This window comes from Ectopseudomonas oleovorans (assembly GCF_003052605.1).
GTDB lineage: Bacteria > Pseudomonadota > Gammaproteobacteria > Pseudomonadales > Pseudomonadaceae > Aquipseudomonas > Aquipseudomonas oleovorans_A.
This window is the reverse complement of the sequence record NZ_QASO01000082.1, coordinates 56,266-112,772: the sequence shown is the minus strand read 5'-3', so window position 1 is coordinate 112,772 and position 56,507 is coordinate 56,266. Positions and strand designations below refer to the sequence as shown.

The following is a 56,507-nucleotide window of genomic DNA, read 5'->3' as shown; positions in this document are numbered from 1 at the left end:
CATCGGCCGCAAGAACTGGCTGTTCAGCGACACGCCGAAAGGCGCTACCGCCAGCGCGCAGATCTACAGCCTGATCGAAACTGCCAAAGCCAACGGGCAAGAGCCTTACGCCTGGTTGCGCCACATCCTTGAACGCCTGTCAGCGGCGAGCCGCGTCGAGGATTACGAAGCGCTGCTGCCGTGGAACTGCTCGCCAGCTTCTGCCTCTGCTTCCTGAAAAAACCGTCCGCCAGGACGGGGTTTATGGAGCGGTTACGTTGTGCAGCGATCTGTAGGAGCGGCTTCAGCCGCGATTGTTGTGCCTGCCCAGCCGCTATTTCACCAACGCCTTCCAGGCCTTGAGGCTGCTCACGATCTGCGTCTGAGTCGCACGCAGTTGGCGCTGCTCGTCGTCCAGCTCCTGCTGAGCCAGTTCGTACAGCTTGTTCAGCTCGCCATACAGGCGGTCGACCTCGGGCACTTCCAGCACCCCACGGGCCAGGCGCAGCCAGACCAGCAGGCGCTCCAGGCGTGGCATCTGCTCGGCCAGGTCTTCCGGTTGCTGCTGGTAGCGGCGCAGTTGCAGGGCCGTGCCTTCTTCGTTCAGCAGGGTCGGCAGCCAGTTGCCCAGGGCTGCGTTACCCTGGCGATTGCCGCGATTGTTGCGCTCTGCCGTCCAGCTGCGTTGCAGCAGCCAATACGACATCTTCAGCGACAGCAGGCCCCAGCGGCAGCCATCCAGTTCGGCGGCGAACAGCGCGGGAGCGTTACGGCGCATGCTGTCGTCGTGCTGCCCGGCCGCCAGGCGCGGACGCCAATCGTCGAGCAGGGCGTCAAGTGCTTCGCGCAGTTCCCGCGAGCTGGCTCGCGGCGCTGCCTGACCGAGGCTGGCGAGCAGGGCGCGCAGGTCGATCAATTGCTCCAGCCATTGCTGCAACAGGCTCCAATGACCATTCCAGCGATACTGCTCGGCCAGGCGCTGGCTGGCGCCGAGCAGGTGCCAGGCGAGTGCGGCGAAAGCGTCGTCCAGGCTCATCTCGCCCTGCAGCTCGGGTGCTGGCAGGCTGAGGTTGTAGCTGCCAGCATCGAACAGACGATAGCCGCGTTCGGCCTTGCTGATGTCGCAAGGCATCAGCGGCAGTTCGGCGGCCAGCTCGCAGGCCAGCTCCAGCAGCGCGGCGGGTTCGCCCTGGCGCAGTTCCAACTCCAGCTCGCAAATCTCTTCTTCGCCCTCGCCAGCGATGACCTTGCCCAGGTCCAGCGCAGCCTCGATGACTACCTTGGCCTTGCCGCGGCCCCAGGCGATCTCGGCCTTCTCGCGGACGAAATCGGTGGTGAACAGCGGCTGCAGGGTTTTCTTGTCCAGTTCGGCCAGGCTGGCCGGCCAGCAACTGTCGTCGAGCTTTTTTAGGTCAAGTTTGGCCTTGCTCAGGTACCAGTCCCACTCGTTGCGTTCGGACAGGCCGGCGACGCTCTGGCCGCGGCTCTTCAGGGTCTGAATGAACTGCTCGCCGTCACGGCGCAGGCGCAGGGCGACCTTGGCGCTGGCCAGCTCGCGCTCCGGCGTGTCGTAATACTGATTGAACAGCTCGCCGCGTTGCCAGCCGCTCTTGTTGCGTTTCTTCAGCAGTGGGTGCTCGCGCAGGGCGGCCAGGGTGGCGCGACTGGCACGCAGTTTGATTTCGGTTTCTTTGACCATGGTGGAGACTTGATCGCCCTTTTTTAAAAATGTGACAGACCGATGACACGCGCTGGCGAATGACGAAGTCGCTCCCTATACTTGCGACCTTCTCAAAACAGGGGCTTACCCTATGCCTATCAATCCCTTTGTCAGCCTGTTCGGTCGTTCACCCATCGGCCCCATGCAACAGCATATCGCCAAGGCCCATGAGTGCGCGGCGAACCTGGTGCCTTTCTTCGAGGCCGTGATGGCCGAGGACTGGGCCAAGGTAGAACAGGTACAACAGGAGATGTCCCGCCTGGAGCACGAGGCCGACAAGCTGAAGAAAAGCGTGCGCCTGCACTTGCCCAAGAGCCTGTTTTTGCCGGTGCCGCGTTCGGATCTGCTCGAGCTGCTCAGTGTACAGGACAAAGTCGCCAACCGTGCCAAGGACATCGCCGGCCTCATGCTCGGTCGGCAGATGGCCATTCCGCAGCCGTTGCAGCCGCTGGTGCGTACCTACGTACAGCGCAGCGTAGACGCCAGCGCCCAGGCGCTGAAGGCGATGAACGAATTGGACGAACTGCTCGAGACCGGTTTTGCCGGCCGCGAAGCCGTGCTGGTGGAAAACCTGATCGAGGAGCTCGGTTCGATCGAAAACGATACCGATCGCCTGCAGATCGAGGTGCGCCGCAACCTGTTCAAGCTGGAGCAGGATCTTCCTCCGGTCGATGTGATGTTCCTCTATCAGATTATCGACTGGATCGGCGATGTCGCCGATCGTGCCCAGCGAGTGGGCAACCGTCTGGAACAACTGCTGGCGCGCTAAGCGCCAGTGTCCTTTCTGGGATCTACGGAAACTAACTTTATGTCTCTAATTGCGGACTACGGGCTGATTCTGCTCGTGCTTGCCTGCCTTTTCGGTTTTTTCATGGCCTGGGGTGTTGGGGCCAACGATGTAGCCAATGCTATGGGTACATCCGTTGGCTCGCGAGCATTGACCATCAAGCAGGCGATCATCATCGCCATGGTCTTCGAATTTGCCGGTGCCTACCTGGCCGGTGGTGAGGTGACCGAAACCATCAAGAATGGCATCGTCGATGCCAACATGATCAGCCCCAACCTCATGGTGCTGGGCATGATGTCGGCGCTGCTGGCTGCGGGAACCTGGCTGTTGGTCGCCTCGACGCGCGGCTGGCCGGTATCGACCACGCACACCATCGTTGGCGCAGTCATCGGCTTTGCCGCTGTGGGCGTATCCATGGATGCGGTGCACTGGGGCGGTGTCGGCCCCATCGTCGCCAGTTGGGTGGTCACGCCGATGCTGGCCGGGATCATCTCCTTCTGCCTGTTCGTCAGTGTGCAGAAGCTGATCATCGACACTGATAACCCCTTCCTGAATGCCAAGCGTTTCGTGCCGCTGTACATGTTCATTACCGGGTTCGTCATCTCGCTGATGACCATGACCAAGGGGCTCAAACACGTTGGTTTGAACCTCTCCAGTACCGAAGGCTTCATGCTGTCCATCGGTATCGGTGTGTTGGTGATGCTGATCGGTATCGCGCTGCTCAGCCGCATTCATGTCGACGCCGAAGCTGACAAGGCTTTCCACTTCTCCAGCGTGGAGAAGGTGTTCGCCATCCTGATGATCTTCACCGCCTGCTCCATGGCCTTCGCTCATGGCTCCAACGACGTGGCCAATGCCGTTGGCCCGCTGGCGGCCATCGTCGGTGTGATCCAGAGTGGCGGTGACCTGGCCGCTGGCGACAAGTCGCTGGTACCGGGCTGGATTCTGCTGCTGGGCGCGCTGGGCATCGTGGTCGGCCTGGCGACCTACGGCTACAAGGTAATCGCCACCATCGGCAAGGAAATCACCGAGCTGACCCCCAGCCGCGGCTTCGCCGCCGAACTGGCCGCTGCTACCACCGTGGTCAGCGCCTCGGGCCTGGGTCTGCCGGTATCCACCACCCACACTCTGGTCGGCGCCATTCTCGGTGTCGGCCTGGCGCGCGGCATCGGTGCGCTGAACCTGGGCATGATCGGCAAGATCTTCCTGTCCTGGATCATCACCCTGCCGGCCGGTGCGATCCTGTCGATCATCTTCTTCTTCATCCTGCGCGCGCTGTTCGGCGGGGTCTGATCCCGGCCTGACGGTTTCCCCTGAGGTTGGATGCCCCTATGATGGGGCTCTGACCCAGGAGATCGCCGATGCCCTTGCCGTCCTTTCGAGAGCAGTTCGCCGCGCTGATCGCAGCGCCCTCGGTGAGCTGCACCCAGCCCAACTGGGACCAGAGCAACGCGCCTGTCATCGAGCTGCTTGCCGCCTGGCTCGGTGACCTGGGCTTCACCTGCGAAACCCAGCAGATCGCCCCCGGCAAATTCAACCTGCTCGCCAGCTATGGCAGTGGCCCAGGTGGTCTTGTGCTGGCTGGGCACAGCGATACCGTGCCCTTCGATGCGGCCCTGTGGCAGACCGATCCGCTCAAGCTGAGCGAAGTGGGCGACCGCTGGGTGGGGCTGGGCAGTTGCGACATGAAGGGTTTTTTCGCCCTCGCCATCGAAGCCGTGCGGCCGCTGCTTGATCAGCCTTTCCAGCAACCGTTGCTGATCCTTGCTACTTGTGATGAAGAAAGCTCCATGGCTGGCGCCCGCGCCCTGGCCGAGGCCGGGCGGCCGCTTGGCCGTGCGGCGGTGATCGGCGAGCCGACCGGCCTCAAACCCATCCGCCTGCACAAGGGCGTGATGATGGAGCGTATCGATATTCTCGGGCGCAGCGGTCACAGCTCCGACCCGAGTCTCGGGCATAGCGCGCTGGAGGCCATGCAGGACGTGATGGGGGAGCTGCGTGGCCTGCGTGCGCAGTGGCAGCGCGAGTTCAACAATCCGCAGTTCAGCGTGCCGCAACCGACGCTCAACCTCGGCTGCATCCACGGGGGCGACAACCCCAACCGCATCTGCGGCCAGTGCGCGCTGGAGTTCGACCTGCGTCCGCTGCCGGGCATGGATCCTGAGCAACTGCGCGAGGCCATTCGCGGTAAGTTGCAGCCGCTGGCGCTCAAGCATCAGGTACGCATCGACTATGGTCCGCTGTTCCCCGAAGTGCCGTCATTCGAGCAGCGTGCCGATGCCGAGCTGGTACGTCTGGCCGAGCGGCTGACCGGGCACAGCGCGCAGGCGGTGGCATTCGGCACCGAGGCGCCTTATCTTCAGCGCCTTGGCTGCGAGACGCTGGTGCTCGGCCCCGGCGATATCGACTGTGCGCACCAGCCGGGGGAACACCTGGAGCTGGCCCGTATCGAACCAACTGTGGCGATACTGCGCCAACTGATCCAACACTACTGCCTGACCCGGAGTGACGACGTGCAGCGACGATGAGAGCGACTCTCTAACCGAACATGACGGCTATGCCCGTCCTACGTCTCGACGCTAATGGATTGCTCATGCACGACTACGTCAACTGGTTACGCCACGCATCGCCCTATATCAACGCCCATCGCGACTGCACCTTCGTGGTCATGTTGCCGGGCGAGGGTGTTGCCCATCCGAATTTCGCCAATATCGTCCACGACTTGGTGTTGCTGCACAGCCTCGGCGTGCGCCTGGTGCTGGTGCATGGCTCGCGCCCGCAGATAGAGGCGCGCCTCGCTGCCCGCGGCCTAACCCCGCATTACCATCGCGACCTGCGCATCACCGACGCACCGACCCTGGAATGCGTGATCGATGCCGTCGGCCAGCTGCGCATCGCCATCGAGGCGCGTCTGTCGATGGACATGGCGGCCTCGCCGATGCAGGGTTCGCGCCTGCGCCTGACCAGCGGTAACTTCGTCACCGCGCGGCCGATCGGTGTGGTCGATGGCGTCGACTACCACCACACCGGTGAAGTGCGGCGCATCGACCGCAAGGGTATCAACCGTCAGCTCGACGAGCGCAGCATCGTGCTGCTGTCGCCGCTGGGGTATTCGCCGACCGGGGAAATCTTCAATCTGGCCTGCGAGGACGTCGCCACTCGCGCCGCCATCGACCTAGGGGCGGACAAGCTGCTGCTGTTCGGCGCCGAGGATGGCCTGCTCGACGAAAACGGCAAGCTGGTGCGCGAACTGCGTCCGCAGCAGGTGCCGGCGCATCTGGCGCGCCTGGGCAGCAACTATCAGGGCGAGCTACTCGATGCCGCCGCCGAAGCCTGTCGCGGCGGCGTGAAGCGCAGCCACATCGTCAGCTATGCCACCGATGGTGCGCTGCTCAGCGAACTGTTCACCCGTACCGGCAACGGCACCCTGGTGGCCCAGGAGCAGTTCGAGTCCCTGCGCGAGGCGACCATCGAGGATGTCGGTGGGCTGATCGAGCTGATCAGCCCGCTGGAAGAGCAGGGGATTCTGGTGCGCCGTTCGCGCGAGGTGCTGGAGCGCGAGATCGAGCAGTTCAGCATCGTCGAGCGCGAAGGCCTGATCATCGCCTGCGCGGCACTTTATCCCATCGCCGATTCCGACTGTGGCGAGCTGGCCTGCCTGGCGGTCAATCCCGATTACCGCCATGGCGGCCGCGGCGACGAGTTGCTGGAACGCATCGAGGCCAGGGCGCGGGCGCAGGGGATCAAGACCCTGTTCGTGCTCACCACCCGCACCGCCCACTGGTTCCGCGAACGCGGCTTCGAGCCGAGCAGCGTCGAGCGCATGCCCACCGCGCGGGCATCGCTGTATAACTACCAGCGCAATTCGAAGGTGTTCGAGAAGGCGTTGTAGGCGAGGCGAGAGCAGGCTGCAATTGTAGGAGCGGATTTATCCGCGAGTTTCGCGGCTGAAGCCGCTCCTACACTGGAGCGATGCAGGAGGCCAAGGCCGAGCATGTAGCCGCGACGGGTTCACCGCTCGCGGCTAAAGCCCCTCCCACAATGCGTTCAGAGTGTCAGGCGCTGTGCTGCTGCAGGCGCATCTGCTCGAAGCCGTCGTCCCAGCCGGCCTCCCAGGCCGCAGCGGGGATTTCGTCAGGGTAGGGCTGGCGGGTCCTGGGTTGGTCAGTAAGGCCGGCCATATAACCTTGCTGGTAGGCCTTGGTCAGGCTTTCCAGGCTCCATTGCGGCGTGGCGTCATCGGCCATGGGCGCTGCTCGTCTATCGTCCTTTACCCGGCAATGCTAGCTGGCCGGGCGGCCAGGGGAGTGGCCGCCCATCCTGGCTTTTGCTCCGCTGGTTGGCTTTGTGACGCAGTCGACGGTTCTTCGCCCTACACGGCCAAAGCCAGAATGCTCGCCTGGTAGGCCGCGACGAAAGCATCGAAATCACCCTCGGGCTGCGCTTCAAGCTCTGCCTGCGCGGCCAGCGAGTCGTGGGCGGCCTGTTCGAAGGCTTGTTGCTGCTGCGCGCTGAGCGGTTGTCCGCGGAAGTATTCGGCGTGGCGCAGGCTCTGCTGCAGAGCGAACTCGGTGAAGCTCTTGCCCTGACGCAGAATCGCCAGCACCTGGGCCGATGGCGTCATTTCCACATCCGCGACCTTGGCTTGCTGCTGCGCCAACGCCTCGATATGCGTGCTGCTGCCTTGGCTGCGATCAAGCAGTTCGGCCAATGGCAGGATGCGTTCGAGCAGTTCGCTGGCCCAGACTTTGAGTTCTACCTGCTGGCTACCTTTCTGCAGGTGCAGGCCGGGACGACGACCTTCCTTGACCACCTTGAGGAAGTTGCTGGTGCAACTGCTGCACTCGCCGTTTTCCAGTAGCGGGCTGTCTTCCAGTGCGCAGAACAGCAGGAAGGCGTCGATGAAGCGCGCCTGCGCCACATCGATGCCCAGCGGCAGGAAGGGGTTGATGTCCAGGCAGCGCACTTCCACGTACTGCACGCCACGGCTCATCAGCGCCTGGATCGGGCGCTCGCCGCTGTAAGTGACGCGTTTCGGGCGGATACTCGAGTAGTACTCGTTCTCGATCTGCAGGATGTTGGTATTGAGTTGCAGCCACTCGTCGCCACGCTTGGTGCCGATCTCGACATAGGCCGGGTAGGGCGTGCCGACTGCCAGACGTAGGCTGTCGGTGTAGCTGGCCAGGTCGTTGTAGCAGGGGGTCAGGCCGGACTGCGCGCTGCTCTGGTAACCCAGGTCGCTCATGCGCAGGCTGGTGGCGTAGGGCAGGTACAGGGTGCTGGCGTCCAGTTCCTGAAGGTGGTGCGGACGGCCACGCATGAAGCCCTTGTCCAGCGCCGGCGAGGCACCGAACAGGTACATCAGCAGCCAGCTGTAGCGACGGAAGTTGCGGATCAATGCGATATAGCGGGCCGACTGATAGTCACGCGCACTCTGTTCGTTGCCTTCGCTCTGCTGTTGCAGCTGCCACAGCCCCTCGGGCAGGGAGAAGTTGTAGTGGATGCCGGCGATGCACTGCATGGTCTTGCCGTAACGCAGCGCCAGGCCTTTGCGATACACGTACTTGAGGCGGCCGATATTGGAGCTGCCGTAGCGGGCGATGGGAATGGTCTCCTCGTCCGGCAGGGCACAGGGCATCGACGGGCTCCACAGCAGCTCGCCATCGAGCTTGTCGTAGGCGAAGCGGTGGATGCTGTCCAGTTCGGCGAGGGTGGCGGCTGGATCTTTGGCGGTGCCGGTGATGAACTCCAGCAGCGACTCGGAATAATCGGTGGTGATCTGCGCATGGGTCAGCGCCGAGCCCAGCGCCTGCGGGTGCGGGGTCAGGGCCAGCTGGCCGTCGTGATTGACGCGCAGGCATTCGCGCTCGATGCCGTGCAGACACTCACCCAGCAGGGACAGGTTGGCCGGCTCGCCGAGCTGAGCCAGGCGGCGGGAGAGAAGATCGCTCAAGATGCAATTCCTAACTGGGCAGTCGCCTTAATATGGGGATCGTCCCTGCACTCTGCAAGGGGCAAACGATTTGCCAGATTAGACCAGACCGAGCGCAGGCGATTACACGCAGGCGAAGGTGCCTTGCGCCTTGGCGACCAGCTTGTCGCCCTGCAGCACTTCGGCTTCCACCACCTGGGTACGGCGACCGGCGTGCAGCACCTTGGCGTGGCACAGCACGCTGCCTTCGGATACCGGGCGGATGTAGTTGATCTTGCACTCCAGAGTCACGCTGCTCGGGCCGCCATCGCCCAGGCTATGGCTGGCCTGGCCCATGGCGGTGTCGATCAGCGAGAACAGCGCACCGCCGTGCAGCTTGCCGTGCAGGTTGCGCAGCTCGTCGGTGAGGGTCAAGCGCACGCGCGCCTCGCCGCCGCCGACCTGGAGAATTTCCAGGCCGAGCAGGCGGGAAAAGGCGCTGCTGGCGCCTACGTTGTCGGTGTTGTCGGTCATATTCATTTCTTCAACTGCTTGGCGTTGGCGAACAGGGCGGCCATGCCGCCGGTGGCAGGTGCCGGTTTGTCCTGGCTGGAATGGCGTTCACTGCGTGGGCCATTGCCGCCGCGGTTGCCAGCGCGTGACTGGCCGCCACGCGCGCCCTCGACTTTCTCGCCGGGGGTGTCGCCCATGCGCATGGACAGGGCGATACGGCTACGCGGTATGTCCACTTCCATCACCTTGACCTTGACCACGTCGCCGGCCTTGACCGCCTCGTGCGGGTCCTTGATGAACTTCTCCGACAGCGCGCTGATGTGCACCAGGCCGTCCTGATGCACGCCGATATCGACGAAGGCGCCGAAGTTGGTGACGTTGGTCACCACGCCTTCGAGCACCATGCCCAGCTTGAGGTCATTGAGGGTTTCCACGCCTTCCTGGAACTCGGCGGTCTTGAACTCCGGGCGCGGGTCGCGGCCGGGCTTGTCCAGCTCCTTGAGAATGTCGCCGACGGTGACCAGGCCGAAGCGCTCATCGGTGAACTTGGCCGGATCGAGGCGCTTGAGGAATCCCGAGTCGCCGATCAGCGAGCGGATGTCGCGGCCGGTGTCCTGGGCGATGCGCTCGACCAGCGGGTAGGTTTCCGGGTGCACCGCGGAGGCGTCCAGCGGGTTGTCGCCGTTCATCACGCGGAGGAAGCCGGCGGCCTGTTCGAAGGTCTTCTCGCCCAGGCGCGGCACCTTCTTCAGCTCGGCGCGGGTCTTGAACGCACCGTTCTGGTCGCGGTGGGCGACGATATTCTGCGCCAGGGTCGCATTCAGCCCGGAGATGCGTGCCAGCAGGGCGGCAGAGGCGGTGTTGACGTCCACGCCGACGGCGTTCACGCAGTCCTCGACCACGGCGTCCAGGCTGCGCGCCAGCTTGAGCTGCGACACGTCGTGCTGATACTGGCCGACGCCGATGGATTTCGGGTCGATCTTCACCAACTCGGCCAGCGGGTCCTGCAGGCGGCGGGCGATGGATACGGCGCCGCGCAGGGACACGTCGAGATCGGGGAATTCGCGGGCGGCCAGCTCCGAGGCCGAGTACACCGAGGCGCCGGCCTCGGAGACCATCACCTTGGTCAGTTTCAGGCCCGGTACTTTCTTGATCAGTTCGGCGGCCAGCTTGTCGGTCTCGCGGCTGGCGGTGCCGTTGCCGATGGAGATCAGGTCGACGCCATGCTTGGCGCAGAGTTTGGCGAGGATGGCCAGGGTGCCGTCCCAGTCGTTGCGCGGCGCGTGCGGGTAGACGGTGGCGGTTTCCAGCACCTTGCCGGTGGCATCGACCACGGCCACCTTGCAGCCAGTGCGCAGACCCGGGTCGAGCGCCAGGGTGGCACGCGGGCCAGCCGGGGCGGCCAGCAGCAGGTCGTGCAGGTTGCGGGCGAACACGGCAATCGCCTCGTCCTCGGCCTTTTCGCGCAGCTCGCCGAGCAGGTCGGTTTCCAGGTGGTTGTACAGCTTGACCTTCCAGGTCCAGCGCACCACCTCGGCCAGCCACTTGTCGGCGGCACGGCCTTGCGCGCTGATACCGAAGCGCTCGCCGATCATCAGCTCGCACGGATGCATGGCGCCGGGCAGCTCTTCGCCGACCTTCAGGCTGGCGCTGAGAATGCCTTCGTTACGCCCGCGGAAGATCGCCAGCGCACGGTGCGACGGCACGCCCTTGAGCGGCTCGTCATGCTCGAAGTAATCGCTGAACTTGGCGCCTTCGTTTTCCTTGCCCGGCACCAGGCGGGCGCTGAGGGTGGCGTTGTCCTTGAGGAAGCTGCGTAGCTTGTCGAGCAGCGCGGCGTCTTCGGCGAAGCGCTCCATGAGAATGTACTTGGCACCTTCGAGCACGGCCTTGACGTCGGCGAAGCCTTTGTCGGCGTCGATGAAGCGCTCGGCTTCCTGCTCGGGCGTCAGGCTCGGATCGTTGAACAGTGCGTCGGCCAGCTCGCCAAGACCGGCTTCCAGGGCGATCTGGCCCTTGGTACGGCGCTTTTGCTTGTACGGCAGATACAGGTCTTCGAGGCGCGTCTTGGTGTCGGCCAGGTCGATCTCGCGCTTGAGTTCGGGGGTGAGCTTACCCTGCTCCTCGATGCTGGCGAGGATCGCCACGCGGCGTTCGTCCAGCTCGCGCAGGTAGCGCAGACGCTCTTCCAGGTGGCGCAACTGGGTGTCGTCGAGGCTGCCGGTCACCTCTTTACGGTAACGGGCGATGAAGGGCACGGTGGAGCCTTCGTCGAGCAGGGCCACGGCGGCGGCAACCTGTTGCGGGCGCACGCCCAGTTCATCGGCGATGCGGTTGTTGATACTGTCCATAAATAAAGCTACCCACTGAAGCGACAGGGCGGCCGCAAAGATGCTGGCCAGAGACGAAAACGGCGCATTATAAACACCGCATTCGCGAGCGCTGCGAACCGTTGGAGAAAAATCTGCTAACAATGGCTGAAGCGCCCAACCATGCGCCTGAGCGATAATGCCGCCACTTGCCGTCCACAGTACGGCTGCCAAGGAGACGCCATGACCCAGTCCGCTGCCCCTGTTGCCGAAGGCGAGAAGATTCTCATCGTCGACGACGACGCCCGCCTGCGCCGCCTGCTCGAGCGCTTCTTCGATGAGCAGGGCTATCGCGTGCGCGCGGTGGAAAACGTCGAGCAGATGGATCGTCTGCTGGCCCGCGAGCTGTTCAATCTGGTGGTGCTCGACCTGATGCTGCCGGGTGAAGACGGCCTGTCCGCCTGCCGCCGCCTGCGTGAGGCCGGCAATCAAATGCCGATCATCATGCTCACCGCCAAGGGTGACGAAGGCAGCCGCATCCAGGGGCTGGAGCTGGGCGCCGACGATTACCTGGCCAAGCCCTTCAACCCTCGCGAACTGCTGGCGCGGATCAAGGCCGTACTGCGCCGTCAGGCACCGGTGGTACCGGGCGCGCCGGGCACCGAAGACGAAAGTGTGACCTTCGGTGAGTACGAGCTGTCGCTGGCCACCCGCGAGCTGAAGAAGGGCGATGAGGTGCACATGCTCACCACCGGTGAGTTCGCCGTGCTCAAGGCGCTGGTGCAGCACGCGCGCGAGCCGCTGACCCGCGACAAGCTGATGAACCTGGCCCGTGGCCGCGAGTGGGATGCGCTGGAGCGTTCCATCGACGTGCAGATCAGCCGCCTGCGTCGCCTGATCGAGCCGGACCCGTCCAAGCCGCGCTATATCCAGACTGTCTGGGGTGTGGGCTACGTGTTCGTGCCCGACGGCAACAAGTGACATGTAGGAGCGGGCGCTGCTCGCGAAAACGTTGTTTCGATTCGCGAGCTGTGCTCGCTCCTACGGTTGTGTATTGATGAAAGCCCCCTACTGGTTCCCGCAAAGCTTCTTCGCCCGCACCCTCTGGCTGGTGCTCGTGGTCGTACTGTTCTCCAAGGCGCTGACTCTGGTGTACCTGATGATGAACGAGGACGTGCTGGTCGACCGCCAGTACAGCCACGGTGCGGCGCTGACCTTGCGCGCCTACTGGGCGGCCAACCCCGAGGATCGCGACCACATCGCCCAGGCCGCCGGGCTCAAGCGCATCCCGCGGGACAAGGTGCCGGCCAGCGAGCAGCACTGGCCCTACAGCGAGATCTTCCAGCGGCAGATGCAGACCGAGCTCGGCCCCGATACCGAAACCCGCGTGCGTGCGACCACGCCGCCAGCGCTGTGGGTGCGGGCGCCGAGTCTCGGCGATGGCTGGGTGCGGGTGCCGATGTACCCGCACCCGCTGCGTGGCCAGCGGATCTGGAGCGTGCTCGGCTGGTTCCTCGGCATCGGCCTGCTGTCCACGGCCGCCGCCTGGATCTTCGTGCGCCAGCTCAACGCGCCGCTCAAGCGCCTGGTCTATGCCGCTCGCCAGCTCGGCCAGGGGCGCAGCGTGCGCCTGCCGGTGGGTGATACGCCGAGCGAGATGACCGAGGTGTACCGCGCCTTCAACCAGATGGCCGAGGATGTCGAGCAGGCTGCCCGCGAGCGTGAGCTGATGCTGGCTGGCGTCTCGCATGATCTGCGCACGCCGCTGACGCGCCTGCGCCTGGCCCTGGAATTCATGGACCACGATTCCGAGCTGACCGAGGACATGGTGCGCGATATCGAGGACATGGACGCCATTCTCGATCAGTTCCTCGCCTTCATCCGTGATGGTCGCGGCGAGCCGGTGGAGGAAGCCGACTTCCCCGAGCTGGTGCGTGAAACCCTGGCACCCTATAACCAGGGCAACGAGCGTGTGCGCCTGTGCCTGGAAGCGATTCCACCGTTTCCGCTGCGTCGGGTATCGATCAAGCGGCTGCTCACCAATCTGGTGGAGAACGCCCTCAATCACGGTGGTGGCGATGCCGTCGAGGTGGTAGCCAGCCTGGCAGGTGATCACAGCGCGCCCTATGTGGTGCTGAGCGTGCTGGACCGTGGCAACGGTATCGATCCGGCCGAGCTGGACAGCATCTTCAACCCCTTCATTCGCGGTGATCGGGCGCGTGGCGGGCGCGGCACCGGCCTTGGTCTGGCCATAGTCCGGCGTATCGCCGCGCTGCACGGTGGCAGCGTCGAGTTGCGCAATCGCAGTGGTGGCGGCCTGGAGGCGCGGGTGCGTTTGCCGCTTGGCCTGCTCTTGCCGCGCGACGCGGTATAGCCGAACGTTCAATTACCGCGCTCGAGTGCTGGCGATATGCTGTCAGGCATTCGGGCGCCGCTCTATGCCCTGCCGGAAACCGCAGCCGTTGCCCTGGGCTGGTGGCTGTTACGGCGCCAGCCTTTCGATCCTGGCCTGATCTGCTGCGGTTCTTGGCCTTCGCGGTGTTGCTGCCGAGTGCCTTGGTAGCGTTCGGCTTGCAGGGCACTCTTTGCCTGACGGGGTTTCAGGGCAGTGGACGCAGGGCGGTCTGGCGATCTGGTTGAGCAACACCACCAATATGCTGCCCTGACGGCACCCTGGCTGGCGCTCTGTACGCCGTTGCTGCATGCGCGTGGCTGGCTCCGCGAGCCTGAGCATCAGTCGCTCGCCAGGCGGCTGGCTGTTAGCGACGGACGCATTTGTCCTGCTGATGCTGCTCAGTGCCCGTCTGCCGACGCAGCTCGTCCTGCTCCTGCTGGGCCTGAGCATGTTGGTTCTGGCGCTGCACCACGCCTTTGCCGGGGCGTTGTACGGCGTGCTGCTGGTGTGCGCCGTCACGCTGCCGCTGGCGCTGTGGCGCGACAGTCCGGGCTTTGGCGAGCTGGATGTGCAGCGCAACCAGTTGGACTTCACGGTCGTGCTGCTGATGCTGGCGACTCTGCTGGTCGGGCGTGCGCTGGGCGATCTGCGTCAGGCGCTGGCGCGCAGCGCGCAGATGCAGCAGCAACTGGCCCGGGCCAACCTGGCGATGGAGGCCAGCCCCCTGGGCATGACCATTGCCGGCGCGCGCCAGGCCGATCTGCCGCTGGTCTACTGCAACGCCGCCTTCAGCCAGATCACCGGGTACAGCGCCGAGGAGGCGCTGGGGCGCAATTGTCGTTTCCTGCTCGGAGATGAGCGTACCCAGCCGGCGTTGCAGGCGCTGCGTAATGCCCAGCGTGACGGACGCAGCGGGCATGCCATCGGCAACATGCAACAGCTCAAGGCACAGGGCGTGCGCTTCGCCATCGACGATTTTGGTGCCGGCTACTCGTCGCTGACCTACCTCAAGCGCCTGCCGCTGGATCGTCTGAAGATCGACCGCAGCTTCGTCGCCGATCTGGATGGCGCTGCGAGCGGGCGCATGCTGGTGCAGACCATCCTGATGATCGCGCGCAACCTGGAGCTGGAGTGCGTGGCCGAAGGCATCGAGCACGACAGCCAGTTGGCGTTCCTGCGCGAGCAGCACTGCACCCTCGGCCAGGGTTACCTGTTTGGCCAGTCGATGAGCGAGAGGGCGTTTCTCACCTGGCTGCAGGCGCGGCAGCGCTGAGTGTTTTCAGCAGCAGGGCGCGCTCATCCGCGTCCCTTGGTGCGGGTCTGGCCGTGCTCGGCGTTCTTTTCCAGGTACTGAATGATCATCCCGGCGACGTCCTTGCCGGTGGTGGTCTCGATGCCCTCCAGGCCGGGTGAGGAGTTCACCTCCATCACCAGCGGGCCGTGGTTGGAGCGCAGGATGTCGACCCCGGCGACGTTCAGGCCCATGACCTTGGCCGCGCGCACGGCGGTCATGCGTTCTTCCGGGGTTATCTTGATCAGGCTGGCGCTGCCGCCACGGTGCAGGTTGGAGCGGAACTCGCCGGCCTTGGCCTGGCGCTTCATGGCTGCGATCACCTTGTCGCCGACCACGAAGCAGCGGATGTCGGCGCCGCCGGCTTCCTGAATGTATTCCTGGACCATGATGTCCTGCTTGAGGCCGAGGAAGGCCTCGATCACCGACTCGGCGGCTTTGTGCGTTTCGGCCAGCACCACGCCCATGCCCTGGGTGCCTTCCAGCACCTTGATCACCAGCGGTGCGCCGCCGACCATCTGGATCAGATCGGGAATGTCGTCCGGCGAGTGGGCGAAGCCGGTCACCGGCAGGCCGATGCCTTTGCGCGACAGCAGTTGCAGGGCGCGTAGCTTGTCGCGCGAGCGGCTGATGGCCACCGATTCGTTGAGCGGATAGACGCCCATCATCTCGAACTGGCGCAATACCGCACAGCCATAGAAGGTAACCGACGCGCCGATGCGCGGGATGACCGCCTCGAAACCTTCCAGCGCCTGGCCACGGTAGTGGATCTGCGGCTTGTGACTGGCGATGTTCATGTAGGCACGCAGGGTGTCGATCACCTGCATCTCATGGCCCCGTTGCTGGCCGGCCTCCACCAGACGGCGGGTGGAATACAGGCGCGGGTTGCGCGACAGCACGGCGATCTTCATGGGGCACCTGGAAGGGATGGGGGGAGGGCGGGTTTTTCCTGCACATAGCTCAGCGCCGGGTTGACCAGCCAGCAGCCGGTTATCAGTGCCTTGGAACCGAGCAGCACGCGATAGCGCATGGTCTTGCGACAGGCCAGAGTAAATTCCACCGGCCACAGACGATCGCCGAGGGCCAGGTGCGTGCGGATCACGTAGCGGCTCTGCGCCTGGCCGTTGGAGCTCTTGATGCGTTTGACCGAGACCATCTGCGCCTCGCAGCGATGACGGCGTTGCACCTGGGTGCCGAGGTAGGCGGTGAAACGCACCCAGTCCTCGCCGTCCTTCTGGAACGGCTGGATATCACTGGCGTGCAGGCTCGAGGTGCTGGCGCCGGTGTCGATCTTGGCACGCAGGCCGATGATGCCGAGCTCTGGCAGATTGATCCACTCACGTAGGCCGATCACGCTGAGCTGGTCGAAAGTCTTCAAGGTGAGAGTGTCCCCTGCGGCCGACAAAGCCTATGATTTCGCGCATTCTAGTTGCGTCGTGTGACAACTGCATCTGCCGTGCGTGCGAATACCAGAACCCTTCAGAGAGTGAGATGAGCGAAAAAGACGACGACAAGATCCGCCTGGACAAATGGCTGTGGGCGGCACGCTTCTTCAAGACGCGCGCCCTGTGCAAGGCGGCTATAGAAGGTGGCAAGGTCCATCATCGTGGCGAGCGCTGCAAGCCGGGCAAGGAACCGAAGATCGGCGACGAATACGTGCTGCGCACCGGTTTCGATGAACGCACCGTGGTCGTGCTGGCGCTATCCAGCGTCCGTCGCGGCGCGCCCGAGGCCCAACTGCTGTACCGCGAGACGGAAGAAAGTATCGCGCGCCGCGAGCAGGCTGCGGCGATGCGCAAGGCTGGCGCGGTGGGTATGCAGACCGATGGTCGGCCGAGCAAGAAGCAGCGCCGGCAGATCCATCAGTTCAACGAACAGCAGGAAGGTGGTCTGCGCCACCCCTGGGCGGATGAGGATTAGGCGCAAGCCTGTTGGAGCGAGCTCTGCTCGCGAATGCGAACGACGGTAAAGCTTCGCGAGCAGAGCTCGCTCCCACTTTCTCGTTCAACGTCCGCTGACGATGCTCATGCGGCCCAGCAGTGGCAGTTTGGCCAGGCGTGAGGTGATCGGCAGGGTAATCTTCTCCAGCCATTCGCTGGCGTGATAACCCAGTGGGGTGTAGCAGCTCCAGGCCAGGGCCAGCAGGCTGAGGAATACGCCGCCGACAAAGGCATCCGCCCCCCAGTGAGCACCGGCCACCAGGCGCGGCAGGATGCCGGTCACGGTAATGGCCCAGACCAGCAGCAGACGCCAGCCGCGGGCAAAGAAGCTCATGAAATAAGCCCAGATCAGCAGCACCGAGGCGTGGTCGCCGGGGAAGCTGCGGCTGGCGCTGTCCTTCAGGTCCCAGCGTTCTTCCCAGGCCGGGAACATCTCGGTCAGGCGCGCGCTGCCTTCTACTACCAGAGAAGGGCTGGCGTGCTGCCAGCCCATGTATTCGACCAGGTCGGCGAACAGCACGCGCATCAGCAGCATCACGATCAGGGCGACCAGAAAAGCGAACAGCGCCCGGCGTACCTGCGGCCCGGTGAATACCAGATCGGCCTTGAGCATGACCGCCAGCATCACCACGCCGACACCAGCATCGACCGGGCGCATGCTGCCGATGGCCCAGATATGGGCCCACAGGCCGCCGGCATGGACCGGGTCGTTGAGCAGTTTGAACAGCCACACATCGAAGACATTCCAAAGCTCGCGCGTGGGCTGCCACAGCCAACTGACGAGCAGCACGACGGCCACGACATGGCAGACCAGCATGGCGCGTGGTTGCCAGTGACGATTGATGAACGTGCTCGACATGGGAAATCCCTTTGCAGTTTTATGACAGGCCTGACCTCAGGCGCGCGGATGATAGGCAGTGCTGGCGCCTAAACAAGGGCGGCAGCACAGTCGTTCAGCCAAGGTTCAGCGGCTGATTCCTGCTGTGTGAACACGCTCACATGATGTTCGGGCCTTGGTTGTGCTGGCGTTTGTGCATAAAATCGCCAGCCTTTTATAGACCCTGGGCCAGCCGCCATGAACGACTTCAGTCAACGCTTTCTCTTCGACGACACCGACGTGCGAGGCGAAATGGTCGCGTTGCGCGAAAGTTACGCTCATGTGCTGGCCAAGCACGCCTACCCGCAGCCAGTGGCGCAACTGCTCGGCGAGATGATGGCCGCCGCCGCCCTGCTGGTCGGTACCCTCAAGTTCGATGGTCTGCTGGTGCTGCAGGCCCGTTCGGAAGGCCCGCTGTCACTGCTGATGGTGGAATGCTCCAGCGCCCGTGAACTGCGCGGTATCGCCCGCTATGAAGCCGAGCAGATCGGCGCCGATGCCGATCTGCAAAGCCTGATGCCCAATGGCGTGCTGGCCATCACCATCGATCCGACCCGGGGCCAGCGCTACCAGGGCATCGTCGATTTGGATGGCGTGGACCTGGCCGAGTGCCTGACCAACTACTTCGCCAGCTCCGAGCAACTGCCGACCCGCTTCTGGCTCAAGGCCGACGGCCAGCGTGCTCGCGGCCTGCTGCTGCAGCAACTGCCGCCGCACCACCAGATCGAGCCGGAAGAGCGCGCCGAGAGCTGGAACCACGTACTGACCCTGGCCGACACACTGACTGCCGAAGAGCTGCTCGGCCTGGACAACCCGACCCTGCTGCATCGTCTCTACCACGAAGAGAATGTGCGCCTGTTCGACGAGCAGCCGCTGCAATTCCGCTGCAGCTGCTCGCGTGAGCGTTCTGCCAGCGCCCTGGCCAGTCTCGGCCAGGGCGATGCCGAACTGCTGTTGACCGAGCAGGGTGGCAGCGTGGTGATCGATTGCCAGTTCTGCAACGAGCGCTATGCCTTCGACGCAGCCGACATCGCCCAGTTGTTCGCCGGCGCCGGTAGCGAAGCGCCGTCGCAGACGCGCCATTGATGAACTTTTCGAAACGATAGGCGTTCTCTATCAGATCGGAGGCTGCCAAGCAGTTCGCTTTTCTGGCATACTCCCGCGACTTTTTTACCGTGTAGTGCAGTTGCCCCTGTGCTACACAACGTTCGGAAGACTCGGCCAGCGGCCGACGGGGACCCTCATGACGCAAGCCAACAACGCCGTGTACACCGACATCAGCGCCGCGCAACTGGTCGAAGAAGCCATTCGCCGTGGTGAAGGGGAACTGGCCGCCAACGGCGCGCTGGTCGTACGTACTGGTCATCGCACTGGCCGCTCGCCGGCAGACCGCTTCATTGTTCAGGAGCCGAGCACCGAGGCGCAGATCGCCTGGGGCGCCATCAACCGTCCGTTCCCGGCCGACAAGTTCGACGCCCTGTGGGATCGCGTCGCGGCGTTCAACAACGCCCAGGAGCACTTCGTCTCCCACGTTCACGTAGGTTCTGCCGAAGAGCACTACCTGCCGGTCAAGATGACCACCGCGACCGCCTGGCAGAACCTGTTCGGCCGTCAGTTGTTCATCAACCCGACCACCTACAACCAGGCTGGCAAGGCCGAGTGGCAGATCCTCAACGTCGCCAACTTCGAGTGCGTGCCTGAGCGTGACGGCACCAACTCCGATGGCTGCGTGATCATCAACTTCGCCGCCAAGAAAGTCTTGATCGCCGGCATGCGTTACGCCGGTGAAATGAAGAAAGCCATGTTCTCCGTGCAGAACTTCCTGCTGCCGGAAAAAGACGTGTTGCCGATGCACTGCGCCGCCAACATTGGCGAAGAAGGCGACGTCACCCTGTTCTTCGGTCTGTCCGGCACCGGCAAGACCACCCTGTCCGCCGACGAGTCGCGTTACCTGATCGGTGACGACGAGCACGGTTGGGGCGAAGGCGTGGTGTTCAACGTCGAAGGCGGTTGCTACGCCAAGTGCATCGACCTGTCCGAGAAGAACGAGCCGGTGATCTGGAAAGCCATCCAGTTCGGCACCGTGCTGGAAAACGTCGTGCTCGACGAAAACCGCGTGCCGGACTACGCCGACGACAGCTTGACCCAGAACAGCCGCGCGGCCTACCCGCTGGAGTACGTCGAGAAGCGCAGCGAGAAGAACCTGGGCGGCGAGCCGAATGCCGTGATCTTCCTGACCTGCGACCTGACCGGTGTACTGCCGCCGGTGTCGATCCTCAACAACGAGCAGGCGGCCTATCACTTCCTGTCCGGCTACACCGCGCTGGTCGGTTCCACCGAAATGGGTTCGGGCGGCGGCATCAAGTCGACCTTCTCCACCTGCTTCGGCGCACCGTTCTTCCCGCGTCCGGCCGGCGTTTACGCCGAGCTGCTGATCAAGCGCATCAACGCCTTCGGCTCCAAGGTCTACCTGGTCAACACCGGCTGGACTGGCGGTGGCTACGGTGTCGGTAAGCGTTTCAACATCCCGACTACCCGCGGCGTGATCGCGGCCATCCAGAGCGGTGCGCTGATCGGTGCCGAGACCGAGCACCTGCCGATCATCAACCTGGATGTGCCGAAGTCGGTGCCGGGCGTCGAAACCAACCTGCTCAACCCGCGCAACACCTGGGCAGACAAGAACGCCTACGACGAAGCCGCCAAGGGCCTGGCCAAGCTGTTCATCGACAACTTCCAGAAGTTCGATGTCAGCGAAGCGATCAAGAACGCCGGTCCGCAGCTGTAAGCGCCGGGCAGAGCAAAAGAAACCGCCTTCGGGCGGTTTCTTTTTTGGGACCACAGGTTAGAGCCGCCGTGGTCAGAAGTGGCGGGTTTCACCCGCCCTACAATCTTCGCTAGGCTTGTAGCTCTTCAACGGAGAGCCGTAGGGCGGCTGCAACCGCCATGACCTTACGCTCTGACCTTCAAGCGGTCAAAGGAGTGACAGCGCATGTCTACCCTCAAACGTGTCTTCGGTTTCGATCAGCTGCGTCCCGGTCAGGAGGCGGTGATCAGCGCCGTACTCGCCGGTCGCTCGGCGGCGGCGATCTTTCCCACCGGTTCGGGCAAGTCGCTGTGCTACCAGCTGCCGGCCCTGCACCTGCCGCACCTGACCCTGGTCATTTCGCCGCTGCTGGCGCTGATGCAGGACCAGTTGGCCTTCCTGCATGCCCATGGCATTGCGGCGGCCAGCATCGATTCGGCGCAGAGCCGCGAACAGGCTGCCGAGGTGATGAATCGCGCGCGCAGCGGTGAGCTGAAGATCCTGATGATCTCGGTGGAGCGCCTGAAGAACGAGCGCTTTCGCAATTTCATCGCCCAGGTGCCGATCTCCCTGTTGGTGGTCGACGAGGCACACTGCATTTCCGAGTGGGGCCACAACTTCCGCCCCGACTACCTCAAACTGCCCGATTACCAGCGTCAGTTTGGCATCGCTCAAGTGTTGTTGCTGACTGCCACGGCGACGCCCAAGGTGATTGCCGACATGCGCGAGAAATTCGCCATTGCCGAGGCGGACGTGGTCACCACCGGCTTCTACCGGCCCAACCTCAATCTGCTGGTCGAGCCGGTGCCCGGTGGCGCCAAGGCGCAGCGCCTGCAGCAATGGCTGGCGCCGCGGCGCGGCCAGGCGAGCATCGTTTACGTCACCCAGCAGAAGACCGCCGAGCAGGTCGCCGAGCGCCTGGCGCATGACGGTCTGGCGGTTAGCGCCTACCACGCCGGCATGGCGCATGAGGCACGCGAGTCGATCCAGCGGCGCTTCATGGCCGGCGAGCTGGAATGCATCGTCGCCACCATCGCCTTCGGCATGGGCATCGACAAACGCGATATCCGCAACGTGGTGCACTTCGACCTACCCAAGTCGGTGGAAAACTACAGCCAGGAGATCGGTCGCGCCGGTCGTGATGGTCAGGCTTCGGACTGCCTGGTGCTGGCCAGCCGCGATGGGCTCAGCGTGCTGGAGAACTTCGTCTATGGCGATACCCCGGAACTCGACGGGATTCGTGCCGTGCTCGACGATCTGCGTGCGGTCGGTACGGGCGGGCAATGGGAGCTGATGCTGGGCCAGTTGTCGGAGCTGAGCAATATCCGCGCGCTGCCGCTCAAGACCCTGCTGGTGCAGCTGGAGCTGCGCGGCATCATCGCGCCGCGCTACGCCTACTTCGCCGAGTATCGCTTCAAGCTGCTGCTGGAAGACGAAGCCTTGCTGGCACAGTTCGAGGGCGAGCGGCGCCAGTTCGTCGAGGCCATTCTGGCCAGTTCGCGCCGCGCCCGCACCTGGAGCACACTGGATTTCGACCTGCTGTATCGCGACCATGGCGCCGAGCGCGCGCGGGTGGTCAAGGCACTGGACTACTTCCAGGAAAAGGGCTGGCTGGAGCTGGAAAGCAAGCAGATGACCGAGGTCTACGCCGTACTCGATGGCGACTTCGAGGTCGAAGCATTGGCGGCCGATCTGCACGCGCACTTCCGCGCCCACGAGGCCAGCGAAATCGCCCGTATCCAGGCCATGCTCGGTTTGTTCGAGAGCCGCGAATGCCTGAGCCGGCGCCTGGCGCTGTACTTCGGCGACGAGCACGCGCCCGAGCGCTGCGGGCATTGTTCTGTGTGTCAGGGCCGCGTAGCCACTTTGCCGCAACCGCCCGAGCTGCCGTCATTGAATGGTCGCGATGCCCAGGCGCTGTGCGCAGCCTTCGTCGAGAAACACCTGCAATACGCTGGACACGCGCCGAGCCACGAGTGCCTGACGCGCTTTCTCTGCGGCGTGACCACGCCCTTGTTGACCAAGCTCAAGGCGCGTCAGTTAGCTGGCTTCGCTACGCTGGAGGATTACCCCTACGCCGAGGTGCGTGAGTGGTTGACGGGTCTGTAGGAGCGAGCTCTGCTCGCGAATATTACTGCGGCGAAGGGCTTCGCGAGCAGAGCTCGCTCCTACAAAGGTAAGTCCCATAGCCAGTCCCATAGCCGGATGCAATCCGGGGAATACGGGTCGCTATGCCCCGGATTGCATCCTGGCTACCTGGCCAGCTTGTGTGCACCATCGGTGCTTGGGATTCGGTGCGCGCGGCGCACCCTACGGGTTAGCGCGTTGCCCTTCGGCCAGCGTCCAGTCCACCAGCTCGCGGGACAATCGATCGCCAGCCTGACCGAAGGCTTTCACTACTGCAGCAATCGACGTATCGCTCGCCGACTGGCTGACGCTGAAGCGGCGGCTGGCGAGGATGCGCTGATCACGGGCATCGACCAGGCGCACGTCGAGCTGGATCAGCGCCTCGGGGCGGCCGTCGCGATACTGACTGTGGAAGCTGCGCAGGTCGCTGACCAGCTCCAGATCGGCCTGCAGGCGCTGCTCTTCGTTGCTCAATGCCTGAACTCGACCGTCGTCGTGAAAGGCGTCCAGCAGGCGGCCGCGCAGCAGCTGCGGCGTACGTTCGCTCCAGCGTACGCCCTGGTAGGTGTTGACCCGACCGGGCTCAGGCAGCACGACGATGCGCGTGCCGTCGAGCAGCTGGTTGCTGACCGGGCTGTTGACCCGCAACGACCAGTCGACGCGCTGAGTTTGCGCCGGCAGCGCGGCGCCTGGCAGCAGGTAGATATCCAATGGTTCGCTCTGCGGCAGGATCGAGCAGGCGCTGAGCAGGCCAGCGGCCAGCAGCAGGGACAGACGCTTCATGGTTGGAACTCCTTGATGCTGTCGTTGCGCAGCAGGTAGCCGGTGGGGTCCTGCTCCAGGCGGCGGGAGAAGCTGCGCAGGGCGCCGAGGGTATCGCGCAGTTCGCCAATCGCCGGGCCCAGCTCGCCGAGGCCCTGCATGCCGCTGTCCAGCGCACTGCGATTGCTTTCCAGCAACTGCTCGATGCTGCGGCTGCTGCGTTCCAGCGAGGCCATCAGACGCTCGGCATTGTCCAGCGCCTGACTGCCCTGGCCGTCGAGCAGACGGTTGGCGGTGCGCATCAGTTCGGCCGCCTCGCGGGTGGCGGCACTGGTCTGACGTAGGGTTTCGCCCAGCTCATCACGTTGCTCGGCGATGCCGGCAGTGGCCTGTTCCAGATTTTCCAGCGTGCGCGACACGCGCTCGGCGTTCTCGCGTGACAGCATGCGGTTGGCGCGATTGAGCAGGCGGGTGATGTTGACCACCAGGTCCTCGCCATTGGCCATCAGCCGGGACAGTGGCGAACGGTCGGCGATGATGATGCCTGGCTGGCCATCCTTACCCTCCAGCGGCGGACTTTCCGGGCTGCCGCCGTGCAGCTGGATTACCGCCAGGCCGGTGACGCCGGTGATCGCCAGGCGCGCGCGGGTGTCCTGCTTGATCGGGGTATGGCCGACGATGCGGATACGCGCGCGCACGGTGCGCGGATCGTTGGGATCGAGCCCCAGGCTGATCACGTCGCCGACCTTGATCCCGCTGTATTGCACCGCGCTGCCCTGTGACAGGCCAGTGACCGCTTCGTTGAAGATCACCTCGTAATCGGTGAAGGCGCGATCGGCACCGGCCTTGTTCAGCCACAGGGCGAACAGCAGCGCGGCGCCCACCGTGAGCACGGTGAACAGGCCGATCAGCACGTGATGGGCTCTGGGTTCCATTCATTGACTCCTTGCCGCGGTGGCGGCCTGCGCAGCCGCGCGTCCGCGCGGGCCGTGAAAATATTGCTGAATCCAGGCATCGTCGGTGGCAGCCACCACGTCCAGGCGGTCGGCCACCAGCACCTTTTTCTGTGCCAGCACCGCGACCCGGTCGCAGATGCTGTAGAGCGTGTCCAGGTCGTGAGTGACCAGAAATACACTCAGGCCCAGGCTGTCGCTGAGGGTACGGATCAACTGGTCGAAGGCCGCCGCGCCAATCGGGTCGAGGCCGGCGGTGGGTTCGTCGAGAAACAGGATGTCCGGGTCCAGTGCCAGGGCGCGGGCCAGGGCGGCGCGCTTGACCATACCGCCGGACAGCGAACTGGGGTATTTGTCGGCGGCATCCTGCGGCAGGCCGGCCAGGGCGATCTTGACCCTGGCCAGGCGTTCGGCTGCCGCGCGCGACAGGCCGGCGTGTTCGATCAGCGGCAGGGCGATGTTCTCGCTGACGGTCAGCGAGGAGAACAGAGCGCCGCGCTGGTAGAGCACGCCGAAGCGCCGTTCCAGTTGCGAGCGCCGCTCGGCCGGCAGGCTCAGCAGTTCCTCGCCGAACACCCGTACGGTGCCGGCATTGGGCTGGCGCAGGCCGACGATGCTGCGCAGCAGCACGGACTTGCCGGTCCCCGAGCCGCCTACCACGCCAAGTATTTCGCCGCGATATAGGTCGAAGTCCAGATGCTGATGCACCACCTGTGTGCCGAACTGGTTGCACAGGTCGCGTACCTCGATGATGGTCTCCTGGCTCACCAGCCCATCTCCATCAGGAACAACGCCGCCAGGGCGTCGAGTAGGATGACCACGAAGATCGACTGCACCACCGCCGAGGTGGTGTGCTCGCCCACCGATTGTGCGCTGCCGCTGACCTTGAAGCCTTCCAGACAGCCGATCAGGGCGATCAGGAAAGCGAAGATCGGTGCCTTGAGCAGGCCAACGAGGAAGTGCTGCAGCAGGTCGCTGTCCTGCAGGATCGACAGGTACATGGTCGGCGAGATGTCCAGGCTCAATGCACAGACCAGCGCGCCGCCGAGCATGCCGCTGAGCATGGCGATGAAGGTCAGGATCGGCAGGGCGATGAGCATCGCGAACACCCGCGGCAGCACCAGCAGCTCGACGGGGCTCAGACCGAGGGTGCGGATGGCGTCGATCTCCTCGTTGGCCTTCATCGAGCCGATCTGTGCGGTGAAGGCGCTGGCGGTGCGCCCAGCCATGAGAATCGCGGTGAGCAGCACGCCGAACTCGCGCAGGAAGGAGAACGCCACCAGGTTCACCGTGTAGATGGTGGCACCGAAGTCGGCGAGGATGGTGGCGCCGAGAAAGGCGACCACGGCACCCACCAGAAAGGTCAACAGGGCGATGATGGGCACGGCGTTGAGGCCGCACTGTTCCAGATGAGCGGTCAGCGAGGTCAGGCGCCAGCGCGCCGGGCGCAGCAGGATCGTCAGCATGCCGCTCAGGGTCAGGCCCATGAAGCCGAGCAGTTCCCGGCCTTGGCACCAGGTGCCTTCCACCGCCTCGCCGATATGTCCGAGCACTTCGCGCAGTGCCGAAGGTGTGGCGTGTTCCTGTACCTGCTGAGTGCCCGCCATGGCGTCTGCCACTGCCAGCAGCAAGGCGCGGCGCTCGGCGCTCAGGCTGTCCTGTTGCGCCAGTTGGCGCAGGCGCTCACAACCCAGCAGTTCCACCAGCAGCGCAGCGCCGGCGGTATCCAGTGCGGCCAGTTCGTCGAGGTCGATGTTTTCCCGGCCGTGCAGGCGTTCGCGCAGGGCCAGGACCTGAGGTTCGAGTCGGCTGTAATGGGCCAGCGTCCAGTCGCCACCGATGCGCAGGCCGCTGGCGGCGTCCGTGCTGCTGGTCTGGAGCGGGATCAGGTATGGCGTGGTCATGGCGATAGCTTAGCGCTGCCAGGGGCTGCCAGGCCAGTCGCGCTGTTCAGACTGTGTCGGCGGCACGGCGCATAAGCCGCTAGGTCACCCCAACGTTCGGATGACGAGCGCATGGGCTAGGGTCTGTTGCCGTTTCGCGCACGGCTTGCGTCGAAATGCCAACAGACCCCAGGCATCCGTCAGTGACGGCGCCAGTGCTTGTGGTGCTTATTGTGTTTCTTGCCATGGTAGTGGCGGTGATGCTTGCCGCGACGGTCATCGTCATAGCTGGCATTGCCCATGTAGTTGCCCAGTGCGCCACCGGCGCCGCCACCGACTGCCGCACCGACCACGCCGCCGGTGTTGCCACCAACCTGCTGCCCGACGACGTTGCCACCGGCTGCGCCGAGCGCGCCGCCAATGGCGGCTTCAGTACGGCTGCGACGGTCTGCACCGACCATGCTACCGGCTGCACCGCCGAGACCCGCACCGACTGCAGCCCCGGTGTTGCCACCGACCTGCTGGCCAACCATCGCGCCTACTGCGCCGCCCAGGGCACCACCCAAACCGGCTTCGGTACTACCGGCAAAGGCGAAGCCGCCGCTGCTCAGGCCAAGGGAAAGAAACAACAGTTGCAGAGATTTCATGGACACCTCGATCACAGGATTCGCCGGTCAATGGCGAGCGTTACACCATTGACTGGTGATTTGTGCAGGTAGTTCCTGGCCGCCTGTCAGCTCGCTGCGCTACTACCCAGCAGATTGCCGCCGCTGGCGGCCTGCAGACGAATGGCGACGAACTTCGAAGTCGGTGTACTGCTGCCGACGCCGGCGCTTTCCAGCGGCACCAGCGGGTTGGCTTCGGGGAAGTAAGCAGCGGCCTGGCCGGCCGGGATATCGAAAGCGAGCAGGGTGAAACCGCTCACCCGGCGTTCGATGCCATCGTTCCACAACGAGCGGATGTCCACCTTCTGACCGGGCTTGAAGCCCAGGCGCAGGATGTCCGCCTCGTTGGCGAAGAGCACGTCGCGCTGGCCGCGCACGCCGCGATAACGGTCGTCGAGGCCATACACCGTGGTGTTGTACTGATCGTGCGAGCGCAGGGTCTGCAGGATCAGATCCGGCGTTTCACCGCTTTCGCGCACCTGTGGCGGCAGCAGGTCGGCGAGCAGGGCATTGGCCTTGAAGTTGGCCTTACCGGACTCGGTTTTCCACTGCCGCGCGCCGGCCGAGTTGCCGAGGTAGAAACCGCCGGGGTGAGCAACGCGCTGGTTGAAGTCATGGAAGCCGGGGATGGTATCGGCGATCAGCTCGCGAATACGGTCGTAGTCGGCGATCAGTGCATCCCAGTCCACCGGGTGGTTACCCAGGGTGGCCTTGGCGATACCGGCGACGATGGCCGGCTCCGAACGCATTTCACTGCCGGCCAGCGGTTCGAGCTGACCGTAGGACGCGTGGATCATGCTGAACGAGTCTTCCACTGTCACCGCCTGCGGGCCGCTGGCCTGCAGGTCGATATCGGTACGGCCGAGGCATGGCAGGATCAGCGCGTCGCGGCCGACGGTGAGGTGACTACGATTGAGCTTGGTGCTGATCTGCACGGTGAGGTCACAGCTTTGCAGCGCCTTGTGCGTGCGCGGACTGTCCGGCGTGGCCTGGGCGAAGTTGCCGCCGAGGCCGATGAATACCTTGGCCTGGCCGTCGATCATGGCGTTGATCGCCTCGACCGTGTTGTGGCCATTCTCGCGCGGCACCTTGAACTGGAAGCGTTTTTCGAGGGCATCGAGCAGCGTCACCGGCGGGCGGTCGTTGATGCCCATGGTGCGGTCGCCCTGCACGTTGCTGTGGCCGCGCACCGGGCACAGGCCGGCGCCGGGGCGGCCGAGGTTGCCGCGCAGCAGTTGCAGGTTGACGATTTCCTGGATGGTGGCCACCGAGTGGTGGTGCTGGGTGATGCCCATGGCCCAGCAGATGATCACTCGCTCGGCGCGGCGGTACATGCGCGCAGCCTGTTCGATTTCCTGCAGGCTGAGGCCTGACTGGGCTTGCAGCGCCTCCCAGCTGCAATCGTCGAGCAACTGCAGATAGGCCTCGACGCCGTCGGTGTGCTCGGCGATGAAGGCATGATCGAACACTGCCGGTTCGCCCTTGGCCTGCGCCTCGCGCTCCCACAGCAGGAGGAACTTGGCGATGCCGCGCAGGGCGGCCATGTCGCCGCCCAGCGCCGGACGGAAGAACGCGGTGTTGAGTGGCTCGGAGCCGTTGGTGAGCATCTCCAGCGCGTGCTGCGGATGCTGGAAGCGCTCCAGGCCACGCTCCTTCAGCGGGTTGAAGCAGACCACCTGGGCGCCGCGTTTGACTGCCTCACGCAGCGGTTCGAGCATGCGCGGGTGGTTGGTGCCGGGGTTCTGGCCGAGCACGAAGATGGCGTCGGCATGTTCGAAGTCGGCGAAGGTCACGCTGCCCTTGCCGATCCCCACGCTCTGGCCGAGGGCGACGCCGCTGGCCTCGTGGCACATGTTCGAGCAGTCGGGGAAGTTGTTGGTACCGTAGGCGCGGACGAACAACTGGTAGAGAAACGCCGCCTCGTTGCTGGCCCGGCCGGAGGTGTAGAACTCGGCATGATCCGGGCTGGGCAGTGCCTTGAGGTGCTCGGCGATCAGGGCGAAGGCGTCATCCCAGCTGGTCTGCACGTAGCGATCGGTGCTGGCGTCGTAGCGCATCGGATGCGTCAGGCGACCCTGGTACTCGAGCCAGTAGTCACTCTGCTCGCGCAGTTGGCTGACCGTGTAGCGGGCGAAGAAGGCTGGATCGACACGACGCTTGGTGGCTTCCCAGTTGACCGCCTTGGCGCCGTTCTCGCAGAACTTGATGTGACCGTCCTCGGGCGAATCGCCCCAGGCGCAGCCGGGGCAGTCGAAGCCGCCGTTCTGGTTGGTCTTGAGCAGCGCGCGCAGGTTCTTGAACGGCTGCTTGCTGTCCAGCCAGAAACGGGTGACGGCATTCAGCGCGCCCCAGCCGGCGGCCGGGCCTTTGTAAGGCTTGTAACGAGGGTTGACGGGTTGCAGGCTCATGGTCGTTCTTCTTCGTCAGGCGCAGGGCTGTAGACCCGCGGCGTGCTGTGATGGGGTAGGTGGATGAGGTTGAGGCGATGGCGCCGCGCCCACTCCACGGTCAGGGCGGTAGGGGCGGACAGGCTCACCAGGGTGCCGATGCCGGCACGTACCGCCTTGTGCAGCAGTTCCAGGCTGCAGCGACTGGTGACCAGGGCGAAGCCACCGTGAGTGTCGATACGTTCGCGGGCGATGGCGCCGATCAGCTTGTCCAGCGCGTTATGGCGGCCGATGTCTTCGCGGCACAGACGAATCTCGCCGCTGGCGTCGATGAACAGGGCGGCATGCAGCGCGCCGCTGTGGCGTGCCAGTTGTTGTTGCTCACCGATGCGCTCGCGCAGTCCGGTGAGATGTTCAAGTGGCGGCAACGCTGCACCGGGCAGGGCGGTCAGGGCCGGTAGCGCCTGTTCCAGTGCATCCACGCCGCACAGGCCACAGCCACTGGTGCCGGCCATTTGCCGGCGTTGTTGCTTGAGCGCCCAAAAGGCGCGGCTGCTGACCTGCAGGCGCGCTTCGCGGCTGTCACCGAGGCCGCGCAACTGGATGTCATAGATGTCGTCGATGGACTGGATCAGGTCGTTACCGAGACTGAAACCGACGGCAAAATCTTCCAGATGATGGGGAGAAACCATCATCACGGCCTGGCTCAGGTCGTTGTAGCTGATTGCCAGGGCACATTCTTCGGCCAGTGCAGCGTGCTGCGCACGACCATCACCGAGTTCGGCGTAGGTGTAGGCACTGGCGATGTGCGACTGGGCGGCTGGCTTGGCCATCGAGGCGCGCTCTGTGACAGATTGACACAGCTAAGCCTAGGCCCATGGGCGAGGAGCGTCTAATCGTTGGCTTTGATGTGTTGATCGAGCAAATCTATCAAGCGTCCGCCAGCCACTCCCGTGCCTCTTCGAAGCAGGCTTGCGCGAGCGGTGAGGCAGGGGCGCCGCGGCGCATGATCAGGCCCTGAGGTGCCAGGGTATGAGCGTCCTCGATGGGTAGCAGGCGCAGATGACCGTCGGTCGGTGCACCGTCGGCCGGTAATGGCATGACGCTGCAGCACAGCCCGGCGCTGACCGCTTGAGTCAGGTGGTGCACGGCATCGGCCTCCAGGCGTACCTGCGGGCTCAGGCCGCGAGCACGGAAGCTGTGATCGATGGACAGGCGAAAGTGCATGCCGGTGGAGAGCAGGCCCAGGGGCAGGTTGGCCAACTGCTCCCAGCGCAGGCTGCTGCTGACGAAGTGGAAATGCCGCTGATCGTAGAGCAGGCCCATGCGTGCTTCGGCCAGCTCCAGGCTGGCGAAGTGCTCGCGGTCGAGGCGGTCAAGATAGGACAGGCCAAGGTCGAGCTGATTACGTACCAGCCCCTCGAGAATCTGATCGCTGCTCAGCGCGTGCAACTGGAAACGCAGCCCGGGGTGACGCTCGGCGAACAGACTGATCAGGCGCATCGGGTCGAAACTGGCCAGCGGCACCACGCCCAGGCGCAGGGTGCCCACCAGGTGCCCACGACAGGCTGCAGCTTCGGCGAGCAGGCCATCCTGTGCGGCCAGCACACTGCGTGCCCAGGCCAGGATACGCTCACCTTCGGCGCTGAAGCCCTCGAAACGCTGGCCGCGACGGACCAGCTCCAGACCCAGCTCGTCTTCCAGTTGGCGCAAGCGCATGGACAGCGTCGGTTGGGTCACGTGGCAGCGCGCAGCGGCCTGACCGAAGTGGCGGGTCTCGTCGAGGGCGATGAGAAATTTGAGCTGCTTTATATCCATGGGGGCTCCTGGTTTGCCCGGATTCTAATGCGCGAACGCTAATCAGGGGTGTTTCCTGAACTAGACTTTGGTCTCCGGGCGCTTTGCCCGGTCATTCGCAAGGAACGAGAGGAATTGCCATGAGTCTGTTTGCCTTTGTCAAAGACGCCGGGGTCAAACTCTGGGAGTCACTGGTGGGTCAGGAGGCGCAGGCCGCCGAATCGCTCAAGGAACATGTTGCCAAGGTTGGCCTGGGCAACCCGAACATCGAGGTCAGCGTCGAGGGCGACAAGGTCATCGCTCGCGGCGAAGTGGCCAGCCAGGAAGAGAAGGAAAAGATTCTCCTGGCGCTGGGCAACGTGGCCGGTGTCGGTGAGGTCGATGATCAGATCAGCGTGACCACGCCCGCGCCTGAAGCGCGCTTCGTCACGGTCAAGAAGGGCGACACGCTGAGTGCGATTGCCAAGGCCGAGTACGGCAATGCCAACGCCTACATGAAGATATTCGAGGCCAACAAGCCGATGCTCAGTCACCCGGACAAGATTTATCCGGGGCAGGTATTGCGGATTCCTGACTAAACCCGCGCTCAGGTGCGGCGGGGGCTTGGCCTTGGCGGCGATCGGCATCATTCACGATCGCCGGCAAGCCGGCTCCTACAGTGAGGGCGTCGCAGGCAGTCCGTGCACCAACTCCCGGTAGTCCCCCACTGCGGCGAACTCCTCGGTATCTTTAGGCCCGGCCTGGCTGTCTGGTTGGCGCACGGCGAGCAGATGGGCGACGCCAAAGCGTCCGGCGCTACGCAGGATCGGCAGGCTGTCGTCGATGAACAGGGCCCTCGCAGGGTCGAAGTCGACATCCTGGCGCAGGGCGAACCAGAACTGCTGATCCTCCTTGGGGAAACCGTAGTCGTGGGAGCTGATCAGGCGTTCGAACCAGGGCGCCAGCTCGACGCGTTCCAGTTTCAGTGACAGTGAGTCGCGGTGCGCGTTGGTGATCAGCACCACGCGCTTGCCAGCTTCGCGCAGGGCGCGCAGAAACAGCTCGGCATCCGCGCGCAGGGCGATCAGGTGGGCGACCTCGCGCTTGAGGTCACGGATCGACAGCCGCAGCTCGCGGCTCCAGAAGTCGGTGCAGTACCAGTTCAGCGTACCGGCATGCTGGCGAAACAGCGGCAGCAGCTCGGCCTCGGCCAGCGCCAGGCTGAGGCCGTGGTGCTCGGCGTAGCGCTGCGGCAGGTGGGTGAGCCAGAAGTGGTTGTCGAAGTGCAGGTCGAGCAGGGTGCCGTCCATATCCAGCAGGACGGTGTCGATCTGGTGCCAGGGCAGTGGGGGCATGGGGTCGTCTTGCGCTCGAAGGTCGTGAATCTGCCGGCCTGCGTCGCGAACGTGCAATCTGCGCCGGGGATAATCGGAAAAGCCGCGGTATGATAACCCGCCAGGTCACGCTAGCAGGCCGTTGAAAACGTCGGCGAGGCAGGCAAGACAAGGCAAAAACGGCCGAAAAAGCGGAGTTTACGATTGTAAATGAGCATTTTGAGGGCGTTTTTAACGCAGTATTGCCAACGCAGGTAGTTTTCAACGACCTGCTAAGGAGTCGTTCCATGCGCCAAAAACCCACGGTCCTCGCCCGCGAAATCGTCGCCAGCAGCCGCCTGTTTCGTGTCGAGCAAGTGCAGTTGCGCTTCTCCAATGGCGCTGAGCGCACCTATGAGCGACTGGTCGGCAAGGGTTCCGGCCATGGTGCGGTGATGGTGGTGGCGATGCTCGACGCCGAGCACGCGGTGCTGATCGAGGAGTATTGCGGCGGCACCGATGATTACCAGCTGTCGCTGCCCAAAGGCCTGATCGAGCCGGGTGAAGACGTGTTGGTGGCAGCCAACCGCGAGCTCAAGGAAGAGGCCGGTTTCGGCGCGCACGAACTGGAGTACATCACCGAACTGAGCCTGTCGCCTGGTTACATGAGCCAGAAGATTCAGGTGGTGCTGGCGCGCAATCTGTATGAAGAGCGCCTGCCGGGTGACGAGCCCGAGCCGATGCGGGTCGACCGCATCAGCCTGCGCGAGCTGTCCAGCCTGGCCAAGCACGAACAGTTCAGTGAAGGCCGCGCACTGGCGGCGCTGTACCTGGTGCGCGACCTGCTGACTCAGCGCGGGGAGTACCGTCCATGAGCCATCCCTACATCCCCAAGGTAATCGACCTGGTTCGTGCCGCCGGCGCGGCGACCCTGCCGTACTGGCGCAGCGATGTGGCGGTGACGGAGAAGGCCGATGCCTCGCCGGTGACCGCCGCCGACCTGGCCGCGCACCATATCCTGCTCGATGGCCTGCAGGCGCTGGCGCCGGAGGTGCCGGTGCTGTCGGAGGAGGCCGCCGACATTCCGCTGGCTGAGCGCGCCGCCTGGACGCGTTGGTGGCTGGTCGATCCGCTCGATGGCACCAAGGAATTCATCGCCGGCTCCGAAGAGTTCACGGTCAATGTCGCGTTGATCGAACAGGGACGAGTGGTCTTCGGTGTGGTGGGTATTCCCGCCAATGGCCGCTGCTATTACGGCGGCGCTGGTCTGGGCGCCTGGTGTAGCGACGTGCCGGGCAAGGAGTATTCGATCAGCGTGCGCCTGGCGCCTGCGCAGGGTTTCACCCTGGTAGCCAGCAAACGTCACTCCAGCGCCGCGCAGGAAACTCTGCTGGTGGGGCTTTCCGCGCGTTTCGGCGAGCCGGCGCTGGCCAATATCGGCAGTTCGCTGAAGTTCTGTCTGCTGGCCGAAGGCAATGCCGACTGCTACCCGCGTCTGGCGCCTACCTCGCAGTGGGACACCGCCGCGGCACAGGGCGTGCTGGAAGGGGCGGGTGGCGAAGTGCTGAATCTGGCCGGCGAAGTGCTGACCTACGAGGCGCGCGAATCCTTTCTCAACCCCTCGTTTCTGGCCTTGCCGGCCGCCGCCGAGTGGCGTGGCGAGCTGATCGAGCTGGCGCGTAGTCTGTAGCCTTGACACTTTACCTGTAGGAGCGAGCTCTGCTCGCGAACCCTGGTGACCCAGAAGCTTCGCGAGCAGAGCTCGCTCCTACGGTTTGTGCGTCGTTGCTGCTTCGCTCAATCGAGCATATCGCTGTAACGAGCGTCCTTCCGGAACACCAGTGGCTGGTCGAAGCCCGGCACCTTCACTTCTTCGGTGGTGATGGAGATCGCCTGGTCGTCGATCATGTCGTTGCCGAAGTTGTAGATGATGTCCAGCTTGCCCTGCAGGGCAAGCTGATCGTACGCGGCAGCGGCGGCACGGGTGCTCTCGCGGCGCGCCAGGTAGGCGTCGAAGGCGACCTGGCCGTGGCGTTTGCGCAGCATGCGCTCGGCTACGTGTGGGGCCAGCACCAGGGCGCTGGCATTGTTGCCGCCAAAGCCCTTGGAGTTGATGAAGGCCACGTCCAGCGTGTGGTCACCCACTTTGCGATCGATGGTGGACAGGCTCAGATGAGCCTGATGCACGTCAGCGGCGACCGCATCGATGGTCTTGATGCCCGGCACGATGCCGTACCTGAAGGCGCCGAGCGCGGCGATCACCTGGTCGCCGCTGGCGGTGGCCAGGGAGTGGCCGACGAAGGCCTTCACCGCCGTGACCGGCCATTGCTCGATACCGAAGGTTGCCGCGACGCGGTCGAGAATCTCCGACTCGGTGACACGGTTGGCCGGGGTGCTGGAGCCATGGGCGTGGACGAAGCTGCGGTTGCGCACGGCGTCCAGGCCGAGCAGTTGCACGGCGCTGGCCACGGCCTTGGCCACGGTCAGGTAGTTGCCCGGGCCGGGAGCGGAAATGGATTTCTTGAAACCATCGGCGTTGATGAACACGTCCGGCACCGCGCCGTGAATGTCGGCGCCCAGCTCCAAGGCCAGTTCGTCGTCCATCAGCACCACGAACTGGCAGGCTTCGGCCAGGGTGAAGCCGCAGTTGTCGCCGAACGGGCGGCTGGCGCGGCGGAAGTCCACGTCGCTCTTGCCTTCGATCTGACGCAGGCCTTCTTCGGTGGCCAACGCACCCATAGCGCCGTAACCCTCGATGCATTCCTGGTTGATCGGTGCCTCGCTGCTGCCGACGATCACCACGCGTGCCTTGCCGCTGGCGATCTGCTCGATGCCCTTCTGCAGGTTGTAGAGGAAGGTGGCGCAGGCACCGGTGATGCTGCCGGTGGTGCCGACGCTGCCGAGCACGTAGGCGTTGATGAAGTCCGCCGGCATGGTATTGAGGCCCAGGGCCAGCTGCTTGGCGGTAACGCGACCGCCTTTCAGGCGCGACTGCATCATGCCGCCGAAGCCGTTCTCGTCGAGCTGGCTCATGATGCAGCTGGCAAACACGGCGATCTCGTCCGGGGCGACATGCTGGACGATGCGCTGCCAGTCGATGCCCACCGAGCGCAGCGCGTCAGTGACGCCGACCACGGTCATGGCCAGGCCGCGCGGATGGAAACGCGCGTTGTACAGCTCGCTCGGCTCGAACCCGGTGGGTAACTGACCGGCGGACTTCACCGCCAGTGGGCGGTAGCTGTCGACCTTGAATTCGCAGCTGTCGTGCAGGGTGACGCGCACTTCATTGCCGTCGAGCTCTTCTACGGACCAGTTGGCCGGCAGTGGCTCGGGCAGTTGCTTGCGCTGGGTGATGAAGCTCAGGTTGGCACCATTGGCGGGAGCGACGTCGATGCTCTTCTGCCAGTGGGCGGCGTCCGGGTCCAGGTGCTGCTTCTCGATGCGGCGTACCAGAGTGCCGGCGAGAATCTCCTTGCCGTAGCGGCTTTCGATCTCGGCCAGGCTCAGTGCTTGGCCGTCCTGATCCTGATACTGGCCATCGACCACGCGTACCAGCTTCATCATCTGCGCCAGCCCGGCCAGGGTTTCCTGGCGCGCCTGGGGTTCCAGCGACTCCTGCACGGTACGGCGAAAACCATGGTGGAAGGAGCTGCGCCCGGCTGCGTTGTAACCCCCAAAACCCACGATCACAGGTAAGCGCGACATAACTCAAAAGCTCCTGAACAAGGCCAGCGCGACGCCAGGCCGGCGCCTTGGGCGCGGGCGGGGTCATAGGGCGGTGGCATTTGGAAAATTTCGGCTGCCTAACCTGACGTGGATCATGACCGTCGAGTCACTACTTCGTCCAATGTCGTGGCGAGTGCGATGCTTGTCGCGAACGATGAAGTTGGTCGTTGGGCGCAGAGCGAACCGGGACGCCGGCCGCTCGGAACACCACCCGTAGAGCGGCCTCGCTCGCGAAGCGAGCAGCCCGCCGGTGGCACCACAACTTACGCCCAGGACTACTGAAACCCGGGCTTTCAGGGCGTAGGGCGGACTCAGGAGCGCCAGCGAACAGTCCGCCGGCCCATGCAGCGTTCGGTACCACCGCTCACGCCCAGTACTCCCGCCAAAGGCGTACTGCTTCGCGAGTACGCCCTACTCATTCAAGCCTGGTAGCTGATATGCCCGTCAACCAGCGTGTAGCGCACCGCGCCCGGCAGGCAATGGCCGATGAACGGGCAGTTGCTGCCCTTGGAGTACCACTGCTCACCGGCGACGGTGGAGGCCTGCGCATCGAACAGCACGATATCGGCAGCGCCGCCGACGCTCAGCTTGCCGGCCGGCAGGCGCAATGCGTTGGCCGGGCCGCTGGACAGGCGCGCCAGCAGCGTCGGCAGATCCAGCAGACCGTCCTGCACCAGGCTCATGGCCAGCGGCAGCTGCAGTTGCACGCTGCTGATGCCCGGCTCGGTGGCGGCGAAGGGCGCCAGCTTGGCGTCGCGTTCGTGCGGTTGGTGGTGGCTGGCGATGGCCGAGATCACTCCGGCCTTTACCGCTTCGCGCAGACCATCGCGATCCGCACGCGAGCGCAGTGGTGGCTGCACGTGATAGAGACTGGAAAAATCGATCAGCGCCTCGTCGGTGAGGATCAGTTGGTACAGCGCCACGTCGGCGGTCACCGGCAGGCCACGGGCCTGGGCGGCGGCGATCAGCTCGGCGCCACGGGCGCTGGTGATCTGGCTGAAGTGCGCACGTACGCCGCTCTGCTCCACCAGCAGCAGGTCGCGGGCCAGGGCCACAGTCTCGGCGGTTTCCGGGATGCCGGCCAGGCCGAGGAAGCTGGCGGTCGGGCCCTCATCCGCCAGCCCGCCTTCGGCCAGGTCGGCATCCTGCGAATGGAAGATCACCTGCAAGTCGAAGGTGGCCGCATATTCCAGCGCGCGGCGCAGGGTGCGGCTGCTGCGGAAGTTGTCCAGGCCGTTACCGAAGGCGACGCAACCGGCATCGCGCAGGGCAACCAGCTCGGCCAGTTGTTCGCCAGCCAGCCCCTTGCTCAGCGCGCCAATGGGGAAGACCTTGGTGTGTCCGGCTTCGCGGGCGCGGTCGAGGATCAGCTCAGCCACCGCCGAGGTGTCCAGCACTGGCTTGGTGAACGGTGGGCAGCACAGGCTGGTGACGCCGCCGGCCGCAGCGGCCAGGGTTTCCGTGGCGATGCTGCCCTTGCGGCTATAGCCAGGCTCACGTAGGGCCACCGACAGGTCGACCAGGCCGGGCGCTGCGATAAGGCCTTGGGCGTCGAGACTGTTGTCGGCAACGAAGCCGGCCGGCGCTTGACCAGTGGCGACCAGCTTGCCGCCATCTATATAGAGGTCAGTGACCTGATCCAGGCCGCTGGCCGGGTCGATCACGCGGGCGCCGAGGATTGCGGTACGCATCAGTTGGCCTCCTCGGCGTTGAGTTGACGTTGGGCATTCTGCCCGCTCATGGCCATCGACAGCACGGCCATGCGGATGGCGATGCCGTAGGTGACCTGGTTGAGGATCACCGACTGCGGGCCGTCAGCCACTGCCGACTCGATCTCCACGCCGCGGTTGATCGGGCCCGGGTGCATCACCAGGGCATCCGGCTTGGCCAGTTTCAGGCGCTGCTCGGTGAGGCCGAACAGGCGGTAGAACTCGCCCTCGCTGGGCAGCAGGCCGCCCTGCATGCGCTCGCGCTGCAGGCGCAGCATGATCACCACGTCGACGTCCTTGAGGCCTTCATTGGCATCACTGAATACGCGCACGCCGTAGCTTTCCTCCAGGCCGACGGGCAGCAGGGTCTTCGGCGCAATGACGCGGATATCCGGGCAGCCCAGGGTTTTCAGCGCCAGCATGTTCGAGCGTGCCACCCGCGAGTGCAGGATGTCGCCGACGATGGCCACCGACAGATTCTCGAAGTCGCCCTTGTGCCGGCGAATGGTGAGCATGTCGAGCATGCCCTGGGTCGGGTGCGCATGGCGGCCGTCGCCACCGTTGATGATCGCCAGGTTAGGGCACACGTGCTCGGCGATAAAGTGCGCGGCGCCGGAGTCGGCATGGCGCACGACGAAGATGTCGGCGGCCATGGCCTCGAGGTTGCGCAGGGTGTCGAACAGCGTCTCGCCCTTGCTGGTCGAGCTGGTGGAGACGTTGAGGCTGATAACGTCGGCCGACAGGCGCTGGGCGGCCAGCTCGAAGGTGGTGCGGGTGCGCGTGGAGTTCTCGAAGAACACGTTGCACACGGTCTTGCCGCGCAGCAGTGGGACTTTCTTCACCGCGCGCGCGCCGACTTCGAGGAAGGAGTCGGCGGTGTCGAGGATTTCGGTCAGCAGCTCGCGGGGCAGGCCGTCGAGTGAGAGGAAGTGGCGCAGCTGACCTTGGTCGTTCAGCTGCAGCGGGCGCTTGGCGGCGAGTGGCGTCATCGCGGGGAGTCTCAGTTGGCGAGCGTCTGGAGTTCGAGGGTCAGCGGCGTGGGGCCGGACAATTTTACCCGCTCGTTGGTGGCCAGCGACAGGGTGGCGCCGACCACGTCGGGGCGGATCGGCAACTCGCGGGCGCCCAAGTCGAGCAGGCTGACCAGGGTCACGCTGGCGGGGCGGCCGTAGTCGAACAGTTCGTTCAGCGCTGCGCGGATGGTGCGCCCGCTCATCAATACGTCGTCGATCAGCACCAGGTGCTGGCCTTCGATCTCGAACGGCAGTTCGGACGGTTGCACCTGCGGGTGCAGGCCGTTCTGGGTGAAGTCGTCGCGGTAGAAGGACACATCGAGGATGCCCAGCGCGTCATCGCGCCCCAGGGCGGCAAGCAGGGCCTGGGCGACCCAGACGCCGCCGGTGCGGATGCCGATGAAGCGCGGCTCGCTGATCTGGCGTTGGTTCAGATGCTGGGTCAGCGCACTGGCCATGGCCGGTAGCAGGTCGTTGGGGTTGGGTAGCATGGCGAAACTCCATATATGAACAGCTTCTGAGAGCGTAAGCGAGGCCGCCGAGGCAAGGCAAAAACAGGCGAGGAAGCGCAGTTTACGAGTTGTAAATGAGCATTCCGAGCCTGTTTTTAACGCAGCATCGGCAACGCAGCTAGCTCTCAGCCCGTGCAGTTTTCCTCGAGCCAGCCTTGCAGCAGCAGGGCGGCGGCAATGGCATCGATCGGGCGCTCGCGATAGCCGCCACTCTGGCCTTCGCGCAGGCGTTGGCCTTTGGCCTCGAAGGTGGTCAGGCGTTCGTCGTGGGTGTAGGCCGGCAGGTTGAAGCGGCCGTTGAGGCGGCGGGCGAATTTCTCGGCGCGGGCGCTCATTTCGCTGGGCGTGCCGTCCATGTTCAGCGGCAGGCCGACCACCACGGCGTCCGGCTGCCATTCCTTGAACAGCGCTTCGACGCGGCTCCAGTCCGGCACGCCATTCTGCGCCTTGAGCACGCACAGCTCACGGGCCTGGCCGGTAATCACCTGGCCGACGGCGACGCCGATCTGCTTGGTGCCGTAGTCGAAGCCCAGCAGCAGGCGCAGTGGCTTGTCGCTCATCAGGCGTGCCCGACTTGCGAGGTCAGCAGGCTGAGGTTGACGCCCAGGCGCGCGGCTGCGGCATCGAGGCGCTGGTCGAACGGCAGGTCGAAGAGAATGCTGCTGTCGGCGGGGCAGGTCAGCCAGGCGTTGTCGGCCAGTTCGGCCTCCAGTTGTCCGGCATCCCAGCCGGCATAGCCGAGGCTGATCAGGTAGCGGTCCGGGCCGCTGCCGTCGGCGATGGCGAACAGCACGTCCTGCGAGGTGGACAAGCCCAGTTCGCCCAGCTCCAGGGTCGCCTGGAACTGTGGGCCGGCCGGGTGCAGGACGAAACCACGGTCGGTCTGTACCGGGCCGCCAGCGAATATTGGCAGGCTATGGCACAGCGCCGCGGGCTCTTCATCGGGGCGCAGTTGTTCGAGCACATCGGCCAGGTTGAGGCCGTTGGGTTTGTTGATCACCAGGCCCATCGCGCCCTGCTCGTTGTGTTCGACCAGGTAGGTGACGGTCTGCGCGAAGTTCGGATCGTCCATGTGCGGCATGGCGATCAGGAAGTGATGCTTGAGCGAGGTGGGAGCTGATTTCTTCATGACGCCTAGTTTGGAGCGACAGGCGGCAAGCTACAAGCGTGAGCAGTGCTTTGCCGGATTTCACCCAGGCTGCTGGCGCCACTTCGCAGGGGGCGCCGTGCGCACCGAGGATCAGGGTTGGCTAATTACTCGACAGTCGATCACCGCGCTCGAAGCGCCAGGTGCGGATGATTTCCAGGCGGTCGATATCGGCCAGGTCGCCGGTGAAGGGCGCATAGGGCGCGGCCAGGCGCACGATGCGTTGCGCGGCCTGGTCGAGTACCGCCTGGCCGGATGATTCCAGCACCTGTACTTCATACAGCGAACCGTCGCGGTTGATCGACACCAGCAGGCGCAGGCTGCCATAGATGCGCTGGCGGCGGGCGTCGTCGGGGTAGTTGAGGTTGCCGATGCGTTCGACCTTCTTGCGCCACTCGTCCTTGTACCAGGCGCCCTTGTCGCGCATGGTCGAGGCAGCATTGAGGCGATGAATCTTCGGGCGCTTGGCATAGGCCTGCACCTCCTGCGCCAGTTCCGCTTCCAGGCTGGCTATCTCGGCGGACAGTTGGGCAGCGTCGAATACCGGCGCCGGGCGCGTTGTCGCAACCGGCTTGGCTTCCTCGCGTTTGACTGGCGTCTTCTGCTGCTGCGGGGCGCGGGTGGCGACGGCGGCCTTGGTCGCCTCCTGTCGGGTGGCGGGCTGCTGCGGCGTGGCGGGCGGCGTGACCTTGCGCACCTCGCTGTCCTGAAAGGGCGCCTGCTCGGTAGTCTTCGGTGCGGCGGTATGCTCCAGGGTGCCGCTGCCTTGCTGGTTGTCCTGAGCGAGGAAATCGGCCTTGTCCGGTGCTTTTTCGCTCTTGAAGGTGGACAGGGTGATTTCCAGTGTCTTGCTGATTTCCGGTGGCGACTCCAGGGTGAAACCGACGCCAAGGATCACCGCTACGTGCAGTGCAGCGGCAAGAAAGAGGGTGAACCCGAGGCGATCCGCCGGTCGGACGGTGGCGGAGGGCGCGCTGGTTGAGGAGGCTGCTGCGTTCATCGCGTATCGGGTCTGCTTTCGAATGTCGCGCAGTCTGCCGGGTAGCGGTGGGCGCCTGCAAGTTGCAGGCGCCAGGCTGCCACTTGCGTCAAGCTTTTAGTCCGCGCTTGCGTGCAATGCAGTCCATCAGGCGTTCGCCGATGCGGGTATCGAAGGCGGCATCGATCTCGCGGATGCAGGTCGGACTGGTGACGTTGATTTCCGTCAGATGGTCGCCGATTACGTCGAGCCCGACGAAGATCAGGCCTTTTTCGCGCAGGGTGGGGCCAACTGCCGCAGCGATCTCGCGGTCGCGTTCGGTCAGTGGGCGGGCCTCGCCGCGTCCGCCGGCAGCCAGGTTGCCGCGAGTCTCGCCGGCGGCCGGGATGCGCGCCAGGCAGTAGGGTACCGGTTCGCCGTCTATCATCAGGATGCGCTTGTCACCGTCCTTGATCGCCGGCAGGTAGGCCTGAACCATGATCTGTTGGCGACCATGCAGGGTCAGTGCTTCCAGAATCACGGAAAGATTCGGGTCGCCTTCACGGTGACGAAAGATTTGCGAACCACCCATGCCATCAAGGGGTTTGAGAATGATGTCACGGTGCTCATCGGCAAACTGGCGCACAATGTCGGGGCGCCGAGTGACCAGAGTGGGGGGTGTGTACCGAGGGAACTGGGTGGCGAAGAATTTTTCGTTGCAGTCGCGCAGACTCTGCGGCCGATTGACCACCAGTACGCCGTCGTTCTCGGCCTGCTCAAGCAGGTAGGTGGAGTAGACGAATTCGTTATCGAAAGGTGGATCCTTGCGCATCAGGATCACGTCCAGTTCGGCCAGCGGCGTGTCCTGTTCGGCATCCAGGGCAAACCAGCGTTGCGGGTCGTTGAATACCTCCAGCGGGCGCATGCGGGCACGGGCCTGACCACGAACCTGGTAGAGATCCTGCTGCTCCATATAGAACAGCGACCAGCCGCGTGCTTGAGCGGCCAGTAACATGGCCAGCGAGCTGTCCTTCTTGAAGGAAATGTTGGCAATCGGATCCATGACGATCCCGAGACGAAGGCTCATGGGGGGAAATCTCCGCGAGATAAGAGGGTTGAGGCCTGGTTGGCTATGCCTTGTGAGGCTGTCAGGGTGGCGTTGGCGATGGCCTTGGTCAAGGGCTGGCGCAGCCCCGGCAGGCTTATAGATTGCATCTGGAGAGTGTGCTACAAAGGCCCGGCGACTGGGCCAAAGCCCATCGGCAACAGGGCCTCAGGCATACTGATAACGTGAATATAACGACTCACCGAGGCGATGGTAGGGCGAAAATGGAACAGCATTCCGAGGGTTTGAAAGTGATGGTGATCGACGATTCGAAAACGATTCGTCGCACCGCTGAAACTCTGCTGAAAAAAGTGGGCTGTGATGTCATCACTGCGGTCGATGGCTTCGATGCCCTGGCCAAGATTGCCGACACTCACCCCAGCATCATCTTTGTCGACATCATGATGCCGCGCCTCGATGGGTATCAGACCTGTGCCCTGATCAAGAACAACAGTGCCTTCAAATCCACCCCGGTGATCATGCTGTCCTCCAAGGACGGCCTGTTCGACAAGGCCAAGGGGCGCATCGTCGGCTCCGATCAATACCTGACCAAGCCTTTCAGCAAGGAAGAGCTGCTCGGTGCGATCAAGGCTCATGTGCCGGACTTCACCCCGGTGGAACAAGCCTCCTGACGTTCCGGCCTGACCGCCGTACGCCACTTCTGTATTGGGAAACACCATGGCTCGAATTCTAATTGTTGATGACTCCCCGACCGAGATGTACAAGCTGACCGCCATGCTGGAAAAACATGGGCACCAGGTACTCAAGGCGGAAAACGGCGCTGACGGCGTGGCTCTGGCTCGCCAGGAAAAGCCCGACGCGGTGCTGATGGACATCGTCATGCCCGGCCTCAACGGCTTTCAGGCGACCCGTCAGCTGACCAAGGACGCCGAGACCAGCCACATCCCGGTGATCATCGTCACCACTAAGGATCAGGAAACCGACAAGGTCTGGGGCAAGCGCCAAGGCGCCAAGGACTACCTGACCAAGCCGATCGACGAAGATACCTTGCTGAAGACCCTCAATGCGGTACTGGCCGGCTGATGCCGTGCTGTCCGTGTACTAAATAAAAAGAAGGCCAAGGCTGGCATGTCCGCGCAGACTCCTTTCCAGATTCTCCTTGAGATTGACCAGCGCTGCCGGGTCTTGGCGGCTGGCCTGCCGTCGCAGCAGGCGGCGGTGCAGAGCTGGAGCGGCATCGGCTTTCGCATGGGCGAGCGATTCTTCGTCGCGCCGATGGGGGAAGTGGGAGAAGTGCTGCACGAGCCGCGCTACACCCTGCTGCCGGGTGTGAAGGGCTGGGTCAAAGGGGTGGCCAATGTGCGTGGCCGCCTGCTGCCGATCATGGACCTGTGCGGGTTCTTCGGTAATGAACTTTCGCCGCTGCGCAAGCAGCGGCGAGTGCTGGTGGTGGACCACCAGGAAATCTTCGCTGGCCTTACCGTCGACGAGGTTTTCGGCATGCAACATTTTCCCGTGGATGCATTTTCAGAACAACTGCCGCCTCTCGAGGCGAGCATTGCGCCGTTTATCCACGGAGTCTTTCAACGAGAACAACCCTGGTTGGTGTTCAGCCCTCATGCGCTGACCACTAATCCGGGTTTTCTCGATGTGTCCTATCAGTAGATTTTCGGTTGGGCCGGTTTTGCCGGCTCTTTGGCGTTACATGGGAACCGTAGTGCGGTCGGTCCAGGCGGGGGCCAGATAATGAAAAAACTAAATACAGGCAATTTGTTGGCGGGGGCACGGAGCAGTACGCTGATCGCAGCGCTGTTCGTCGTGCTTATCGTTTCCATCGTGCTGTTGTTCGCGAACTTCGCCTACATCAACACCCAGTCCAACTACGATACCGAGTACATCAGCCACTCCGGTGAGCTGCGCGTACTGTCCCAGCGGATCGCCAACAACGCCACTGAGGCTGCGGCGGGCAAGGCAGAGGCATTCGGCCTGCTGCGTGCTGCGCGTAACGACTTCCAGCGGCGCTGGAGTTACCTGACCGACGGTGATGCCAATACCGGCCTGCCTCCGGCACCTTCTTCGGTGCAAGCGCAGATGGCTGCGGTGCAGCAGGACTGGGACAGCCTGCGGCAGAACACCGACGCCATTATTGCCAGTGAGCAGACCGTACTGTCGCTGCACCAGGTAGCCGCCACCCTGGCGGAAACCATTCCGCAATTGCAGGTCGAGTACGAGGAAGTGGTCGACATCCTGCTGGAAAGCGGTGCACCGGCTGCCCAGGTCTCTGTGGCCCAGCGTCAGTCGCTGCTGGCCGAGCGTATTCTCGGCTCGGTGAACAAGGTACTGGCCGGTGACGAAGACTCGGTACAGGCCGCCGACATGTTCGGTCGTGATGCCAGCCTGTTCGGTCGCGTACTGGCCGCCATGCTCGAAGGCAACGCGGCGATGGAGATCAGCCAGGTGACCGACGAGGAGGCCCTCGAGCGCCTGGCCGAGATTTCCGAGCTGTTCGAATTCGTATCCGGTTCGGTGGACGAGATTCTCGAGACCTCGCCGGAACTGTTCCAGGTACGTGAATCGGCGAACTCGATCTTCACCGTTTCGCAGACCCTGCTGGACAAGGCCTCCGAACTGGCCGCCGGTTTCGAAGGCCTGGCCTCGGGCCGTGCCATCAATACCCTGTTCGGCTACGTGCTGGGTGCCCTGGCGCTGGGGTCGATCATCCTCATCGGTCTGGTGATGGTGCGCGAGACCAACCGTCGTCTGGCCGAGACCGCCGAGAAGAACGAACGTAACCAGGCGGCGATTCTGCGTCTGCTCGACGAAATCGCCGACCTCGCCGACGGTGACCTGACCGTGGCCGCGACGGTAACCGAAGACTTCACCGGTGCCATCGCCGACTCCATCAACTACTCCATCGACCAGCTGCGCGAGCTGGTAGCCACCATCAACCTGACCGCCGTTCAGGTAGCCGGTGCTGCCCAGGAAACCCAGGCCACGGCAATGCACCTAGCCGAGGCTTCCGAGCACCAGGCGCAGGAAATTGCCGGTGCCTCCGCGGCGATCAACGAAATGGCCGTGTCGATTGACCAGGTATCGGCGAACGCCTCGGAATCCTCCGCGGTAGCGGAACGTTCCGTAGCCATCGCCAACAAGGGCAACGAAGTCGTACACAACACCATCACCGGCATGGATAACATCCGTGAGCAGATCCAGGACACCTCGAAGCGAATCAAGCGCCTCGGTGAATCGTCCCAGGAGATCGGTGACATCGTTAGCCTGATTAACGACATTGCCGACCAGACCAACATCCTTGCACTGAACGCCGCGATCCAGGCGTCGATGGCCGGTGATGCCGGTCGCGGCTTCGCCGTGGTAGCGGACGAGGTACAACGCCTCGCAGAACGTTCCTCGGCGGCGACCAAGCAGATCGAGGCGCTGGTAAAAACCATTCAGACCGACACCAACGAAGCCGTTATCTCCATGGAGCAGACGACTTCCGAAGTGGTGCGCGGTGCCCGCCTGGCGCAGGACGCCGGGGTGGCCCTGGAAGAGATCGAGAAGGTATCGAAAACCCTCGCGGCCCTCATCCAGAACATTTCCAACGCCGCCCGCCAGCAGGCTTCGTCTGCGGGCCACATTTCCAACACCATGAACGTGATCCAGGAGATCACCTCGCAGACGTCCTCGGGTACCACCGCCACCGCCAAGAGCATTGGTAACCTGGCCAAGATGGCCAGTGAGATGCGCAAGTCGGTATCCGGTTTCACCCTGCCAGACGCCTGATAAAGGAGTGCGGAGGCTGGCTGCAGCCTCCGCTACACAGCCATGACCCAGGGCGAAGGTATGCAGTCAGCGGGCGTGTGGGCATTGCGCCCGGTGGCCGATATGTCGCAAGCCGATTTCCACGACTGGCAGACGCTGCTCGAGGCGCGTACCGGTGTGGTGATCAGCGAGCAGCGGCGCGCTTTTCTGCAGACCAACCTGAGTGCGCGCATGCGCGAACTGGGCGTCACGGATTACGCCAGCTACTACCAACAGGTCACCGATGGCCCACGCGGCGCAGTGGAGTGGTCGACCCTGCTGGATCGTCTGACCGTGCAGGAAACCCGCTTTTTCCGCCATCCACCGTCGTTCGAGGTGCTCTCGCAGTACCTGCAGGAGCGTCTGGCGGCGGGCCTGGGCAAACCCTGGGAATTGTGGAGCGTGGGTTGCTCCAGTGGTGAAGAGCCGTATTCGCTGGCGATTCAGGCCGCGGAGGTTCTGCAAGGCAGCGAGTTGCCCGAACACTTCGCGGTGACCGGTACCGATATCAGTCAGGGCGCACTGAGCAAGGCACGCGAGGCGTGCTACTCGGCGCGACGCCTGGAGCAGGTGAGTGACGAGCTGCGCGAGCGCTACTTTCTCGCCCAGGCCGATGGACGCTTCAAGGTGGGACCGAGCCTGGCCGCGCGTGTGTGCTGCGCCAAGCTCAATGTGTTGGAACTGGCCAAGGCGCCGATGTCCGGCATGGATGTGATTTTCTGTCAGAACTTGCTGATCTATTTCCGCCGCTGGCGTCGCCGCGACATCCTCAATCGCCTGGCCGAAAGCCTGGCGCCGGGTGGCCTGCTGGTCGTGGGCGTGGGCGAAGTAGCCGGTTGGCAGCACCCGCAACTGGTGCCGGTGGCCGACGAGCGAGTTCTGGCGTTTACCCGCAAGGGATAAGGCCAAGTTTATGAGTGGAGTGGCTATGGGTGATCGGCATGATTATGTCGCCCTGGAGTGGGTCAAAGGCGAGATCGGGGAAACCCTGAAGCAGGCGCGGCAAGCCCTGGAGGCGTTCGTCGAGAACCCGCAGGACCCTACGCGCATGCGCTTCTGCTTGACCTACGTGCACCAGGTTCACGGCACCTTGCAGATGGTCGAGTTCTACGGCGCGGCTCTGCTCGCCGAGGAAATGGAGCAGTTGGCCAAGGCACTGATGGAAGGTCGCGTGGCCAACCAGGGCGAAGCCCTGGAAGTGCTGATGCAGGCCATTCTGCAACTGCCGGTGTACCTCGACCGCATCCAGACCGCTCGCCGCGACCTGCCTATGGTCGTGCTGCCGCTGCTCAACGATCTGCGCGCCGCCCGTGGCGAGAAGCTGCTGTCGGAAACCAGCCTGTTCTCCCCGGACATGTCCGCACGCCTGCCGGCGCTGCCGTCCGATAGCCTGGCGCGCCTGCGTACCGCCGAGCTTCCGGTGCTGCTGCGCAAGCTGCGGCAGATGCTGCAAATGGCCCTGGTCGGCGTGATCCGCAATCAGGACCTGGCGACCAATCTCGGTTACATGGCGCGCGTCTTCGCTCGTCTGGAAACGCTGTGCAAGGACGCCCCGTTGGGCGGCCTGTGGCAGATCGCTTCCGGCATGGTCGAAGGTCTGGCCAACGGCAGTGTGGTCAACGGTACCTCGGTGCGTACCTTGCTGCGTCAGGTCGACAAGGAGCTCAAGCGCCTGGTCGAGCAGGGTGCCGATGGCATCAACCAGCCCGCTAGCGACGAATTGACCAAGAACCTGTTGTTCTATGTGGCCAAGGCGCCGGCGCAGTCGCCGCGTATTCGCGCCCTGAAGGAGCAGTATCGTCTCGACGAAGCGCTGCCCGACAACGAAGTGGTGGATGAGGAACGTGCCCGTCTGGCAGGTCCCGACCGTGATGCCATGCGTTCTGTGGTGGCGGCTCTCTGCGAAGAGTTGGTGCGGGTCAAGGACAGCCTGGACCTGTTCGTGCGCAGTGATCGCAGTCAACCCAGTGAGCTGGACGCCCTGCTGGCGCCGCTCAAGCAGATCGCCGATACCCTCGCAGTGCTCGGTTTCGGCCAGCCGCGCAAGGTCATTCTCGACCAGATCGACGTGATTCACGGCCTGTCCCTCGGCCAGCGCGAGCCCAACGATGCCGTGCTGATGGACGTTGCCGGTGCGTTGCTCTACGTCGAGGCGACGCTGGCCGGCATGGTCGGGCCGAGCGATGACAGCAAGAACGAACAGAGCCACCTGCCCACCACCGATGTGGCGCAGATTCATCAGTTGGTGATCAAAGAGGCGCGCAACGGTCTGGAACAGGCCAAGGACGCGATCATCGAGTTCATCGCCTCGCAGTGGAACCACGAGCATCTGGCACGTGTCCCCGGCCTGCTGACGCAGGTGCGTGGCGGCCTGGCGATGATTCCGCTGCAGCGCGCTGCCGACCTGCTCAATGCCTGCAACCGCTACATTCAGGAACAGTTGCTGGCGCGCAAGGCCGTGCCCAACTGGCAGAGCCTGGACACCCTGGCAGACGCCATTACCAGCGTCGAGTATTACCTCGAGCGTCTGGCCGAGGACCATGGCACGCAGGGCGACCTGATTCTCGACGTCGCCGAGGAGAGCCTGGAAGCACTGGGTTATCCGCTCAAGGAAAAACCGTCGATTCTCGACCGCGTCGAACCGCAGGAGGAAAGCCTGGCGCCGCTGGCTGACCCGCTGCAGGAAATCGAACTGCTGGGCGCCGAGGACGAACAGCTCGAAGAGCCCCTCGCCGAGATCGAGCCGCTGGCCTTCGAGTCGGGCGATGCACCTGACGAAGCCGTTGCCGAGCTGGAGCTGGTCGACATCGAGCCTGACCTGCCAGCAGTGAGCGAGAGCGCCGAGACCTTCACCTTCGAACTGGGCGAGCTCGAAGAGCTGCCCAGTACGCAGAGCGAAGAGATCATCGCCGCACCGTTGTTCGACGCCCAGGCCGAGCCGGCGTTGGAGCTCGAAGAGCTGAGCCTGGAGCAACTGGCCGAAGCGAATCAGTGGGACGAGCTGGAGTTGGCCGATCTGGAACTGCCGGAAGTCGAGCTGCCCAGCGCGCCGCACATCCAGGTCGAGGAGCCAGTGGCAGAGAAGCCGCTGTCAATGGCTGACGTGATGGCCGCACCGGTGCAGGCGATCAATCCACCTGCCGCCGATGTGCCGCCGAGCCTGTTGCCGCCGCCTGCCGATGAAGAGCCGGTGGATGAAGAGTTGCTGGAAGTCTTTATCGAAGAAGTCGGCGAGGTGCTGGAAACTATCGGCGAATACCTGCCGCAGTGGCAGGCCGATACCGATAACAAGGACGCGCTGATCGAAGTGCGTCGGGCCTTCCACACGCTCAAGGGCAGCGGCCGCATGGTTCGCGCGCTGATCATCGGCGAGCTGGGCTGGTCCATCGAAAATTTGCTCAACCGCGTGCTGGACCGCAGCATCGAACCGAGTGCACCGGTGCAGCAGGTAGTGCTCGACGTAGTGGCGCTGATGCCGGCGCTGGTCGACGAGTTCGCCGCCAAGGCTCAGCGTCAGCGTGACGATGTCGATCTACTGGCGGCCACCGCGCATGCCCTGGCCAAGGGGCTGACGCCCCCAAAATCTGACGCCCCGGCCGCCCAGCAGGTAGCCGAGCCCGTGGGCGTTGACGACGCTACCGAGGTCGTCGAGCAGGTCGAGTCGGTCACCGACCAACCGCTCGATAGCGAGTCTCTCAATGGTGAGCCCCTTGACTCACAGTTGCTGGAAATCTTCCGCAACGAGGCGGAAACCCATCTGGATACCCTGGTGGGCTTTCTCGCCGATTGCGCCCAGGAGCTGCCGCAGCCAGTCACCGACGACCTGCAGCGTGCGCTGCACACCCTCAAGGGCAGTGCCTATATGGCCGGCATCCTGCCGGTGGCAGAAATCGCTGCGCCGCTGGAGAAGCTGGTCAAGGAGTTCAAGACCAACCTGATTCAGGTGGATCTGGCGGCCGCCGAGTTGTTGAGCAGCGCCGAGGGCGTGTTCCGTATCGCTCTCGACAATCTCGAGACTCAGCCTCTGGCACCTATTCCCGGCGCCGAGGCATTCCTTGCCCGCGTCCAGGCGCTGCATCAGGAACGTCTCGCCAACGCCGAAGACGAGCGCATGGCACAGAGCGGTGAAAGCCGCGATCCGCAGATGATCAGCATCTTCCTCGCCGAAGGCATGGACATCTTGCTGGATGCCGAGGACCTGCTGCGTAAATGGCGCGAGCATCCGTCCGAGCGCCAGGAGCTGTCTGCGCTGCTGGAAGAGCTGACCACGCTCGGTCGTGGCGCCGAAATGGCCGAGCTGCCGCAGATCGACGAGCTCTGCGAGGCCCTGCTGGATCTCTATGGTGCCGTCGAGGAAGGCAGCCTGGCCGTCAGCGAACGCTTTTTCGACGAAGCGGAAAAGGCTCACGAAGCGCTGATCGGCATGATGGATCAGGTCGCTGCGGCCTTGCAGGTCAGCCCGCAACCCGAGCGCGTACAGGCGCTGCGTGAGCTGCTCAGCGAAGCCATCGATCCGCATACCCTGGCCTTGCTGGCGCCTGGCGTCGAGGGGCTGGAAATCATCGAGCTGGACCAGGCCACTGCCGAACTGGAGCAAGCTGAGGCCGAGCCGGTGCAGTGGCAAGAGACGCCCGCCGAACCGGTAATCGTCGAGGACGCTGGCCTGGAACTGCAGGCCGAGGCCGAACTGGGCTTCAGCCCTGTCGACGCCGACCTCGATGAGGAAATGGTCGAGATCTTCCTCGAAGAGGCTGTGGATATTCTCGATAGCGCCGGTCAGGCGCTGGAGCGCTGGCTCAGTGAGCCGGACAACACCATGCCGTTGTCCTCCCTGCAGCGCGACCTGCACACCCTCAAGGGTGGTGCGCGGATGGCCGCGATTCGCCCGATTGGCGATCTAGGCCACGAACTGGAGTCGCTCTACGAGGGTTTGGTCGACCGCCGTTACAACTATTCGCCAGCGCTGGGCAGCCTGTTGCAGCAAAGCCATGATCGCCTGGCGCAGATGCTCGATCAGTTGCAGGCCCGCCAGCCGCTGGTCTCTGGTGACGACCTGATTCAGGCAATTCGTCAGTTCCGCCAGGGTGGCATGCCGCAGAGTCTGTCGGCCGCCGTGGCTCAGGTTGAACCGGCGCTGGACGACGAGCTCGTCGAGTCGATCGAAACGGTGGAGCCCGATAGCTTCGAGCTGCCGCCTCTGGCACTGGTCGAAGACGAAATCGTGCTCGACGAAGCGTCACAGGCAGAGCCTGAGGCAGAGTTGCCGCTGATCGACGAAGTCGAGCTGGTGTTGCCCGAAGATGAACTGCCGCCGCTGGCCGAGGCTATCGTCGAGCCAGAGCCAGAGCCAGAGCCAGAGCCAGAGCCACAAGGCACGCTGGCCAACTGGCATGAAGAGCGCGATCCCGAGTTGGTGGAAATCTTCCTCGAGGAAGGTTTCGACATCATCGACAGTGCCGGTGCCGCTCTGCAGCGCTGGATGGGCGATGTCGACAACAGTCTGGAGCTGGAAGCCCTGCAGCGTGATCTGCACACCCTCAAGGGTGGTGCGCGCATGGCCGAGATTCGTGAAATCGGCGATCTGGCCCATGAGCTGGAATTCCTTTACGAGGGGCTCGGTGGCGGTCGCCTGCGAGCCAGTCAGGAGTTGTTTACCCTGCTGCAGGCCTGCCACGACCGTTTGGCCGAGATGCTCGAAGCCGTGCGTGGTCAGCGCGCGGTGCCGCAGGGCCATGCCCTGATCGAGACGATCAAGCGCTTTCGTGCCAACCCTGATGAGCAACTGAGCATGCCGTCGGCAGTCCAACTCAGGGCTGTGGTCGAGAGCGATGAAGCCGAAGAGGCTGACAGCGACATCCTCGATATCTTCCTGGAAGAAGGCGATGACCTGCTCGAAGCGATGGAGGCGGCGATCGGGCGTTGGGAAGAACAACGTGATGATGTCAGCGCCATCGACGAGATGCTGCGCACGCTGCACACCCTCAAGGGCGGCGCACGCCTGGCCGGGCAGAAGCGCCTTGGCGATCTGAGCCACGACCTGGAGCAGCATCTCAGCGAGGCGCTGCAGCAGGGGGCACCCTGGCCGGAAAGTCTGCTGCTCGATGTGCAGTCCGGTTTCGAAGGACTGCAGAATGAGCTCGATGTGCTGCGCCAGCGCCTCAGCGCCAGCCTCGGCGATGAGCCAGTGGTTACCGAATCAGCCGCGGCGCCTGCGAACAATCTGCTCAACCCGATCATTGCTGCCAGTGACGTGCCGAGCCAGTTGCAGGCACCGAAGGTGCTGCCGTTCGTGCAGCGTGCGCAGGAGGCAGCGCTGGAGGCGGCATCCCGCCGCGCGCCACAGGAGCTGGTCAAGGTACCAGCGGAGCTGCTCGAAGGTCTGGTCAACCTGGCCGGTGAGACCTCGATCTTCCGTGGCCGTGTCGAGCAGCAGGTGAGCGATGTCGGCTTCACCCTGAGCGAGATGGAAGCGACTATCGACCGCGTGCGTGACCAGCTGCGCCGTCTCGACACCGAGACCCAGGCGCAGATCCTCAGTCGCTATCAGGCCGAAGCCGAGCGCGCCGGTTATGAAGATTTCGACCCACTGGAGATGGACCGCCACTCGCAACTGCAGCAGCTGTCCCGTGCGCTGTTCGAGTCGGCTTCGGACTTGCTCGATCTGAAGGAAACCCTGGCGGCGAAGAACCGCGACGCCGAGACCCTGCTGCTGCAACAGGCGCGGGTCAACACCGAACTGCAGGAAGGTCTGATGCGCACCCGCATGGTGCCGTTCGACCGTCTGGTGCCGCGCCTGCGTCGCATCGTGCGTCAGGTCGCCGGCGAGCTGGGCAAGCAGGTCGAGTTCGTCGTCGGCAACGCCGAAGGGGAAATGGATCGCACCGTGCTCGAGCGCATCGTCGCGCCGCTGGAACACATGCTGCGCAACGCCGTCGACCATGGCATCGAGCAGGCCGAGGTACGCCGCGCAGCCGGCAAGCCGGATACCGGCACCATTCGCCTCAACCTGGGGCGTGAGGGGGCCGATATCGTCCTGACCCTGGACGATGACGGCGCAGGTATTCGCCTGGATGCCGTACGCCGTAAAGCCATCGAACGTGGCCTGATGGATGCCGACAGCGACCTCAGCGATCATGAGGTGCTGCAGTTCATCCTCGAAGCCGGTTTCTCCACGGCCGAGAAGGTCACGCAGATTTCCGGGCGTGGCGTCGGCATGGATGTGGTGCACTCGGAGGTCAAGCAACTGGGCGGCTCGATGAGCATCGAGTCGAGCCTCGGCCAGGGCACGCGCTTCACCATCCGCCTGCCGTTCACCGTGTCGGTCAACCGTGCGCTGATGGTGTACTCCGGCGAAGACCTGTATGCCATTCCGTTGAACACCATCGAAGGTATCGTGCGGGTTTCGCCGTTCGAGCTGGAGGCTTATTACGCGCCCGATGCACCGCGCTTCGAGTACGCCGGCCAGACTTACGAGCTGAAGTACCTGGGCGACCTGCTGAACAACGGTCAGCAGCCCAAGCTGGTAGGCCAGAGCCTGCCGCTGCCGGTGATCCTGGTGCGCTCCAGCGAGCATGCCGTGGCGGTGCAGGTGGACAGCCTGGCCGGTTCGCGCGAGATCGTGGTGAAGAGCCTGGGCCCGCAGTTTGCCGGGGTGCACGGCATCTCCGGTGCGACCATCCTCGGTGACGGTCGCGTGGTGGTGATTCTCGACCTGCTGGCAACCATTCGTGTGCGGCATGCACATCTGCAGAGCCAGTTGACGCCGCGCCTGGCTTCGCGTCAGGCGGCTGCCAACGAGGAAGTGGAAGTCGATCGTCCGACGCTGGTCATGGTGGTGGACGACTCGGTCACCGTGCGCAAGGTCACCAGCCGCCTGCTCGAGCGTAACGGCATGAACGTAGTCACCGCCAAGGACGGTGTGGACGCCATCGCCCAGTTGCAGGAACACAAGCCCGACATCATGCTGCTGGACATCGAGATGCCGCGCATGGACGGATTCGAGGTGGCGACCCTGGTGCGTCACGACGAGCGCCTCAAGGACCTGCCGATCATCATGATCACCTCGCGTACCGGCGAGAAGCACCGCGAGCGGGCCATGGCCATTGGCGTCAACCAGTACCTCGGCAAGCCCTATCAGGAGTCCTTGCTGCTCGACACCATTGCACAGTTGGTCGATAGCCACCGGGTCAAACGGACATGACAGACAAATCCTCCGCGCGTATCGCAGTAATCGCCGACACCTCGCTGCAGCGCCATGTGCTGCAGCAGGCTTTGGCCGGTGGCGGCTATCAGGTGGTGCTCAACAGCGACCCGGCGCGCCTCGATGAGGAAGCGCTGGCAGCCTGCGAGACCGACCTGTGGCTGGTGGATCTGGCGCAGTCGGAAGATTCGCCGCTGGTCGACAGCCTGCTGGAACGCGCCAGTGCCCCAGTGCTGTTCGGCGAGGGCCACGCCCCAGAGCGTCATTCGGAAAACTATCCGCGTTGGGAGCGCAGCCTGTTCGGCAAGCTCAAGCGCCTGGTTGGCGACCCGACCCAGGCGGTCGGGCCGAGCCTCCAGGCATTGCTCGATGAGGCGCAGCGTCCGGCGCGCCTGGAACTGCCGCAGGCGTTGGCCAATACTCCGTTGAAAGCTGGCGAGCCGGCCCGTCAGGTATGGTTGCTGGCCGCCTCGCTGGGCGGCCCGGCGGCGGTCAAGGCGTTCCTCGATGCCCTGCCGGGTGGTCTGCCGATTGGCTTCATCTATGCCCAGCACATCGACGCCAGTTTCGAGGCGGCATTGCCGCAGGCCGTCGGTCGGCATAGCCAGTGGCATGTCAACACGGCGCGTCATGGTGATCCGGTGCGTTGTGGTGAGGTGGTGGTGGCGCCGATCACCCGCGAGCTGGGTTTCGCCGAAGACGGTGCGATGCAGCTTGCCGAGCGCGGCTGGCCTGAGCCGTACAGCCCCTCCATCGACCAGATGATGCTCAACCTGGCGCAGCAGTTCGGTGCCCAGTGCGGCGTGATCGTGTTCAGCGGCATGGGCAGCGATGGCAGCGCCGCTGCCGCATACGTCAAACGCCAGGGCGGGGTGATCTGGACCCAGCGCGCCGACAGCTGTGCCAGCCCGAGCATGCCTGACAGCCTGCGTGAGGGCGGCTACAGCAGTTTCAGCGCTGACCCGCGAGAGCTGGCCGTGGCCCTGGTCAATCACCTCGCCGAACATTGCAGTTGAGGACGTTTCAATGAGCCAAGCCGTCGCCACCCAGAACAGCACCGAAGGTCTGACCGGCCTGCTGGTGCCGCTGGCCGACCGCACCCTGTTGCTGCCCAACGTGGCGGTGGCCGAGCTGATTCCCTATCGCGCACCACAGGTCAGCGAAGGCATGCCTGAGTGGTTTCTCGGTCAGATTGCCTGGCGTGATCTGCGCTTGCCGCTGTTGTCCTTCGAGGCGGCCAGCGGTGGCCAGGCGCAGGTTACCGGTGGCGCCCGCGTGGCGGTGATCAACGCCCTCGGTGGCCGGCCCAAGGTCAAGTTCATCGCCCTGCTGGTGCAGGGCATTCCACGTTCGCTGAAGGTTGGCAGCGATCTGCCGGCGGCCGACGTCGAACTGGCGCCGCTGGAACTAGGGGCTGCGCGTGTCGGTGACGATGTAGTGCGTATTCCGGATCTGGCGGCGCTGGAACAACTGCTCGCCGATGCCGGCCTGATCTGAAGTGACCAGGCGCTCAGACGAGCGCCCATGAAAAAGCCCCGGCACTGACCGTAATGCTGTTCACATAAGCGATGGTCGGACGCGATTAGTCCCCTCGCCCCTTTGGGGAGAGGGTTAGGGAGAGGGGAAACTGGCCGTTTTAACCCTCTCCCCCAGCCCCTCTCCCATAAATGGGAGAGGGGAGCCAAACGTGTGCAACCTTAAGTGAACAGCATTCTGGCACTGACCGGGGCTTTTTCGTTACTGCCGGAAGTTGATCAGCGCTGCACTTGCTGCGCTTCAGTTTTCTCTGCAGTCAGGTTCTCTTCCGAGGTGTTGCTGCCCCAGTAGTCGGCATTGGTGATGCCAAGCTTCTCGGGGTGGAAGACCGGATCCTTACCCTCATCCAGCTGTTGTTCGTAGTCCTTCAGGCACTTGTAGGCAACCTTGTGCATGAGCAGGATAGCGATGATGTTCAGCCAGGCCATCAGGCCCACGCCGAGGTCAC

At 64.1% G+C, this 56,507-nt stretch carries 48 protein-coding genes and 1 pseudogene (1 of these 49 running past the window's edge); 23 read left to right on the top strand and 26 right to left on the bottom strand.

Going from position 1 to position 56,507, the window contains the following annotated elements; all coding sequences use genetic code 11:
• On the top strand, positions 1-217 hold a 217-nt coding region (locus DBO86_RS14095; protein ID WP_146173179.1), incomplete at its 5' end, for a transposase domain-containing protein.
• 96 nt (positions 218-313) lie between these two features.
• Here the strand turns inward: DBO86_RS14095 and DBO86_RS14090 are convergent.
• A complete protein-coding gene (locus DBO86_RS14090) occupies positions 314-1,678 on the bottom strand; it encodes a CYTH domain-containing protein (RefSeq protein WP_108233984.1) in 1,365 nt (454 codons plus the stop codon).
• A gap of 112 nt (positions 1,679-1,790) precedes the next feature.
• Here DBO86_RS14090 and DBO86_RS14085 point away from each other — a divergent pair, with 112 nt between their 5' ends.
• The 4 genes from DBO86_RS14085 to argA all read left to right on the top strand — a co-directional run bounded on the left by DBO86_RS14085 (position 1,791) and on the right by argA (position 6,378).
• On the top strand, positions 1,791-2,468 hold the full coding sequence (locus DBO86_RS14085) for a TIGR00153 family protein (RefSeq protein ID WP_108233983.1): 678 nt from the start codon (positions 1,791-1,793) through the stop codon (positions 2,466-2,468).
• Positions 2,469-2,507: 39 nt separating this feature from the next.
• Positions 2,508-3,779, top strand: coding sequence for an inorganic phosphate transporter (locus DBO86_RS14080; RefSeq protein ID WP_108233982.1), 1,272 nt, complete (start codon positions 2,508-2,510; stop codon positions 3,777-3,779).
• A 68-nt stretch (positions 3,780-3,847) separates the two neighbouring features.
• Positions 3,848-5,014 (top strand): acetylornithine deacetylase, encoded by a 1,167-nt coding sequence (gene argE / locus DBO86_RS14075; RefSeq protein WP_108233981.1) that lies wholly within the window; start codon positions 3,848-3,850, stop codon positions 5,012-5,014.
• 65 nt (positions 5,015-5,079) lie between these two features.
• Entirely contained in the window at positions 5,080-6,378 is a 1,299-nt protein-coding gene (gene argA / locus DBO86_RS14070) for an amino-acid N-acetyltransferase (RefSeq protein WP_108233980.1), read from the top strand.
• Positions 6,379-6,541: 163 nt separating this feature from the next.
• On the opposite strand, the gene rmf is transcribed toward argA, so the two are convergent.
• From rmf to DBO86_RS14050, 4 genes are all read right to left on the bottom strand, one after another.
• Positions 6,542-6,733 carry a ribosome modulation factor gene (rmf, locus tag DBO86_RS14065; protein ID WP_003458706.1) on the bottom strand — a complete coding sequence of 64 codons (192 nt, stop codon included), beginning with the start codon at positions 6,731-6,733 and terminating at the stop codon, positions 6,542-6,544.
• A 125-nt stretch (positions 6,734-6,858) separates the two neighbouring features.
• Positions 6,859-8,439 carry a glutamate--cysteine ligase gene (gene gshA, locus DBO86_RS14060; protein WP_108233979.1) on the bottom strand — a complete coding sequence of 527 codons (1,581 nt, stop codon included), beginning with the start codon at positions 8,437-8,439 and terminating at the stop codon, positions 6,859-6,861.
• Positions 8,440-8,541: 102 nt separating this feature from the next.
• Positions 8,542-8,937 carry a PaaI family thioesterase gene (locus tag DBO86_RS14055; RefSeq protein ID WP_003458708.1) on the bottom strand — a complete coding sequence of 132 codons (396 nt, stop codon included), beginning with the start codon at positions 8,935-8,937 and terminating at the stop codon, positions 8,542-8,544.
• Complete coding sequence (locus DBO86_RS14050; protein ID WP_108233978.1) at positions 8,934-11,261, bottom strand: Tex family protein; 2,328 nt, start codon at positions 11,259-11,261, stop codon at positions 8,934-8,936. Before DBO86_RS14050 ends, DBO86_RS14055 begins: the two co-directional genes overlap by 4 nt.
• 201 nt (positions 11,262-11,462) lie before the next feature.
• On the opposite strand from DBO86_RS14050, the gene ompR reads away from it, so the two are divergent.
• The 3 genes and pseudogenes from ompR to DBO86_RS27060 all read left to right on the top strand — a co-directional run.
• Complete coding sequence (ompR, locus tag DBO86_RS14045) at positions 11,463-12,200, top strand: osmolarity response regulator transcription factor OmpR (RefSeq protein WP_108233977.1); 738 nt, start codon at positions 11,463-11,465, stop codon at positions 12,198-12,200.
• 76 nt (positions 12,201-12,276) lie between these two features.
• Positions 12,277-13,593: an ATP-binding protein gene (locus DBO86_RS14040; protein ID WP_108233976.1), complete on the top strand. Its 1,317-nt coding sequence runs from the start codon at positions 12,277-12,279 to the stop codon at positions 13,591-13,593.
• Between the two features lie 54 nt (positions 13,594-13,647).
• Positions 13,648-14,887, top strand: a pseudogene (locus DBO86_RS27060) (EAL domain-containing protein); the annotation flags it as partial.
• Between the two features lie 23 nt (positions 14,888-14,910).
• Here the strand turns inward: DBO86_RS27060 and rimK are convergent.
• On the bottom strand, positions 14,911-15,816 hold the full coding sequence (rimK, locus tag DBO86_RS14025; RefSeq protein WP_108233975.1) for a 30S ribosomal protein S6--L-glutamate ligase: 906 nt from the start codon (positions 15,814-15,816) through the stop codon (positions 14,911-14,913).
• Positions 15,813-16,283 (bottom strand): retropepsin-like aspartic endopeptidase RimB, encoded by a 471-nt coding sequence (rimB, locus tag DBO86_RS14020; RefSeq protein WP_108233974.1) that lies wholly within the window; start codon positions 16,281-16,283, stop codon positions 15,813-15,815. Before rimB ends, rimK begins: the two co-directional genes overlap by 4 nt.
• A 113-nt stretch (positions 16,284-16,396) precedes the next feature.
• On the opposite strand from rimB, the gene DBO86_RS14015 reads away from it, so the two are divergent.
• A complete protein-coding gene (locus tag DBO86_RS14015) occupies positions 16,397-16,825 on the top strand; it encodes an RNA-binding S4 domain-containing protein (protein ID WP_017678397.1) in 429 nt (142 codons plus the stop codon).
• An 84-nt stretch (positions 16,826-16,909) separates the two neighbouring features.
• On the opposite strand, the gene DBO86_RS14010 is transcribed toward DBO86_RS14015, so the two are convergent.
• Positions 16,910-17,704, bottom strand: a complete 795-nt coding sequence (locus DBO86_RS14010; RefSeq protein ID WP_003458716.1) for a phosphatase PAP2 family protein — start codon at positions 17,702-17,704, stop codon at positions 16,910-16,912.
• Positions 17,705-17,920: 216 nt separating this feature from the next.
• Here DBO86_RS14010 and hslO point away from each other — a divergent pair, with 216 nt between their 5' ends.
• From hslO to DBO86_RS13995, 3 genes are all read left to right on the top strand, one after another.
• Positions 17,921-18,808: an Hsp33 family molecular chaperone HslO gene (hslO, locus tag DBO86_RS14005; protein ID WP_108233973.1), complete on the top strand. Its 888-nt coding sequence runs from the start codon at positions 17,921-17,923 to the stop codon at positions 18,806-18,808.
• A gap of 157 nt (positions 18,809-18,965) precedes the next feature.
• The gene (locus tag DBO86_RS14000; protein ID WP_017678400.1) at positions 18,966-20,507 is read left to right on the top strand and encodes a phosphoenolpyruvate carboxykinase; all 1,542 of its coding nucleotides are present in this window, start codon (positions 18,966-18,968) and stop codon (positions 20,505-20,507) included.
• Positions 20,508-20,711: 204 nt separating this feature from the next.
• Complete coding sequence (locus DBO86_RS13995; RefSeq protein WP_108233972.1) at positions 20,712-22,634, top strand: RecQ family ATP-dependent DNA helicase; 1,923 nt, start codon at positions 20,712-20,714, stop codon at positions 22,632-22,634.
• Between the two features lie 201 nt (positions 22,635-22,835).
• Here the strand turns inward: DBO86_RS13995 and DBO86_RS13990 are convergent, their stop codons facing one another.
• From DBO86_RS13990 to DBO86_RS13955, 8 genes are all read right to left on the bottom strand, one after another.
• Positions 22,836-23,435, bottom strand: coding sequence for an ABC-type transport auxiliary lipoprotein family protein (locus tag DBO86_RS13990; protein WP_045733785.1), 600 nt, complete (start codon positions 23,433-23,435; stop codon positions 22,836-22,838).
• On the bottom strand, positions 23,432-24,349 hold the full coding sequence (locus DBO86_RS13985; RefSeq protein ID WP_003458755.1) for an MlaD family protein: 918 nt from the start codon (positions 24,347-24,349) through the stop codon (positions 23,432-23,434). The genes DBO86_RS13990 and DBO86_RS13985 overlap by 4 nt, the downstream gene beginning before the upstream one ends.
• On the bottom strand, positions 24,350-25,135 hold the full coding sequence (locus DBO86_RS13980) for an ABC transporter ATP-binding protein (RefSeq protein ID WP_003458756.1): 786 nt from the start codon (positions 25,133-25,135) through the stop codon (positions 24,350-24,352).
• On the bottom strand, positions 25,132-26,271 hold the full coding sequence (locus DBO86_RS13975) for an MlaE family ABC transporter permease (protein ID WP_108233971.1): 1,140 nt from the start codon (positions 26,269-26,271) through the stop codon (positions 25,132-25,134). The genes DBO86_RS13980 and DBO86_RS13975 overlap by 4 nt, the downstream gene beginning before the upstream one ends.
• 179 nt (positions 26,272-26,450) lie before the next feature.
• Positions 26,451-26,897, bottom strand: a complete 447-nt coding sequence (locus DBO86_RS13970; RefSeq protein WP_108233970.1) for a glycine zipper domain-containing protein — start codon at positions 26,895-26,897, stop codon at positions 26,451-26,453.
• An 86-nt stretch (positions 26,898-26,983) separates the two neighbouring features.
• Positions 26,984-29,323: an FdhF/YdeP family oxidoreductase gene (locus tag DBO86_RS13965; protein ID WP_108233969.1), complete on the bottom strand. Its 2,340-nt coding sequence runs from the start codon at positions 29,321-29,323 to the stop codon at positions 26,984-26,986.
• Entirely contained in the window at positions 29,320-30,135 is an 816-nt protein-coding gene (fdhD, locus tag DBO86_RS13960; protein ID WP_108233968.1) for a formate dehydrogenase accessory sulfurtransferase FdhD, read from the bottom strand. The genes DBO86_RS13965 and fdhD overlap by 4 nt, the downstream gene beginning before the upstream one ends.
• A gap of 97 nt (positions 30,136-30,232) precedes the next feature.
• Complete coding sequence (locus DBO86_RS13955) at positions 30,233-31,120, bottom strand: LysR family transcriptional regulator (protein WP_108233967.1); 888 nt, start codon at positions 31,118-31,120, stop codon at positions 30,233-30,235.
• A 119-nt stretch (positions 31,121-31,239) separates the two neighbouring features.
• Between DBO86_RS13955 and lysM the strand changes: the two genes are divergently transcribed.
• On the top strand, positions 31,240-31,677 hold the full coding sequence (gene lysM / locus DBO86_RS13950) for a peptidoglycan-binding protein LysM (protein WP_104729930.1): 438 nt from the start codon (positions 31,240-31,242) through the stop codon (positions 31,675-31,677).
• A gap of 75 nt (positions 31,678-31,752) precedes the next feature.
• Here lysM and yrfG read toward each other — a convergent pair whose 3' ends face one another.
• Complete coding sequence (yrfG, locus tag DBO86_RS13945; protein WP_108233966.1) at positions 31,753-32,433, bottom strand: GMP/IMP nucleotidase; 681 nt, start codon at positions 32,431-32,433, stop codon at positions 31,753-31,755.
• A gap of 266 nt (positions 32,434-32,699) precedes the next feature.
• Between yrfG and nudE the strand changes: the two genes are divergently transcribed.
• Positions 32,700-33,266 (top strand): ADP compounds hydrolase NudE, encoded by a 567-nt coding sequence (gene nudE, locus DBO86_RS13940; protein WP_108233965.1) that lies wholly within the window; start codon positions 32,700-32,702, stop codon positions 33,264-33,266.
• Entirely contained in the window at positions 33,263-34,081 is an 819-nt protein-coding gene (gene cysQ, locus DBO86_RS13935) for a 3'(2'),5'-bisphosphate nucleotidase CysQ (protein WP_003458772.1), read from the top strand. The genes nudE and cysQ overlap by 4 nt, the downstream gene beginning before the upstream one ends.
• 107 nt (positions 34,082-34,188) lie before the next feature.
• On the opposite strand, the gene DBO86_RS13930 is transcribed toward cysQ, so the two are convergent.
• From DBO86_RS13930 to gshB, 8 genes are all read right to left on the bottom strand, one after another.
• On the bottom strand, positions 34,189-36,096 hold the full coding sequence (locus tag DBO86_RS13930) for a beta-ketoacyl synthase (RefSeq protein WP_108233964.1): 1,908 nt from the start codon (positions 36,094-36,096) through the stop codon (positions 34,189-34,191).
• Between the two features lie 440 nt (positions 36,097-36,536).
• Positions 36,537-37,808, bottom strand: coding sequence for a dihydroorotase (locus tag DBO86_RS13925; RefSeq protein WP_108233963.1), 1,272 nt, complete (start codon positions 37,806-37,808; stop codon positions 36,537-36,539).
• On the bottom strand, positions 37,808-38,815 hold the full coding sequence (locus tag DBO86_RS13920; RefSeq protein ID WP_003458776.1) for an aspartate carbamoyltransferase catalytic subunit: 1,008 nt from the start codon (positions 38,813-38,815) through the stop codon (positions 37,808-37,810). Before DBO86_RS13920 ends, DBO86_RS13925 begins: the two co-directional genes overlap by 1 nt.
• An 11-nt stretch (positions 38,816-38,826) precedes the next feature.
• Positions 38,827-39,330 carry a bifunctional pyr operon transcriptional regulator/uracil phosphoribosyltransferase PyrR gene (gene pyrR, locus DBO86_RS13915; protein ID WP_072423459.1) on the bottom strand — a complete coding sequence of 168 codons (504 nt, stop codon included), beginning with the start codon at positions 39,328-39,330 and terminating at the stop codon, positions 38,827-38,829.
• A 146-nt stretch (positions 39,331-39,476) separates the two neighbouring features.
• Positions 39,477-39,914, bottom strand: a complete 438-nt coding sequence (gene ruvX / locus DBO86_RS13910) for a Holliday junction resolvase RuvX (RefSeq protein ID WP_104729935.1) — start codon at positions 39,912-39,914, stop codon at positions 39,477-39,479.
• Complete coding sequence (locus tag DBO86_RS13905) at positions 39,911-40,480, bottom strand: YqgE/AlgH family protein (RefSeq protein WP_104729936.1); 570 nt, start codon at positions 40,478-40,480, stop codon at positions 39,911-39,913. The genes ruvX and DBO86_RS13905 overlap by 4 nt, the downstream gene beginning before the upstream one ends.
• A 121-nt stretch (positions 40,481-40,601) precedes the next feature.
• Complete coding sequence (locus tag DBO86_RS13900) at positions 40,602-41,498, bottom strand: energy transducer TonB (protein ID WP_104729937.1); 897 nt, start codon at positions 41,496-41,498, stop codon at positions 40,602-40,604.
• Between the two features lie 88 nt (positions 41,499-41,586).
• On the bottom strand, positions 41,587-42,543 hold the full coding sequence (gene gshB / locus DBO86_RS13895; RefSeq protein ID WP_108233962.1) for a glutathione synthase: 957 nt from the start codon (positions 42,541-42,543) through the stop codon (positions 41,587-41,589).
• Between the two features lie 242 nt (positions 42,544-42,785).
• Here gshB and pilG point away from each other — a divergent pair, with 242 nt between their 5' ends.
• The 8 genes from pilG (at position 42,786) to DBO86_RS13855 (ending at position 56,020) form a co-directional block, all read left to right on the top strand.
• Positions 42,786-43,193, top strand: coding sequence for a twitching motility response regulator PilG (pilG, locus tag DBO86_RS13890; protein ID WP_003458788.1), 408 nt, complete (start codon positions 42,786-42,788; stop codon positions 43,191-43,193).
• A 46-nt stretch (positions 43,194-43,239) separates the two neighbouring features.
• Positions 43,240-43,605, top strand: a complete 366-nt coding sequence (pilH, locus tag DBO86_RS13885) for a twitching motility response regulator PilH (RefSeq protein WP_003458790.1) — start codon at positions 43,240-43,242, stop codon at positions 43,603-43,605.
• Between the two features lie 45 nt (positions 43,606-43,650).
• Entirely contained in the window at positions 43,651-44,187 is a 537-nt protein-coding gene (locus tag DBO86_RS13880; protein ID WP_108233961.1) for a chemotaxis protein CheW, read from the top strand.
• A gap of 81 nt (positions 44,188-44,268) precedes the next feature.
• Positions 44,269-46,305 (top strand): methyl-accepting chemotaxis protein, encoded by a 2,037-nt coding sequence (locus DBO86_RS13875; RefSeq protein ID WP_108233960.1) that lies wholly within the window; start codon positions 44,269-44,271, stop codon positions 46,303-46,305.
• 60 nt (positions 46,306-46,365) lie between these two features.
• Positions 46,366-47,226: a protein-glutamate O-methyltransferase gene (locus tag DBO86_RS13870; RefSeq protein WP_108233985.1), complete on the top strand. Its 861-nt coding sequence runs from the start codon at positions 46,366-46,368 to the stop codon at positions 47,224-47,226.
• A 25-nt stretch (positions 47,227-47,251) separates the two neighbouring features.
• A complete protein-coding gene (locus DBO86_RS13865) occupies positions 47,252-54,523 on the top strand; it encodes an Hpt domain-containing protein (RefSeq protein WP_108233959.1) in 7,272 nt (2,423 codons plus the stop codon).
• A complete protein-coding gene (locus DBO86_RS13860; protein WP_108233958.1) occupies positions 54,520-55,539 on the top strand; it encodes a chemotaxis protein CheB in 1,020 nt (339 codons plus the stop codon). Before DBO86_RS13865 ends, DBO86_RS13860 begins: the two co-directional genes overlap by 4 nt.
• 10 nt (positions 55,540-55,549) lie before the next feature.
• Entirely contained in the window at positions 55,550-56,020 is a 471-nt protein-coding gene (locus DBO86_RS13855) for a chemotaxis protein CheW (protein WP_108233957.1), read from the top strand.
• Between the two features lie 257 nt (positions 56,021-56,277).
• On the opposite strand, the gene DBO86_RS13850 is transcribed toward DBO86_RS13855, so the two are convergent.
• Positions 56,278-56,507, bottom strand: partial view of an alanine/glycine:cation symporter family protein gene (locus tag DBO86_RS13850; protein ID WP_108233956.1) — the 3' portion only. It continues 1,252 nt past the right edge of the window; 230 of the gene's 1,482 nt are visible here — the last part of the coding sequence; its start codon lies off the right edge, out of view; its stop codon occupies positions 56,278-56,280.

Excerpts from the sequence above, each read along its gene's own strand:
- DBO86_RS14090 (WP_108233984.1), bottom strand. The coding sequence starts at position 1,678 with ATGGTCAAAGAAACCGAAATCAAACTGCGTGCCAGTCGCGCCACCCTG.
- DBO86_RS14085 (WP_108233983.1), top strand. The coding sequence starts at position 1,791 with ATGCCTATCAATCCCTTTGTCAGCCTGTTCGGTCGTTCACCCATCGGC.
- DBO86_RS14080 (WP_108233982.1), top strand. The coding sequence starts at position 2,508 with ATGTCTCTAATTGCGGACTACGGGCTGATTCTGCTCGTGCTTGCCTGC.
- argE (WP_108233981.1), top strand. The coding sequence starts at position 3,848 with ATGCCCTTGCCGTCCTTTCGAGAGCAGTTCGCCGCGCTGATCGCAGCG.
- argA (WP_108233980.1), top strand. The coding sequence starts at position 5,080 with ATGCACGACTACGTCAACTGGTTACGCCACGCATCGCCCTATATCAAC.
- rmf (WP_003458706.1), bottom strand. The coding sequence starts at position 6,733 with ATGGCCGATGACGCCACGCCGCAATGGAGCCTGGAAAGCCTGACCAAG.
- DBO86_RS14055 (WP_003458708.1), bottom strand. The coding sequence starts at position 8,937 with ATGAATATGACCGACAACACCGACAACGTAGGCGCCAGCAGCGCCTTT.
- DBO86_RS14050 (WP_108233978.1), bottom strand. The coding sequence starts at position 11,261 with ATGGACAGTATCAACAACCGCATCGCCGATGAACTGGGCGTGCGCCCG.
- ompR (WP_108233977.1), top strand. The coding sequence starts at position 11,463 with ATGACCCAGTCCGCTGCCCCTGTTGCCGAAGGCGAGAAGATTCTCATC.
- DBO86_RS14040 (WP_108233976.1), top strand. The coding sequence starts at position 12,277 with ATGAAAGCCCCCTACTGGTTCCCGCAAAGCTTCTTCGCCCGCACCCTC.
- rimK (WP_108233975.1), bottom strand. The coding sequence starts at position 15,816 with ATGAAGATCGCCGTGCTGTCGCGCAACCCGCGCCTGTATTCCACCCGC.
- DBO86_RS14015 (WP_017678397.1), top strand. The coding sequence starts at position 16,397 with ATGAGCGAAAAAGACGACGACAAGATCCGCCTGGACAAATGGCTGTGG.
- DBO86_RS14010 (WP_003458716.1), bottom strand. The coding sequence starts at position 17,704 with ATGTCGAGCACGTTCATCAATCGTCACTGGCAACCACGCGCCATGCTG.
- hslO (WP_108233973.1), top strand. The coding sequence starts at position 17,921 with ATGAACGACTTCAGTCAACGCTTTCTCTTCGACGACACCGACGTGCGA.
- DBO86_RS14000 (WP_017678400.1), top strand. The coding sequence starts at position 18,966 with ATGACGCAAGCCAACAACGCCGTGTACACCGACATCAGCGCCGCGCAA.
- DBO86_RS13995 (WP_108233972.1), top strand. The coding sequence starts at position 20,712 with ATGTCTACCCTCAAACGTGTCTTCGGTTTCGATCAGCTGCGTCCCGGT.
- DBO86_RS13990 (WP_045733785.1), bottom strand. The coding sequence starts at position 23,435 with ATGAAGCGTCTGTCCCTGCTGCTGGCCGCTGGCCTGCTCAGCGCCTGC.
- DBO86_RS13985 (WP_003458755.1), bottom strand. The coding sequence starts at position 24,349 with ATGGAACCCAGAGCCCATCACGTGCTGATCGGCCTGTTCACCGTGCTC.
- DBO86_RS13975 (WP_108233971.1), bottom strand. The coding sequence starts at position 26,271 with ATGACCACGCCATACCTGATCCCGCTCCAGACCAGCAGCACGGACGCC.
- DBO86_RS13970 (WP_108233970.1), bottom strand. The coding sequence starts at position 26,897 with ATGAAATCTCTGCAACTGTTGTTTCTTTCCCTTGGCCTGAGCAGCGGC.
- DBO86_RS13965 (WP_108233969.1), bottom strand. The coding sequence starts at position 29,323 with ATGAGCCTGCAACCCGTCAACCCTCGTTACAAGCCTTACAAAGGCCCG.
- fdhD (WP_108233968.1), bottom strand. The coding sequence starts at position 30,135 with ATGGCCAAGCCAGCCGCCCAGTCGCACATCGCCAGTGCCTACACCTAC.
- DBO86_RS13955 (WP_108233967.1), bottom strand. The coding sequence starts at position 31,120 with ATGGATATAAAGCAGCTCAAATTTCTCATCGCCCTCGACGAGACCCGC.
- lysM (WP_104729930.1), top strand. The coding sequence starts at position 31,240 with ATGAGTCTGTTTGCCTTTGTCAAAGACGCCGGGGTCAAACTCTGGGAG.
- yrfG (WP_108233966.1), bottom strand. The coding sequence starts at position 32,433 with ATGCCCCCACTGCCCTGGCACCAGATCGACACCGTCCTGCTGGATATG.
- nudE (WP_108233965.1), top strand. The coding sequence starts at position 32,700 with ATGCGCCAAAAACCCACGGTCCTCGCCCGCGAAATCGTCGCCAGCAGC.
- cysQ (WP_003458772.1), top strand. The coding sequence starts at position 33,263 with ATGAGCCATCCCTACATCCCCAAGGTAATCGACCTGGTTCGTGCCGCC.
- DBO86_RS13930 (WP_108233964.1), bottom strand. The coding sequence starts at position 36,096 with ATGTCGCGCTTACCTGTGATCGTGGGTTTTGGGGGTTACAACGCAGCC.
- DBO86_RS13925 (WP_108233963.1), bottom strand. The coding sequence starts at position 37,808 with ATGCGTACCGCAATCCTCGGCGCCCGCGTGATCGACCCGGCCAGCGGC.
- DBO86_RS13920 (WP_003458776.1), bottom strand. The coding sequence starts at position 38,815 with ATGACGCCACTCGCCGCCAAGCGCCCGCTGCAGCTGAACGACCAAGGT.
- pyrR (WP_072423459.1), bottom strand. The coding sequence starts at position 39,330 with ATGCTACCCAACCCCAACGACCTGCTACCGGCCATGGCCAGTGCGCTG.
- DBO86_RS13905 (WP_104729936.1), bottom strand. The coding sequence starts at position 40,480 with ATGAAGAAATCAGCTCCCACCTCGCTCAAGCATCACTTCCTGATCGCC.
- DBO86_RS13900 (WP_104729937.1), bottom strand. The coding sequence starts at position 41,498 with ATGAACGCAGCAGCCTCCTCAACCAGCGCGCCCTCCGCCACCGTCCGA.
- gshB (WP_108233962.1), bottom strand. The coding sequence starts at position 42,543 with ATGAGCCTTCGTCTCGGGATCGTCATGGATCCGATTGCCAACATTTCC.
- pilG (WP_003458788.1), top strand. The coding sequence starts at position 42,786 with ATGGAACAGCATTCCGAGGGTTTGAAAGTGATGGTGATCGACGATTCG.
- pilH (WP_003458790.1), top strand. The coding sequence starts at position 43,240 with ATGGCTCGAATTCTAATTGTTGATGACTCCCCGACCGAGATGTACAAG.
- DBO86_RS13880 (WP_108233961.1), top strand. The coding sequence starts at position 43,651 with ATGTCCGCGCAGACTCCTTTCCAGATTCTCCTTGAGATTGACCAGCGC.
- DBO86_RS13875 (WP_108233960.1), top strand. The coding sequence starts at position 44,269 with ATGAAAAAACTAAATACAGGCAATTTGTTGGCGGGGGCACGGAGCAGT.
- DBO86_RS13870 (WP_108233985.1), top strand. The coding sequence starts at position 46,366 with ATGCAGTCAGCGGGCGTGTGGGCATTGCGCCCGGTGGCCGATATGTCG.
- DBO86_RS13865 (WP_108233959.1), top strand. The coding sequence starts at position 47,252 with ATGGGTGATCGGCATGATTATGTCGCCCTGGAGTGGGTCAAAGGCGAG.
- DBO86_RS13860 (WP_108233958.1), top strand. The coding sequence starts at position 54,520 with ATGACAGACAAATCCTCCGCGCGTATCGCAGTAATCGCCGACACCTCG.
- DBO86_RS13855 (WP_108233957.1), top strand. The coding sequence starts at position 55,550 with ATGAGCCAAGCCGTCGCCACCCAGAACAGCACCGAAGGTCTGACCGGC.